Here is a 56412-nt window from a genome sequence, read left to right as displayed (position 1 = left end):
CGCAAAGAGGGCTATCGCGCCTGGACCCACAAGCAGAATTTCCCAGGCGACTCGGTAGGCCGCTGGCAAGTGCAGGTTTTGACAGAAGACGGGCAGGTGATCGGCGTACTGCGGTTCAAAGTCACCGACACAGCACAAACGGACAATCCAAAGTAGGACGTATCGTGCTATTACGTAGGAATTGTGGATAGCCAAACAAGCTCGGAGCTTATGACCACCCGTACGACCGCCGGCGCAGCTCACCTCGATACGTCCACCACCCCGCCACAGCTGAGGATTACGGGGGACTGGACGCTTGCCCACTATGCCGGCCTGAAGAAGCTGTCGGACAAACTTGACGGCCAATACGACGCCGGCGCGCGCATCGACCTCAACGGCCTCGGCGCGCTGGATACTGCCGGCGCCTCGCTGCTGGTGGAGTTGCTGGGGCCGACCCGTATCGAGCAATCCGCCGAACAGACCGATTGCAGCCTGTCAGCCGCCGACCGCGCGCTGCTGAAGACCGTCTACCGCTCCCTGAATGATTTTTGCGTGCCGGAGAAAGCACCGGAAGAAGCCACCGGCATTCAGGTGCTGGCGCGCATCGGCAGGGCGGTGGACACCGTCTGGCAGGACAGCAAAAAACTGCTGGGCTTTATCGGCCTGATTCTCGAAACCTTTGCTCGCGGTATTTTCCGCCCCAAGCGCTGGCGCATCACGCCGATGGTCGCGCACATCGAACAAACCGGCCTCGACGCTGCGCCTATTGTGGCCCTGCTGACCTTTCTGGTCGGCGCCGTCGTAGCGTTCCTGGGCGCCACGGTGCTCAAGAGCTTTGGCGCGACGATTTTTACCGTGGACCTGGTGGCCTTCTCTTTCCTACGCGAGTTCGGCGTGTTGCTTACCGCCATCTTGATCGCCGGCCGCACCGCCAGTGCCTTTACCGCGCAGATCGGCTCAATGAAGGCCAATGAAGAAATCGACGCCATCCGCACGCTGGGCCTCGACCCGATGGAACTGTTGGTATTGCCGCGCGTGCTGGCGTTGCTGGTGTCATTGCCAATGCTGACCTTTCTGGCAATGCTCTCCGGGATTGTCGGCGGCGGCGTGGTCTGCGCCGTGGCGTTGGATATTTCCCCGGCAATGTTTCTCTCGTTGCTGCAATCGGACATTGGTGTGCAGCATTTCCTGGTGGGCATGGTGAAAGCGCCGATCTTCGCCTTTTTGATTGCTGCCATTGGTTGCCTGGAAGGCTTCAAGGTCAGTGGCAGTGCCGAGTCGGTCGGCGCTCACACCACCTCCAGCGTGGTGCAGTCGATTTTCGTGGTGATCGTGCTGGATGCGGTGGCTGCGCTGTTCTTCATGGAGATGGGCTGGTGAGTCGTCTACACCGAGCGCCCAGTGAGGCGGTGATTGAAGTGCGCGGGCTGTGCAATCGTTTTGGCAGGCAGAGCGTGCACGAGAACCTCGACCTGGATTTGTACAAAGGCGAGATCCTCGCGGTCGTCGGCGGGTCCGGCAGCGGTAAGTCGGTGCTGTTGCGCAGCATTGTTGGCCTGCGCCGGCCCAGCGAAGGTGAAGTGCGGGTGTTCGGTAAAAACCTGCCCAATCTTTCGGAACACGAACGCTCGCTGGTGGAACGACGCTTCGGCGTGCTGTTCCAGAAGGGCGCACTGTTTTCCTCGCTGACCGTCACCGAAAACGTCGCGCTGCCACTGATTGAACACGCCGGCCTCAGCCGCCGCGACGCCGAGCACTTGGCTGCGGTCAAGCTGGCCCTGGCCGGGCTGCCGCTGTCGGCGGCCGACAAATACCCGGCTTCGTTGTCGGGCGGCATGATCAAGCGCGCGGCCCTGGCCCGTGCGCTGGCGCTGGACCCGGACATCCTGTTTCTCGACGAACCCACCGCCGGCCTCGACCCGATTGGTGCGGCGCAGTTCGACCAACTGATCCTGACCCTGCGCGATGCGCTGGGCCTGAGTGTGTTCCTGGTCACTCACGACCTGGATACGCTGTACACCATCACCGACCGCGTGGCGGTGCTGGCACAGAAAAAAGTGCTGGTCGCCGGTGCCATCGACGTCGTCTCGGAAACGGACGACGCGTGGATTCACGAATATTTCCACGGCCCCCGGGGCCGCGCGGCATTGGATGCCGCTCAATCGCTTAACGAGGTATGACATGGAAACCCGAGCCCATCATGTGATGATCGGTCTGTTCAGCGTGATCGTGGTGGTCGGCGCGATGCTGTTCGGCCTGTGGCTGGCCAAGTCCAGCATCGACAGCGCTTTCCAGGATTACGAAGTGGTCTTCAACGAAGCCGTCAGCGGGCTTTCCCAGGGCAGTTCGGTGCAGTACAGCGGCATCAAAGTGGGTGACGTTATCAGCCTGCGCCTGGACCCCAAGGACCCGCGCCGCGTCCTCGCACGCATCCGCCTGGCCGGCCAGACGCCGATCAAGGAAGACACCCAGGCCAAACTGGCACTGACCGGTATCACGGGCACCTCGATCATCCAGCTCAGCGGCGGCACGCCCCAAAGCCCCGAACTCAAAGGCAAAGACGGCAACCTGCCGGAAATCATCGCTTCGCCTTCGCCCATCGCGCGCCTGCTCAATAACAGTAACGACTTGATGACCAGCATCAACCTGCTGCTGCACAACGCCAACGACATGTTCTCCGCGCAGAATGTCGAGCGCCTGAGCAACACATTGGACCACTTGGAAAAAACCACGGGGTCCATCGCCGACCAGCGTGGCGACATCAAGGTGGTGATGCAGCAACTGATGCAAGTGAGTAAGCAGGCCACTGCCGCCTTGGAGCAAACCACGGTGCTGATGCGCAATGCCAACGGTTTGCTCAACGATCAAGGCAAACAAGCCTTTGGCAGCGCAGAAAAAGCCATGAAGTCTCTTGAACAGAGCACCGCCACCATCAACACCTTGCTGACAGACAACAAGAGTTCGGTAAACAGCGGCATGCAAGGCCTCAATGAACTGGCACCGGCCGTGCGCGAACTGCGCGAAACCCTCGGCTCGCTGCGCGCTATCTCTCGCCGCCTGGAAGCCAACCCCAGCGGTTACCTGCTGGGCAGCGACCAGAACAAGGAGTTCACGCCATGAAGCGTGCTTACCAAATGATCGCCCCTGTGGCCCTGGCGCTCATCAGCGCGTGCTCGATCCTGCCCAAGGCCGACCCTTCGGATGTGTATCGCCTGGCCTCGGCCCAGACCACCACACAGGGCACCCCGGTCGCCTGGTCGCTGCGCGTGACCAAGCCGCAGACCAGCGAATTTCTAGACAGCCCGCGCATTGCCGTGGTGCCCAATGGCGACCTGATCAGCAGTTATGCGAACTCGCGCTGGAGCGATCCGACCCCGGTGCTGTTGCGTAATCGCCTGCTGGACGGGTTTCAGCGCGATGGGCGGGTAACGTTATTGAGCACCGACGAGACCAATCTGCAGGCCGACTATGAGCTGGGCGGGCAATTGCAGGCATTCCAGAGTGAGTACCGAGGCAGTGCGGTGGAGGTGGTGATTCGCCTGGATGCGCGGCTGGTGCGGGGGAGTGATCAGCGGATTATTGCCAGCCGGCGATTTGAGGTGAGACAGCCGGTGAATGACACCAAGGTGCCGGCCGTGGTGGCTGGGTTTGGACTGGCGGGGGATCAGTTGAATAAGCAGGTGGTGGATTGGGTGGTTGCGCAGGGCAATAGTGCACCGAAACGCTGAGGGCCTCTTCGCAGGCAAGCCAGCTCCCACATTTTGATGTGTGAATACAGTCAAATGTGGGAGCTGGCTTGCCTGCGATAGGCATAGGTATCTACACATTTTAGATGTGATAGTGCGTAGCAGCTGTCGAGCCCTGGCGAGGCTGCGTTTGCGGTCTGTCTGACACACCGCTGACGCAGCCTCGCCAGGGCTCGACAGCTGCTACGCAGAGGGCTCGCTCAAGATGTGTAGATACCTATGATAGGGTTTTAAGCCTCAGCCAAAGAACCAGTAGCACACCGCAATCGCCGCCACGACGCCGGCAAACTCCGCCAGCAACGCACATCCCACCGCATGCCGCGCCCGCTGGATCCCCACCGAACCGAAGTACACCGCCAACACATAAAAGGTGGTTTCCGTACTGCCCTGAATCGTCGCCGCCACCAATGCCGGAAAGCTGTCCACGCCCTGGGTCTGCATGGTCTCGATCAGCATCGCCCGCGCGGCACTGCCGGAGAACGGCTTGACCATCGCAGTCGGCAAGGCGTCCACAAACCGCGTATCCATACCGGTCCAGGCCACGACGTGGCGAATACCTTCCAGACCAAACTCCAGCGCGCCGGATGCTCGCAGCACGCCGACGGCACACAGCATCGCCACCAGGTACGGCAGCAGATTCTTGGCCACATCGAAGCCTTCTTTGGCGCCTTCGACGAACGCCTCGTACACCTTCACTTTGCGCAGCGCGCCAATCACCAAGAACAGCATGATCAGGCCGAACAGCGTGAGGTTGCCAAGGATCGACGACAAGCCAGCCAGTGCGGTGGCGGACAGCGTCGCCAGCAACGCCATGAAGCCGCCCAGCACCAACGCACCCGGAATCAGATAGGCCAGCACTACCGGATCCCACAGCCGCAGGCGCTGCATAATCGCCACCGATAACAGACCCACCAAGGTAGACGCACTGGTCGCCAGCAGGATCGGCAAAAACACCAGCGTCGGGTCCGCAGCACCTTGCTGCGCGCGGTACATGAAGATGGTCACCGGCAACAGCGTCAACGAAGACGCGTTGAGCACCAGGAACAGGATCTGCGCGTTACTCGCCGTGTTGGGGATGGGGTTGAGTTCCTGCAATGCCTTCATCGCTTTCAAGCCGATGGGCGTTGCCGCGTTATCCAGGCCCAGGCCGTTGGCTGCAAAATTGAGGGTGATCAAGCCAATGGCAGGGTGGCCGGCGGGCACTTCAGGCATCAGGCGGCGAAACAATGGGCCCAGCGCCTTGGCCAGCCAATCGACGATCCCGGCTTTTTCGGCGATGCGCAAAAAACCCAGCCACAGCGTCAGGGTGCCGAACAGCAGCACCATCACTTCCACCGACAGTTTGGCCATGGCGAAAATGCTTTCGACCATTGCCGCAAAAATCCCGGCATTACCGCCAATCAGCCATTGCGCCAGTGCTGACACCATTGCCACGACAAAGAAGCCAAGCCACAGGCCATTGAGCATCAGTTGAATCCCCCAAAGAATGGGGCGAATGATAACGGGGCTGGCAGAAACGACAAACCCCGGAATTTTCCGGGGTTTGTTTCAGAGCCGTCGTGCTATCAGCTGCGCGTGGCTTGGCCGACCGGCCGCGCTTGCTTGCTGCGCCAGTGCGGCAGGGAGTTCCAGTAGCGCTCGCCCTTGGCGTCGTCGTACATGCCTTCCCAACGGGAGATGACCAGTACGGCCAGGGCGTTGCCGATCACGTTGAGCGCAGTACGCGCCATGTCCATGATGCGGTCGACACCGGCGATGAACGCCAGGCCTTCCAGCGGAATACCCACGCTGCCCAGGGTAGCCAGCAGTACCACGAAGGACACGCCCGGTACGCCGGCGATACCTTTGGAGGTGACCATCAGGGTCAGCACCAGCATCAACTGCTGGCCAATCGACAGGTCGATGCCGTACAGCTGGGCAATGAAGATCGCCGCGATGCTCTGGTACAGGGTCGAACCGTCGAGGTTGAACGAGTAACCCGTCGGTACCACAAAGCTGCAGATGGCCTTCGGCGCGCCGTAGGCTTCCATCTTCTCGATCACGCGCGGCAGCACGGTTTCGGAGCTGGCGGTGGAGTAGGCCAGCACCAGCTCATCCTTGAAGATGCGCATCAGCTTGATCACCGAGAAGCCGAACAGGCGGGCGATCAGGCCGAGAATCACGAAAGCGAAGAACAGGATGGCGACGTAAACCAGGATCACCAGCTTGGCCAGCGGCAGCAAGGAGGCGAAGCCGAAGTTGGCGACGGTGACGGCGATCAGTGCGAATACGCCGATCGGGGCGTACTTCATGATCATGTGGGTGACTTTGAACATGCTCTCGGACACGCCCTGGAACATGGTCACCAGCGGCTCACGCAGCTCAGGCTTGAGGCTCGACAATCCCAGGCCGAACAGCACGGAGAAGAAGATGATCGGCAGCATTTCGCCGCGGGCCACGGCGGCGAAGATGTTCGATGGGATCAGGTTGAGGATGGTCTCGATGAACGCATGCTCATGCTGCACTTCGGCGGCAGTCGCCTGGTATTTGGAGATATCGACGGTACCCAGGGTACTCATGTCGATGCCAGCACCCGGGTGGAACAGGTTGGCCAGCAGCAGGCCGACCACGATGGCGATGGTGGTGACGATTTCGAAGTAAAGGATGGTTTTGACGCCGATACGCCCGAGTTTTTTCGCGTCACCGACACCGGCAATGCCGACGATCAGCGAGGAGATCACAATCGGGATCACGATCATCTTGATCAGGCGGATAAAGATATCGCCCGCTGGCTGCAACACATTGCTGATCCACCAGGCCTTTTCAGCGCTGAAATGGTTGAGCACAGCACCGATTGCGATCCCCAGCACCAAACCGATGAGGATCTGCCAGGCGAGGCTTAGCTTTGCCTTCTTCATGTCATTACCCTTACTTCAAGTGAACTTAAGGCAAACGCGCCAGCTGCAACGCCCGAGGGCGAAAAAGTGTGTGCATCTGCCTCCATGGAAGGTCACCGCAGCGTGGCCGAAATGGCTTACTGGCAGGCGAAAAAAGGCGCAACTATTCCCATGCAAGGGAGCGACGTCTAATGCCGTAAACGCCTACCCTATGCCGAATCGGCATGGTCTTTTTTCATAATAACTGTCCGAACGGTCAGTTCAAATGTGACATTTTGTCCGACAAACATGCCGTGAACCTGCCAAACCCGGCTCGCGCAGAGATTCAGCGCGTGTCGCGAGCATTGCTAGAAATGCTTGGGAACTCCGCTGTTTAGTGTCAGAAATGCCCTATAGGCCCAGACCAATTTTATCGATAGATGGTCGAGCCGACACACTAAGAAATGGTTGGGAACAAGCAGAACGGAAATTTGCGACTAAGGGAGGTATAGGCAGGTATATGAAGAGGGACAACGAGGCAGAGGGTTTACGTCATAAGCGCGCCGCAAGTTCAGCAAGCCATAAGCTTGTGAACCTGCGTCGCAGCCTTTCGCCTGACCCGGCCCTTTCGCAGGTACTCCCTGTACCCGTAGGTCACGCCGATCGCGATTGATCAGCACAACCCGGCCCCTTGGTCATGCACAGCACTTGGCGTGCTGTGCAGATAGAAAGAAGCGAGGGGGCTTCTTTCCATGGACGCTAGTTCCGCAGACGACAATCGCGTCAAACGGAACCTAGTACCAATTCGGATCTTTCTTGAGTTGCTCCATCAGGAGCTTCTGCATGCCCTCGTCCGGCTTGCCGATAAAACGGTAGTCGGCGTGCCGCGTGGGTGACTTGTCCGCCGGCAGGCCGGCCGGGACTTCCACCAACATGGCGTAGGCATCTTCCTTGTCGAGGCTGAAGGCAACGATCAAGCGCTTGTTCAGGCACGTGTCAGCGGTTTCGCAGAGCGGCCCAACCAAATACTTATCACCGTCTTCTTCCACGGCATTCATTTGCTCGGCCGTGCCCGACAGGTTCAATACCCATTCCGGCAGACGCTCTTCTTTCTTCACCACGCCTTGCCAGGTTTCACGGTATTGCGGGTCCGCGCTGAGCAATTCGTTGGCTCGGGATTGGCCGTCATTGGCGGCCATCACCAAGCCGCTACCGCCCAGAAGCAGGGCGGCAGTAATGGCTTTGAAGGACAGAGTGGTCATTTTCAGCCTCGGCCGCGACGACCAAAGAAGAAAGAAGCGATGAACATCACCAGAAAGACCACAAACAGGATTTTTGCGATACCCGTGGCGGTGCCCGCGATACCACCGAAGCCCAAGACTGCAGCCACAATGGCGATGATCAGAAATGTGATTGCCCAACTCAACATGGTGATTCTCCTTATCGTTCTTTAAGAGGTAACAGCTGTGGTGCCGTACAGCCACTCAACACAAGTGGCCTTTTTGTTGCCTAGAACACCCAACGCTCTTGGGATGGCAGTTCACTCAGGGAAGACGCCTGGTCAACCATCCGCAATTGCGGGGCTGTTGCGCTGGGAGCAACGCTGCCAACGGAACGGAAATGGGTCTGGGTCATGGCCGGACGCTCAAACTGAGGAACCTGCTGCTGACTCTGCTGCCAATGTTGCAACTGCTGACCACCAATCAACGTGACCATCAGCGCCAAGCTGGCAAACAGCCCTTGCTGCAAGCGCAGTGGCGATACACGCAATTGGCTAAGGCTTTGGCGAGTCATGCTGCTGGTCTCCCACATTTTGATTATTTGTTGAGAGGGATATTGCAGAGCGCATGCCAGTTTTTTTACAAAATAAAACCTAATTAAATCAATAACTTATCTATTAATGAATAACCATGAGCCCAGCATCCTGCACGATCCCCCACTTGGCGCCGTGCGAAATGCACGACGGCCAGCGGTCGGATCAAGGGATAGAAAGCGGAAGGTGTGTTGCCGAACTGGCAAGACGGCATGAAAACGCCATCAGACGGGGGTTTGTAGACAGGACTGCAGATACCTGCACGACGTCGTCATTTATCGATCAGAATAAACCATGCAACTTGCCCGATTATTCCGGGACTAAACACCATCATTCATACTTTTAGGGAGCGCGGGACAGATGGAATCAGCCAAGGAACTTCAAGGCCGCATTCTTTTAGTGGATGACGAATCCGCGATCCTCCGCACCTTCCGTTATTGCCTGGAAGATGAAGGCTACACAGTGGCTACCGCGAACAGCGCTGCCCAGGCCGATACCTTGATGCAGCGCCAGGTGTTCGACCTGTGCTTCCTGGACTTGCGCTTGGGCGAAGACAACGGTCTGGATGTGCTGGCGCAGATGCGCATCCAGGCGCCTTGGATGCGCGTGGTGATCGTGACCGCCCATTCGGCGGTCGACACCGCTGTTGACGCGATCCAGGCTGGCGCCGCCGACTACTTGGTGAAGCCGTGCAGCCCCGACCAACTGCGCCTCGCCACCGCCAAGCAACTGGAAGTGCGTCAACTCTCTGCGCGCCTCGAGGCCCTCGAGGGCGAAGTGCGCCAACCGAAAGATGGCCTCGACTCCCACAGCCCGTCGATGATGGTGGTGCTGGAAACCGCACGCCAGGTGGCCGGGACAGACGCCAACATTTTGATCCTGGGTGAATCCGGTACCGGTAAAGGTGAGCTGGCACGAGCCATTCACGGCTGGAGCAAGCGCTCAAAGAAATCCTGTGTGACCATTAACTGCCCATCGCTGACCGCAGAGCTGATGGAAAGTGAGTTGTTCGGCCATAGCCGTGGGGCCTTTACCGGTGCCAGTGAAAGCACCTTGGGCCGTGTCAACCAAGCCGATGGCGGCACGCTGTTTCTCGACGAGATCGGCGACTTTCCACTCACCTTGCAACCTAAATTGCTGCGATTCATCCAGGACAAGGAATACGAGCGTGTGGGCGATCCGGTCACCCGTCGTGCCGACGTACGTATCCTCGCGGCCACCAACCTGAATCTGGAAGACATGGTGCGCGACGGCCGTTTCCGCGAGGACTTGCTGTATCGCCTCAACGTGATCACCTTGCACCTGCCGCCGCTGCGCGAGCGAAGTGAAGACATCCTGACCCTGGCCGACCGTTTCCTGGCGCGCTTCGTCAAGGAATACGCCCGACCTGCACGCGGCTTCAGCGATGAAGCACGCGAAGCGTTGCTCAACTATCGCTGGCCGGGGAATATCCGTGAGCTGCGCAACGTGGTGGAGCGCGCCAGCATCATTTGTCCCCAGGAGAAGGTCGAAATCAGTCACCTTGGGATGTCTGAGCAGCCGACCAACAATGCGCCGCGTATCGGTGCGGCGCTGAGCCTCGACGAGCTGGAGAAGGCACACATCGGCGCCGTTCTCGCTACCAGCGACACACTGGACCAGGCGGCTCGCACCCTGGGTATCGACGCGTCGACCCTGTACCGCAAACGTAAACAGTACAACCTGTGAGCTGTACCCTATGAAGTTAGCGATGAAACTGCGCACTCGGTTATTCCTGAGCATCTCCGCGCTGATCACCGTTGCCCTGCTGGGTTTGATCCTGGGCCTGGTCAGCGTCATGCAAATGGCCAAGACCCAGGAGTCTTCAATTCGCAGCAACTTCGTTACCCTCGACCTGGGGCTCAAGCTGCGTCAGAGCCTGGGCGACCAGTTGATGATGATGCTGGAGGCGCGCCCTGATCCGGGCGCCCTGGAAGCCTCGAAAGGACGCTACTTTGATTTGCTCGATCAGGGGATTGCCCATGAGCGGCAAGCGCACACCGGAAGCGGCTTCAGCGAGGCCAAGACGGACTACTTGAGTTTCCTCAAGGCTTTCGATGAGTCTCAGCAGGCTTCGCCGCCGCCGGGCAGCAAGGAAAAACTCCACGAAACGTTCAACGTGCTGCGTAACGGCCTGATCGCCGAACACAAGCACGCCTTGGAAAACATCAGCTCCACCGAACACAAGTCCCGCGCGCGCGCCTTGCTGATTGCCGGCCTTCTGGGATTGGTGGGGCTCGCGGTGCTGATCATCGGATTCATTACGGCTCATGGCATTGCCCGGCGTTTTGGCGGGCCGATCGAAGCCCTGGCCAAGGCGGCGGACAAGATCGGGCAGGGCGATTTCGAAGTGACGCTGCCCATCTCCTCTGCCGCGGAAATGAACCTGTTGACCCGGCGCTTCGGCATCATGGCCGAAGCGTTGCGCCAGCATCAGGCGACCAACGTCGATGAACTGCTGGCGGGCCAGCAGCGCCTGCAAGCGGTGCTCGACAGCATTGACGATGGCTTGCTGATGATCGACCGCCAAGGCCGCCTGGAGCATCTCAACCCTGTCGCCCAGCGGCAATTAGGTTGGGACGAGGAACGCCTCGGCCAAGGCCTGGGCGAGGCGTTGGTGCGTCCGGAACTGGACGAGCAACTGCAACTGGTACTGCGAGGCGGCAACCTGGAGCGGGCGCCGGATGATCTGGAAGTGGAAGTCGAAGGCGAACTGCGCCTGCTGACCTACAGCTTGACCCCTGTGAGCCATACCGAGGGGCACATCCTCGGCGCGGTGATGGTGCTGCATGACGTCACCGAACAACGGGCATTCGAGCGGGTGCGCAGCGAGTTCGTCCTACGCGCCTCCCATGAACTGCGTACGCCGGTGACGGGCATGCACATGGCATTCGGGCTGTTCCGCGAACGCGCGAAGTTTCCCGCAGAGTCCCGTGAAGCGGACCTGCTGGACACGGTCAATGAAGAGATGCAGCGCCTGATGCAGTTGATCAACGACTTGCTCAATTTCTCGCGCTACCAGAACGGCCTGCAGAAACTCACGCTGGGGCCGTGCGATGTGACTGACCTGCTGGAACACGCCCGGGCGCGCTTCGTCGAGCCGGCCAACGCGCAAAACGTCGAACTGCTGGTAGAAACTCAATCCGACCTGCCCAGATTGTATGCAGACCAGGCACAACTGGAGCGGGTGCTCGACAACCTGCTGGGTAACGCCCTGCGCCATACCGCCACGGGCGGACAGATTCGCCTGCAGGCGCGCCGGCATGGCGAGCGGGTGATTATCAGCGTCGAAGATAACGGAGAAGGCATCGCTTACGGGCAACAGGGGCGGATCTTCGAGCCCTTTGTTCAGGTGGGTCGCAAGAAAGGCGGCGCTGGCCTGGGGCTGGCGCTGTGCAAGGAGATCGTACAATTGCACGGCGGCCGCATGGGCGTGTATTCGCGGCCGGGGCAAGGCACTCAGTTCTATATGGCGTTGCCGCTTTAACGGTGGTTCAACGCTCGCAGGATCGCTGCACTCTCCGCATCCGGCGCGCCATCAAACAGCGATGGCCGGAAATGCATCTGGAACGCTGCGATCACGTGACGCGTGGCTACATCCAGCTCCCCGGTCTGGGGTGTCTGGTAGCCCAGACGCGCCAACTCTTCCTGAAACCAGGTAATGCTCGGCAGCTCGGTGGCGTATTGCACCCGGTAGCGCGCGACAGCCTGGGCATCCGGCCATACGCCCAGCCCTTCAGCAGCCAGGCGCTTCCAAGGAAATAGCGGGCCCGGGTCCAACTTGCGCAGCGGTGCGATATCGCTGTGACCAATAATGTTTTTGGGGTCGATGCCGTTGCGCTTACTGATGTCTTTGAGCAAGACCACCAGGGATTGCACCTGCGCCTCAGAGTAGGGGTACCAGAGTCGGCCAGTCGGCGTGTCCTTGTAGCCAGGGTTCACGATCTCGATACCGATGGAGCTGGAGTTAAGCCAGGTGCGCCCCATCCACTCGCTTTCCCCGGCATGCCAGGCGCGCTGGCTCTCATCCACCAGCTTGTAAATGGTGGCGGAGGCATCGTCGCCGATCAGGTAGTGGCTGCTGACCTGGCCGTGGGTGAGCAATGCCAGGGAGCGTTCAAGGTTGGTGGAAGTGTAATGGACGACCACGAATTGCACGCGGTTATCGTGATTCACCGAGGGGTGGTTGGTGTCCAGGCGAGGGCCGCTGGCGCAGCCCGCAAGCAGAAGGAGCACAAAAGCAAAGTACAAGGATTTCATGGCGGAAGGCATTACACTGAAGACGATAATGCAACAGTGTAACGTACCGATTGTGGCCCGGCGGTCAAATTACAAAATGGAACATTTTTTAGGCTGCCTGCACCCGATTCCGTCCCGCCGCCTTTGCCCGGTATAGCGCCGCATCGGCGCGCTTGAGCGCCAGATCACTGCGCTCTCCCGGCTGGAACTGCGCCACGCCCATGGACACCGTGATCGTCACCGGCTCGCCCTTGAAATGAAACGGGCACGCTTCAATCGCTGCGCGCAACACCTCGCCCGCCGCCAGGGCGTCCGTCAAGGATGAGTCAGGCATCAGCAAGACAAACTCTTCACCGCCAAAGCGCGCGATAAAGTCAGTCGGTCGCAGGCGTTTGCGCAGCACATTGGCGATGATCTTCAGCACCTTGTCGCCAGCCAGATGGCCGTAGCCATCGTTGATGCGCTTGAAGTGATCCAGGTCCAGCATCGCCAGCGAAAGGTTGTTGCCGCGCTGGTGCCAAGTGTTGACCTCCTGATCCAGGCGCTCACTCCACGCTGCGCGATTGGGCAAGCCGGTGAGTGGATCGATCAGGGCCTTCTGGCGTTGAACCTCCAGGTGCTCGCGATAGCCTTGGGCTTCCTGCTCCATATTGGCAACCCGCTCGGCCAGGCCCTTCAGACGTGCAGCCGTTTCCTGCTCACGTTGATCGCGCTGCTGCTGGTGCTCATCCATGGTGCCTAGCAGGCCTTCGAGATGGCTTTCCAATACGTGCTTGAGGCTGTCCAGGTCGGCGGCTTCCTGCACGCTGCTTTGCAGGCCGTCGACCTGTTCGCGGATCTGCGTGTCCAGCTCCCGGGCGGCGGAACGGCTATCGGCGTGGCCGTCGCTGGCGACCTGCAAATGCCCCTGGAACGCTTCGAGGCGCTCGTTGAGCTGCTTGAGGTAAGCCTCGAACTCATGCTGGCCACTGTCGGTGATCGCCAGCATCAAGACTGCCAGGTCGTCGAGGATAGGCAGCAGTTCGTACCAGTTCAGGCCGTGGGCCAGACGCTCACGCATGGCTTCGGCCTGGGGCCAATGGCGCTCGGGCAATGCCAGCTCTTCCAGCAGGCCGAGCAGGGTGTCTTCAATGTGCTTGGCCACGGAGCTGTAGGACGGCTCCGGCGAGTCGGGTAAGGAATACACGCCATCCGATTGCAGCTCGTCGGGGTCGGACTCTTCGACCTCCAGCACGGGCGGCAGCGACAGGCTGCCGATGACAGTCTTATCCGGGGTTTCGACCTGAAGTTCGGATGTTTCAATGAAGGCGGCAAGGGCGCTTTCCGGTGCCGGCTGTTCTGCCTGAAGTTCGGGCTCGGGCTCGGGTTCCACACGTGCCAAGGGCGCTACGAGCTCGTCAACTGGAGCGGCTTGAGCAGGGGCCTCGTAGACGAACGTTTCACTGGAGGCCTCGGCAACTTTTGCCGGAGCATCTGGTTCAACTGCAGGGGCAACCGGTGCTCGAGGCTGTGGCGAAAAGGCGCGCAAGGCTTGCGTCAGTTCCTCGGACTGCTCGGGCTGCTGAGGTTCGGCGACAGGCTTGGCCACAGGGAGGGGCGCCGCCGGGCTGGGGACCGGCTCGTCCGCTACCGTCTCGTTCGCAAAATCCTTGGAACCAAACAGGCGCTGCAAGAGCCCAGGCCCTGAGCGCATAGTTTCGCTGTCCGGCTCCAGGTTATTCAGCGCCTGGCTTTGCAGGCCACTCAACTCGCTCAGCAACAACGGGATCTCACGTGCCTGGCCGACGCGTCCGTCCAACTGCTTGGCGAATGTTTTCAGCGGCCGGGCGACCTCACGCGGTAATGGCAGCTTTTGCAGTTGCGTGACCAGGGAGGTCAGCGCGGTGCTGATCTGGTCGACCCGGGTTTCGCGGCGCTGCTCTGAATCCAGAACGGCCTTTTCCAGGCGCGGCAGCAACGCGGCGAGGGCGGCGTCCATGTCATCCGTGCGGACAACGTCGCGCATTTCCTTCATGCATTGATCAACCGCGCGATCGGTGCCCTCAGCCGCCAACGTACTGCGTACGAGCCCACGGCGCAGCAGGTCAAGGCGGGCGGCCCAGCGACGTTCGAGCTTTTCCTGTTGCTCGATGCTTTTAAGGTACTTCTCTTTCCAGCGCTGGGCGTCGTCGCTCATGCAAGGGGTCCGCGAGGGCCGGGACTCAGCGCGGGGAATGCATCGGCCGTGAGCGAACCCGGCAGGCGAATCTCTACCGCGACCGGCAGGTGATCGGAGATGGGCTGCGCCAGCACCTGCACACTCTCGAGTGTGAGGGTCGGGCTTAGTAGGATATGGTCAAGACAGCGTTGCGGGCGCCAGCTGGGAAACGTGGCTTCGGCTTGCGGTGCCAGTAGCCCAAGGTCGCGCAACGGGGAATTCAGCAGCAGGTCGCTGGCGTGGGTGTTCATGTCCCCCATCAGCACCTGGTGTTTGTAATTTCCAATCAGCTCTCGGATGTAGGCCAATTGCATGGTCCGGGTGCGCGCACCCAGCGCCAGGTGCATCATCACCACGACCAAAGCCTCTGGCCCCTCGCCAAAACGCACAAGGATAGCGCCCCGGCCCTTGGGGCCTGGTAGCGGGTGGTCTTCGATGGCAGAAGGCTTCAAGCGGCTGAGCACGCCATTGCTGTGCTGCGCCAGACGCCCGAGGTTGCGATTGAGCTGCTGGTACCAATAAGGGAAGGCACCCAGCTGGGCCAAGTGCTCCACCTGATTGATATAGCCGGAGCGCATGCTGCCGCCATCGGCTTCCTGCAGGGCAACCAGGTCAAAGTCATTCAACAGGTTGCCGATCTTTTGCAGGTTGCCGGCACGCCCGTTGTGGGGCAACAGGTGTTGCCAGCCACGGGTGAGGTAATGCCGATACTTCTCGGTACTGATGCCCACCTGGATATTGAAGCTCAGCAGCCGCAGACGACTGTCCGGCGGCAAACCCGTGGTTTCCAGGTGATGTTCGTTGACCTGCGGATCATGCAGGCCAACCACACGTTCGGTACCCCAGCGGCGCATGACGGGCCCCTTACTTGGCTGCGCGCTCTTTGGCGATCAGTTGGTCGGCAACATTAAGCACAGCTTCCGGGCCGCCAGCAGTACCCAGGTCAAAACGGTATTTGCCGTTGACGATCAGCGTCGGTACACCTTGCACGCCATACTTCTGCGCGAGTTCCTTGGCCTGTTTGATCTGGCCCTGGATCGCGAAGGAGTTGAAGGTAGCCAGGAACTTGTCTTTGTCGACACCTTGGGTGGCAACGAAGTCAGCCATTTCGTCTGGTTTGGTCAGGCGCTTGCCTTGTTTTTGGATAGCTTCGAATACAGCGTTATGGACCTTGTGTTCCACACCCATGGCTTCCAGGGTCAGGAACAGTTGGCCGTGAGCATCCCATGGGCCGCCAAACATGGCTGGAATACGTTTGAAGTTCACATCCTTAGGCAGTTTCTCAACCCATGGGTTGATCGTCGGCTCAAAAGCGTAGCAATGCGGGCAGCCATACCAGAACAGCTCCACCACTTCGATCTTGCCTGGCACCGAAACCGGAACCGGGTTGGCCAATTCAACATAGGTTTTCCCGGCTTCAAGCGGCACATCGGCAGCTTGTGCGGTCATGCCGAAGAGGCTGGCAGTGACGAGAGCGGCGCTGAGGATCAGATTACGCATGCTTTACTCCTGGACAAATAAAGTCGCCTCACGCGACCTTTGTTGTGACAGGTCTACGCGGGCATGAGTTCGTTAGTGTAACGGTAGCGGCCACAAAAAAGGGCAGCCTAAGCCACCCTTTTTATGCTTGCATCGATGGATTAATCGAGCGTTAACGTCGTGCGCGCCTCAGTGCAGGCCCTGGATGTAGCTGGAGACCGCCGCAATGTCTTCATCACTCAGCTTGCGAGCGATTGTGCGCATGATCATCGCATCGCCGTCGTTGCTTCGCCCGGCCTCTTCCTTACGGAAATCGGTCAACTGTTTGGCGATGTAGGTTGCGTGCTGGCCACTCAAGTGCGGGAAGCCAGCGGCTGCTATACCAGCGCCATTTGGCGAGTGGCAGCCGGTGCAGGCAGGAAGACCTTTTTCCAGGTCACCGCCGCGGAACAGTTTCTCACCACGGGCCACCAGTTTCGGATCGGCAGCTCCCACACTGCCTTTCTGGCTGGCAAAATACGCGGCGATGTCTGCCAGGTCCTGATCGCTGAGGTTGGTCAGCAAGCCGGTCATTTCCAGGACCGTGCGCTTGCCAGACTTGATATCCTGCATCTGTTTGGTCAGGTAGCGCTCTCCCTGGCCGGCCAGTTTGGGGAAGTTCGGCGCCGGGCTGTTACCATCCGGTCCATGGCAAGCACCACATACGGCGGCTTTCGCCTGGCCCGCTGTAGCGTCGCCTGCAGCATGGGCAACACCGGTGATGCCCAAGGTCAACAGCAGACTCACGATCAGTTTGTTCATCAGCTAATCCAACTACGGCTAAGGGTTTAAGAGTTATCAACCGGGTTTACTCACCATCAACTCAATGATGGCCTGGTAATCCTCAGTACTGCAGTCCATGCACAAACCACGCGGCGGAATTGCCTTGAAACCCTGGGTCACGTGTTGCACCAGCGTGACCACGCAAACTCGGTTGTACACCGCTTCAGGATCCTGTGTAGCCTGAGCACCATTAAAGCGGGACCAGGACACCGACAGCGCGCAACCACTTGGTCATACGTCGACCATTTCAGGGTTTGAGAGCGTTTTGCGTTCTAATGCGCAATAAAGGTCTTTCGCTCCCGTGAACCTCGTCCTTCGCTGGGACAAAGCACACACAAAATCTGCGGCATTATATACTGGCGCTACTGAAACGGAAACGACACCGCTTGCCGCACCCTTTCTCGGCATCGCCCACATCGGAAATCTCATGCAACTCAAGAATCCCATCCTCGGCCTGTGCCAACAGTCCACATTCATGCTCAGCGCCGCCAAAGTTGACCAATGCCCCGATGACGAAGGCTTTGAAGTCGCCTTTGCCGGTCGTTCCAACGCCGGTAAGTCCAGCGCACTGAACACCCTGACTCACGCCAGCCTGGCACGCACCTCGAAAACCCCGGGTCGCACGCAACTCCTCAACTTCTTCAAGCTAGACGATGATCGGCGTCTGGTCGACCTTCCGGGCTACGGTTACGCAAAAGTACCCATCCCGCTGAAGCTGCACTGGCAGCGTCACCTCGAGGCTTATCTGGGTGGTCGCGAGAGTTTGAAGGGTTTGATTTTGATGATGGACATCCGCCATCCGATGACCGATTTCGACCTGCTGATGCTCGATTGGGCTGTTGCCAGCGGTATGCCGATGCATATCCTACTGACCAAGGCCGACAAACTGACCTACGGCGCCGCCAAGAACACCCTGCTCAAAGTGCAGGCCGAAATCCGTAAAGGCTGGGGTGACGCGATCACTATCCAGCTGTTCTCGGCGCCGAAGCGCTTGGGCCTGGAAGACGCCTACACCGTGCTGGCCGGCTGGATGGAATTGGCCGACAAGGGCGCGGAAATCGCGGAGTAACTTTTCTGCAGGCAAAAAAAACCCCGGACTTCGTATGGGGAGGGGAAGTTCGGGGTTCAAGTTCCGGACCGCTAGGGCGGGGTCCAGATATCTGCCAACACTTAACACAACATAGGAGCATTGAAGGGCTTCACCACCCATTCAGTAACTCTGAGTGGCAGTTCACGGGTTAAGTTCCGGCAGGCTCAAAAAACTATTGGAAATAACTGACGGCGACTTCCGGACTAAAGCACTCTGCCACCACGCAAGGTGGTGGCAAAGCCCCGTAATCAGTGCGCTTCGTCCCAGTTATCACCCACACCTACCTCCACCAGCAGCGGCACATCCAGCTGAGCAGCCGCACTCATGTGCTCACGGATCCTCTCGCTGACTTCGGCCACCAAGTCCTCACGCACTTCCAGCACCAATTCATCGTGCACCTGCAGGATGACCTTGGCATCCAGGCCCGAATCGGTCAGCCAATTGTCCACCAGCACCATGGCTTTCTTGATGATGTCCGCCGCCGTGCCCTGCATTGGCGCGTTGATCGCAGTGCGTTCTGCCGCCGCGCGCTCCTGGGGCTTGTTGGAATGGATATCCGGCAAATACAGCCGGCGCCCGAAGAAAGTTTCGACGTAGCCCTGGTCGGAAGCCTGGGCGCGGGTGCGCTCCATGTACTCGCGAACCCCGGGATAACGGGCGAAGTACACGTCGATGTACGCCTTGGCCGTCTTGGTATCGACGCCGATGTCCTTGCCAAGCTTCTGCGCGCCCATGCCATAGATCAAACCGAAGTTGATCGCCTTCGCGCTGCGGCGCTGGTCAGACGTAACCTCACCCAGCTCAACCTTGAACACTTCGGCGGCCGTCGCCGTGTGCACGTCGAGGTTGTGACGGAAGGCGTTCATCAACCCTTCGTCCTTCGACAGGTGCGCCATGATCCGCAGCTCGATCTGCGAATAGTCCGCCGCCAGCAGTTTGTAGCCCTTCGGCGCAACAAACGCCTGGCGAATCCGCCGCCCTTCGGCGGTGCGCACCGGGATGTTCTGCAGGTTCGGGTCACTCGAGGACAAGCGCCCGGTAGCCGCCACCGCCTGGTGATAGGACGTGTGGATCCGCCCGGTGCGCGGGTTGATCTGTTCCGGCAAGCGATCGGTGTAAGTGCTTTTCAGCTTGCTCATGCTGCGGTACTGCATCAGCACCTTGGGCAGCGGATAGTCATCTTCAGCCAGCTTGGCCAGCACTTCTTCGGCCGTCGACGCCTGGCCCTTGCCGGTTTTTTTCAGCACCGGCAGGCCGAGCTTTTCGTAAAGAATCGCGCCGAGCTGCTTGGGCGAACCCAAGTTGAATTCCTCACCGGCGATCTCGAACGCCTGGCGCTCCAGTTCGACCATCTTGTTGCCCAGCTCGATGCTCTGGATGCCCAGCAGCGCCTTGTCCACCAGCGCACCCTGGCGCTCGATACGGGCCAGCACCGGTACCAACGGAATCTCGATATCCGTGAGCACGCTCACCAGGCTCGGGATGGCTGAAAGTTGCGCGAACAGCGCCTGATGCAGACGCAAGGTCACATCGGCATCTTCAGCCGCATAAGGGCCGGCCTGCTCCAATGCGATCTGGTCGAAGGTGAGCTGCTTGGCGCCCCTGCCGGCGATATCCTGGAAACTGACGGTGTCGTAATCCAGGTACTTCTTCGCCAGGCTGTCCATGTCATGCCGGGTTGCGGTGGCGTTCAACACATAGGATTCGAGCATGGTGTCAAACGCGATGCCCCGCACGGTAATGCCGTGTGCAGGGTCGCCGCCGATGGCGCAGTTGGCCAGGATGTTCATGTCGAACTTGGCGTGCTGGCCAACCTTGAGTTTGGTCGGGTCTTCCAACAGTGGCTTCAGGGCCAGCAGCACGGTGTCACGGTCCAACTGCTCCGGCACGCCGATGTAGGCGTGGGTCAGCGGGATGTAGGCGGCTTCATGGGGCTGCACGGCGAAGGAAACACCGACCAACTGTGCCTGTTGGGCGTCGATGCCAGTGGTTTCTGTGTCGAAGGCGAACAACTTCGCCTCGTTGAGCTTCTTCAACCAGACATCAAACGTCGCCTGGTCGAGGATGGTGGTGTAGGTGGTCTGCGCTGGCGCCACGGTTTCAACGACTGCTTCAACGACAGGAGCAGCCTTGAGTTCGACACGCTTGGCGTCACGCTGGATCTCGTCAATCCAGCTCTTGAACTCCAGCAGCGTATACAGCTCCAGCAGTTTTTCACGGTTCGGTTCGATCAGGTGCAGATCATCCAGGCCCACATCCAGCGGCACATCAATCTTGATCGTCGCCAGCTGGTAGGAAAGGAACGCCATCTCCCGGTGCTCTTCCAGCTTGGCCGGCAGCGTCTTCGCGCCACGGATAGGCAGGGTCGGCACGATATCCAGCTGTTCATAAAGCTCTTTTAGGCCGCCGTTCACACCTACAAGTAAGCCGGACGCGGTCTTAGGACCAATACCCGGAACACCCGGAATGTTGTCGGACGAATCGCCCATCAACGCCAGATAGTCGATGATCTGCTCCGGAGCGACGCCGAATTTCTCCTTTACGCCCTCAATGTCCATCGCACTACCGGTCATGGTATTGACCAAGGTAATGTGGCCGTCCACCAGTTGCGCCATGTCCTTGTCACCGGTCGAAATCACCACCGGGCGGTCAGCGGCGGCACTGCTGCGGGCCAGGGTGCCGATCACATCATCGGCCTCGACGCCTTCGACGCATAGCAGCGGGAAGCCCAGCGCGATTACGCTTTGATGCAATGGCTCGATTTGCAGGCGCATGTCATCGGGCATGCTTGGGCGATTGGCCTTGTATTCGGCGTACATGTCATCGCGAAAGGTCCCACCCTTGGCGTCGAACACCACCGCGAACGGGCTGTCCGGGTACTGCCTGCGCAGGCTTTTGAGCATGTTCAACACGCCCTTGACCGCACCGGTCGGCAGGCCTTTGGAGGTGGTCAGCGGTGGCAGCGCATGAAAAGCGCGGTACAGATAAGAAGAACCGTCCACCAGGACGAGGGGTGCTTGGCTCATGAGCAGAATCAACCTTTTCGGCGGGTCAGGCGCTAGAATAGCCGGACCAATGACGACAAAGGGACAAGGTTATCATGCGCACATTCAATCGCCTGCTGTTGACCGGCTTGATTGCACTCGCTCCGTTGGCTGCCATGGCGGCAGACGATGCGCCTGGGGGTGATCCGGAAGTGACCATTCGCACGGAAGGCGACAAGACTATCCAGGAGTACCGTCAGAACGGTTTCCTGTACGCAATCAAGGTCACTCCGAAAGGGGCGCCTCCGTATTTCCTGGTGCGCGCGGACGGAACCGATGCGAACTTCATCCGCTCTGACCAGCCGGATATGCTGATCCCGTCATGGAAGATCTTCGAATGGAAATGATTTCTTAACTTAAATTGGCGCCGCGCACAGCGGCGCCCGTACTGGCAGTTTTAACCATGTCTGTGTTCACCCCCCTGGCTCGGCCCGAGCTGGAAACCTTTCTCGCCCCTTACGGGCTCGGCCGCCTGCTCGACTTCCAGGGGATTGCCGCCGGTAGCGAAAACACCAATTTCTTTATCAGCCTGGAGCAGGGCGAGTTCGTCCTGACCCTGGTTGAGCGCGGCCCGGTCGCAGAAATGCCGTTCTTCATCGAACTGCTCGACGTGCTCCACGACGCCGACCTGCCGGTGCCTTACGCCCTGCGCACCACCGATGGAGTGGCTCTGCGCGAGCTAAAAGGTAAACCCGCACTGTTGCAACCGCGCCTGGCCGGCAAGCACATCAAGGACGCCAACGCCCAGCACTGTACCCAGGTCGGCGACCTGCTTGGCCACCTGCACCTGGCGACACAAGGCGAAAAGGTGCTGGAACGCAAGACCGACCGCGGCCTGGAGTGGATGCTGGCTGAAGGCACGCAACTGATTTCGCACCTGAACGACGCACAGCAGCGCCTGCTGCAAGCTGCACTGACGGAAATCGACGCTCACAAGGCCCAGATCCTCGCCCTGCCGCGCGCCAACGTCCACGCCGACCTGTTCCGCGACAATGCGATGTTCGAAGGCACGCACCTCACAGGCCTGATCGACTTCTACAACGCCTGCTCCGGGCCGATGCTGTACGACGTGGCGATCGCCCTGAATGACTGGTGTTCGGATGCCGATGGCGTGATTGACGGACAACGCGCCCGTGCGCTGCTCGGCGCCTATGCCGGCCTGCGACCGTTCACCGCCAAGGAAGCCGAACTGTGGCCGACGATGTTGCGGGTGGCGTGTGTGCGGTTCTGGCTGTCACGCCTGATCGCTGCCGAGTCGTTTGCAGGGCAGGATGTGTTGATCCATGACCCGGCGGAATTTGAGCATCGCTTGGCACAACGCCAGCAGGTCACAATCCAACTGCCGTTCGCCCTCTAAAGCCCCAACTCGGTCAATGTGGGAGCTGGCTTGCCTGCGATAGCGTCAGGTCAGCCAGCAATTTCGTCGCAGGCCCACCGCAATCGCAGGCAAGCCAGCTCCCACATTAGACCTGCGCCGTCTGTTACAACGACTCCAGGCACCCGGCCAAGTCATTCCCCAACTTTTCCAACACCTGCTCATACCCCTGAGCCGTAGCCGGGGTATACCCACCCAGCGCATCCAACTCCGCCAGCTTCACCGGCAAACCCGCCACCAGGGTTTCAGCCAAACGCGGACGCAACGGCGGCTCGCTGAACACGCAGGTCTTGCCCACTTCCTGCAAACGCGTACGCATCGCCGCTACGTGCTGGGCGCCGGGCTGTACTTCAGCGGCAACGCTGAACACACCGGCGTGCTTGAGCCCGTAAGCCTCTTCGAAGTAATCGAAGGCTTCATGGAACACGAAGTAAGGTTTGCCGCCAATCGGCGCCAGACGAGCTTTCAGGCGGGCATCCAGAACATCCAGGCGCCCATCAAAGGCTTTCGCATTGCTCTGATAACGCACGGCATTGGCCGGGTCAGCGGCCGCCAGATCAGCAGCCATACGCGCCGCAATCACGCGAGCATTCACGGTCGACAGCCACAAGTGCGAATCCAGGCTGCCTGGGCGGTGATCATGATCATGTTCGTCGGCATCGTCGGCGTGAGAGTGGCTATCTTCGGCAAACCGCCGCAGCTTCATACCCGGAAGATCCTGCACCGCTACCGTTGTTGCCGTACGACCTTTCAGCACGCGCGGCAGGAAACTCTCCATATCCGGACCGATCCAGTACAGCAGGTCCACCGCCTGCACGCGCCGTACGTCGGATGGACGCAGCGCGTAGTTATGCGGCGATGCACCCGGCGGCAGCAACACCTCCGGAACCGCCACGCCGTCCTGCACAGCCGCAGCAATCAACTGCAAAGGCTTGATGCTGGTCAGCACCTTGACCTCGGCCTGAGCGGCGCCATTGATGAACAAACTGGTGACAAATACGACAAAAACGGGAAAAAGTCGGGACACGATGACCACTCGATGGCGTAGGAACGGGTAACATAATAACGTCTCTATCAAATGTCTGTCGCCGCTCATGCCTATTACACCGCTTGCCAGCCGTCCCCACGACCACTCCCACTGCGTGCATACCGCGCTGTCGGAGGCTGATACCCTCTGTGCACAGAAGGGTTTGCGCCTGACCGCCTTGCGTCGGCGTGTACTGGAACTGGTGTGGCAGAGCCACAAGCCACTGGGCGCCTACGACATTCTCGGGGTGCTCAGCGAGCAGGACGGCCGCCGCGCAGCGCCACCCACGGTCTACCGTGCGCTGGATTTCCTGCTGGAAAACGGCCTGGTGCACCGCATTGCCTCGCTCAACGCTTTTGTCGGCTGCAACCACCCGGAACACGCGCATCAAGGTCAATTCCTGATCTGCCGCGCGTGCCATGCCGCCATCGAACTTGAACAAAAAAGCATCAGCGACGCCATTATCAGCAGCGCTGCCGATGTCGGCTTTACGGTCGAAGGGCAAACGGTCGAAGTAGTCGGCCTGTGCTCGGGCTGCCAGGGGGCTTGATGAGCAATGCGTTAATCCGCCTGGAAAAAGTCGGGGTCACGTTCGCCGGGCAAAACGTGCTGGATAACATCGCACTGAGCGTGGAGCCTGGGCAGATCGTCACCCTGATCGGCCCCAACGGTGCCGGCAAAACCACACTGGTGCGCGCCGTGCTCGGCCTGCTCAAGCCCGACACCGGCAGCGTCTGGCGCAAGCCCAAGCTGCGCGTCGGCTATATGCCGCAGAAGCTGCATGTCGACCCGACGCTGCCGCTTTCCGTGTTGCGCTTCCTGCGTCTGGTGCCGGGCGTGGACCGTGCCCGCGCGCAGGCAGCGCTCAAGGAAGTCGGCGCCGAACAGGTGATCGACAGCCCGGTGCAAAGCATCTCCGGCGGCGAAATGCAGCGCGTGCTGCTGGCCCGCGCCTTGTTGCGCGAGCCGGAACTGCTGGTACTGGATGAACCCGTGCAGGGCGTCGACGTCGCCGGCCAGGCCGAGCTGTACAGCCTGATCACGCGCCTGCGCGACCGGCATGGCTGCGGCGTGCTGATGGTGTCCCACGACTTGCACTTGGTGATGAGCACCACCGACCAAGTGGTCTGCCTCAATCGACACGTGTGCTGCTCCGGCCACCCGGAACAGGTCAGTGGCGACCCCGCGTTCGTCGAGCTGTTCGGCAAAAACGCGCAGAGCCTGGCGATCTATCACCACCACCACGACCACGCGCATGACCTGCATGGCGCGGTCGTGGAGGATCCTTCTACCCCTCACGTTCATGGAGATAGCTGCAAGCATGGCTGATTTTCTGCTCTACGCCCTGCTGGCAGGCTTGGCTTTGGCACTGGTTGCGGGTCCGCTGGGCTCGTTCGTGGTCTGGCGGCGCATGGCGTATTTCGGCGACACCTTGTCGCATGCCGCATTGCTAGGCGTGGCCATGGGCTTTTTGCTCGATGTAAGCCCGACCATCGCCGTGACCGTGGGTTGCCTGCTCTTGGCGGTGCTGCTGGTAACCCTGCAACAGCGCCAGCCACTGGCTTCCGATACCCTGCTGGGCATCCTGGCGCCAAGCACCCTGTCTTTGGGCCTGGTGGTGCTGAGCTTTATGCACGAAGTGCGTATCGACCTGATGGCCTACCTGTTCGGCGATCTGCTGGCGATCAGCCCCACTGACTTGGCCTGGATCCTCGGCGGCAGCGCGACCGTGCTGGTGTTGCTGGTAGCCCTGTGGCGCCCACTGCTGGCGATCACCGTGCATGAAGAGCTGGCCACGGTAGAAGGCTTGCCTGTGCCGGCCCTGCGCATGGCCCTGATGTTGTTGATCGCCGTGGTGATTGCTGTCGCGATGAAGATTGTCGGCGTATTGTTGATCACGTCGCTGCTGATCATTCCCGCCGCCGCCGCTCAGCGCCATGCCCGTTCGCCGGAGCAAATGGCGATCGGCGCCAGCCTGTTGGGAATGTTTGCAGTGTGCGGGGGCTTGGCGCTGTCCTGGTTCAAGGACACGCCTGCCGGGCCATCGATTGTGGTCACGGCCGCCGCCCTGTTTCTGCTGAGTTTTGTCCTGCCCCGTCGAGGGGTGTAGACTTGCTCGCTTTTTGCGCAAATAGAGAGTCGCAGGAATGAAGCCGTTCACCGCACGTTATCTGCTCCTTGCCGCATTTTCCCTGCTGCTGGGCGCCTGTCAAAGCACACCGCCCGCCGCCCAACAGGCACCGGACGCACGCGCTGTGGCCATCGCGCAGCTGGAGCAAAACCTGGCCAGCAGCGAGCTGGCTACCGCCGAAGATCAGTTGACTACCCTGCAAGCCCAGTCGCCCAACGACCCGACGCTTGAGGGCTACCAACGCCAATTGGCCGAGGCCTACCTGCAGCGCAGCCAGATCGTGTTGCAAAAAGGTGACGTTAACGCAGCTGCCACCGCGCTAAGCCGTGCGCGTGCGCTGATGCCAAAGGCACCGGCACTTACTGGCGGCGTTAACAGCGCCATCAGCCACGCCCGCAAAGCCGAGCTGGATAAAGCCGAAGCCGCTCTGAAAGCCGCTGAAACCAAGCCCGCCGCCAAGGTCATCGACCCGGCAGCGCCAAGCACCACCGTGGCACTGAGCCTCACCGACATCGAAGCACTGCGCCATCAGCTGGATGCAATCGCCACCGACGTCGTGAATTACCAGTGCGACGTGAGCATCCAGGCGCCGCGCACCGAGGATTACCCGTGGCTGGCCACGCTACTGACCAAACGGGTGAAGCGGATTGATTCGGGGTATGACCTGAAGATTCACCGGCAGATTTTGAAACACATTCCGGCGCAGGTTGTGCTGATTCCGCGCAAGGCGGACTAAAAGCATCGCGGGCAAGCCCGCTCCCACATTTGAACTGTGGGAGCGGGCTTGCCCGCGATGACGATCTAACAAACAACCAATGACTTAAGCCGGAATCGCCTTGGCCTTAGGCTCACGACCCCAAACCCGATGCTGCGCGATCGCCGCGAAGAACGCCTTGAACGCCTTGGCATCCCCGCCCACGATCAAGCCTGCATCCGCCTCAAGCTTGAGCACGTCCAGCAACTGCTTGGCCTCACCGGCCAACGTAATTGCCTTCAGGTGTTTGTAGGCCTCCAGCACGTAATGCAGTGCAACACCGTCGCCACTCAGCGCTTTCACAGAGTCCGCGCCGCCCGGTACGAATACCGCATCAAACGCAATCGACGGCATGCCTTCCATGGACGCATCCACCGGCAGGGATTTGCCATCCGCCGTGGTGACCGGTGCCGAGGTTGGCCCCAGCAACTTGGCATGCGCGCCTTCTGCTGCGAGCGCTTTTTTCATTGCGTCGATGGCAGCACCATCAACCCCGTTTGCTGCCAGGATCGCCACCTTGCGGGTCTTGATATCGCCCGACAGCAAGTTCACCTGGCTCAACGCCGGGGACTCTTTAACCGAAGTCTCACGTGGCGCTACTGTGCCTTTGCTCGGCGCCGGCAGACCCAGGTTCTGCGCAACGCGCTTGGCCAGCTCCAGGTCGATATTGGCGAGGATTTCATTCACCTGACGCGCACGAATATGCTCGCGCTCGACCTTGCCCAATTCAAAGCTGTAGGCGGCGATGATGTGCTCTTTCTCGTGGTGGCTCATGCTGTTGAAAAACAGCGTGGCCTGGGAGAAATGGTCGCCGAACGATTCACTGCGCTCACGCACCTTGTTCGCATCGACACGCTCGTAGTAGGTCTCGAAACCGCCGTCGGTCGGGCCGGCAGGCGTTTCTTTCGGCCAACCGCCGTCGATGGAGTTCGGCTCGTAAGCAGCGCGACCCTTATCAATCACCGTGCGATGCAGGGCATCGCGCTGGCCGTTATGGTTCGGCGCGACCGGGCGGTTGATCGGGATCTCATGGAAGTTCGGACCACCGAGGCGGCTGATCTGGGTGTCCGTGTAGGAAAACAGACGGCCTTGCAGCAACGGGTCATTGGTAAAGTCGATACCCGGCACGATATGGCCTGGGCAGAAGGCGACCTGCTCGACTTCAGCGAAGAAGTTGTCCGGGTTGCGGTTCAGCACCATCCGGCCCAGCGGCGTGATCGGCACCAGTTCTTCGGGAATGATCTTGGTCGGGTCGAGCAGGTCGAAGTCGAACTTATGCTCGTCCTCTTCTGCAACGATCTGCACACCCAGTTCCCACTCAGGGTAATCGCCGGTTTCAATCGACTCCCACAGGTCGCGGCGGTGGTAATCGGTGTCTTTACCGGCCAGCTTCTGCGCTTCGTCCCACACCAGCGAGCAGGTGCCCACTTTTGGACGCCAGTGGAATTTCACGAAGCTGGACTTGCCCTCGGTATTAATCAGGCGAAACGTGTGTACGCCAAAGCCCTGCATGGCACGCAGGCTTTTGGGAATGGCGCGGTCGGACATTGCCCACACCACCATGTGCGCCGACTCCGGCACCAGCGAAACAAAATCCCAGAACGTGTCGTGGGCCGAACCGCCAGTAGGAATTTCGTTGTGGGGTTCAGGTTTCACGGCGTGAACAAAGTCGGGAAACTTGATCGCGTCCTGAATGAAGAACACTGGCATGTTGTTGCCAACCAGGTCGAAGTTGCCTTCGTCGGTGAAAAATTTCACTGCGAAACCGCGTACATCGCGCACCGTGTCGCCTGAGCCGCGAGGGCCCTGCACGGTAGAGAAGCGCGTAAATACCGGGGTTTTCTGCCCGGGATTGCGCAGAAAGCCGGCCTTGGTCAGCGCCGAGTGGTCTGCATAGGTTTCAAAAAAGCCATGAGCGCCCGTACCACGGGCATGCACGATGCGCTCCGGGATGCGCTCATGGTCAAAGTGCGTGATTTTTTCACGCATGATGAAGTCTTCCAGCAGCGACGGGCCACGGGAGCCGACTTTCAACGTGTTCTGGTTATCGGAAATCTTGACGCCTTGGTTGGTACGCAGGGCCTGGCCGGTCGCATCGGAACGGAATTCCTCCAGGGCCTGCAGCTTGGCGTTGGTGTTGCCACGGTCCAGGGTATCGGTGCCCGCGAGTTCACTCTTCGACGGGGTGGCTGGCTTCTTGTTACTCATCAGACAAAACTCCTTATTCAAAGTGGCCAGAGCGATCCCCGGCTCGTTTGAGCAAAAACCCCAGGCACGGCACCTGGGATATCGCGTTGCTTAAGTAGTGACTGATGAGGTTTTGGGCCGTTCCTTTTTTATGACCTTTGATCGCGTTATTGCCAAATCGCTGGTTGAATGCGAAATAAATGCTAAGAAACGCTATACGGACAGGCTAAAATGCGCGCCCGGCTAACCGCTGATCCCTTTTCCATGCGCCCCACAAGGTTCGCTACGTGATCGAGTTTCATAACGTCCATAAAACTTACCGCGTCGCCGGTAAGGATATTCCCGCGCTGCATGCCACCAGCCTGAGTGTCGAAAACGGCCAGGTGTTCGGCCTGATTGGCCACTCCGGTGCAGGCAAAAGCACCCTGCTGCGCCTGATCAACCGCCTCGAAGAACCAAGTGGCGGCCAAATCACCGTTGATGGCGAAGAAGTCACCGCCCTGGACGCCAACGGCCTGCGCCGTTTCCGCCAGCAGGTCGGGATGATCTTCCAGCACTTCAACCTGCTCGCGTCCAAGACCGTTGCCGACAACGTGGCACTGCCACTGACCCTGGCCGGCGAATTGTCGCGCAAGGAAATAGACCTACGCGTCGCCGAGTTACTCGCCCGTGTCGGCCTGTCGGACCACGCCAAGAAGTACCCGGCGCAGTTGTCCGGCGGCCAGAAGCAACGCGTCGGCATCGCGCGTGCCTTGGCGACCAAGCCAAAGATCCTGCTGTGCGACGAAGCCACCAGCGCCCTCGACCCGCAAACCACCGCTTCGGTGTTGCAACTGCTGGCCGAGATCAACCGCGAGTTGAAGCTGACCATCGTGCTGATCACCCATGAAATGGACGTGATCCGCCGCGTCTGCGACCAGGTGGCGGTGATGGACGCCGGCGTGATCGTCGAGCAAGGCTCGGTCGCCGATGTGTTCCTGCACCCCAAGCACCCGACCACCAAGCGCTTCGTACAAGAATCCGAGCAGGTCGATGAAGGAGAGCAACGCGATGATTTCGCCCACGTCCCAGGCCGCATCGTGCGCCTGACGTTCCAGGGTGAATCGACCTACGCGCCTTTGCTGGGTACCGTCGCCCGTGAAACGGGTGTGGACTACAGCATCCTTGCCGGTCGTATCGACCGCATCAAAGACATCCCCTACGGGCAATTGACCCTGGCCATCACCGGCGGTGACATGGAAGCGGCCTTCGCCCGCTTTACCGCAGCCGATGTGCACATGGAGGTCCTGCGTTAATGGACGTTTTACTGCATTACTTCGACAAAGTTGACTGGGCTGACATCTGGGTTGCCACCGGCGACACCATGCTGATGCTCAGTACCTCGCTGCTGTTCACCGTGCTGGTGGGCCTGCCGCTGGGTGTTCTGCTGTTTCTCTTCAGCCCCCGACAGTTGCTGGAGCAGAAGACCACCTACGCAGTACTGGCATTCGTGGTCAACGCCATACGCTCTCTGCCATTTATCATTCTGCTGATTGTGATGATCCCTACGACGATCTTTATCACAGGCACGTCGCTTGGCGTGGCCGGCGCGATTCCACCGCTGGTGGTAGGTGCTTCGACGTTCTTCGCACGGCTGGTGGAAACCGCCCTACGCGAAGTGGATCGCGGCATCATCGAGGCGACTCAAGCAATGGGCGCCACCACCCGGCAGATCATCATCAAGGCGCTTTTGCCGGAGGCTAAGCCCGGTATCATTGCTGCAATCACAGTCACTGCGATCGCACTGGTAGGCTACACCGCGATGGCGGGTGTAGTGGGCGCCGGAGGCTTGGGTGACCTGGCCATTCGTTATGGATACCAGCGTTTTCAGGACGACGTCATGGTCGTCACCGTGGTGATGTTGATCGTGCTGGTACAAATTCTGCAGACCATCGGCGATAAGCTGGTGACGCACTATTCTCGAAAATAACGGCCATTGCCGGCCCCCGCCGGCCATGCCCGAACAAGGAGCTTGCTGGATGAAAAAACTACTGGTTGCTTTCGCCGCCGTTGCCGCGTTTTCCGCCCACGCCGAGACCATTACGGTCGCCGCTTCGCCGGTCCCGCACGCGGAAATCCTGGAATTCGTGAAACCTGCCCTCGCCAAAGAAGGCGTGGACCTGCAGGTCAAAGTCTTCACCGACTACGTGCAGCCGAACGTACAGGTCGCTGAAAAGCGCCTGGACGCCAACTTCTTCCAGCATCAGCCGTACCTGGATGAGTTCAACAAAACCAAGGGCACTCACCTGGTGAGCGTAGCCGGTGTGCATCTGGAACCCCTGGGCGCTTACTCCAGCAAATACAAAACCCTCGCTGAGCTGCCTGATGGCGCCAACGTGGTGATCCCGAACGACGCCACCAACGGCGGCCGCGCGCTGTTGCTGCTGGCCAAGCACAACCTGATCACCCTGAAGGATCCGACAGACATCCTGTCGACCATCAAGGACATCACCGCCAATCCGAAAAACCTGAAGTTCCGCGAACTCGAAGCCGCCACCCTGCCGCGCGTGCTGACCCAGGTTGACCTGGCGCTGATCAACACCAACTACGCGCTGGAAGCCAAGCTGGACCCGTCCAAGGACGCCCTGGTCATCGAAGGCAGCGACTCGCCTTACGTGAACATCCTGGTCACCCGCGAAGACAACAAAGACTCGGACGCTGTGAAGAAGCTGGTCGCAGCCCTGCACACGCCGGAAGTGAAGAAATTCATCGAAGAGAAGTACAAAGGCGCGATCAAGCCGGCGTTCTGATCCAACTCGATCTCCCAGACACTGGAGATCAAAAAATGTGGGAGCGGGCTTGCCCGCGATGGCGGAGCGTCAGTCACAGAATATGTTGACTGGCCCACCGCTATCGCAGGCAAGCCAGCTCCCACATTTGTTTTGTGGTGTAGGCTGAATTGGCGTCCGGCTTATTTACGCTGTAGCAACACCGGCAGTTGCACCACCAGCTTCTGATTGTTCAACGGCGCCCGGATAAACCCACGCTGCGTCCCATCCGGCCCGATCAGCGCCAGGTTGCCGCTGTGGTCGACGGTGTAGTTCGGCTTGCTGGTATCCGCCGGAATGAACGGAATGCTCACCGCATTCGAAACCTTCTGCACATCCTCCACGTTCGCGCCGGTCAGGCCCTGGAACTGCGGGTCGAAGTAGCCCAGGTACTGCTTGAGCTGAGTCGGCGTGTCGCGGTGCGGGTCGACGCTGACCAGGATCACCTGCAACTTATCCACAACGTCCTTGGGCAGCTCGCTCTTGATCTGGCGCAGTTGGGCGAGGGTCGTCGGGCAGATGTCCGGGCAAAAGGTGTAGCCGAAGAACAGCAGACTCCACTTGCCTTTCAACTCATTGACCAGCACTGGCTGGCCGTCCTGATTAGTCATGGTCACCGGCGGTAGCTGACGGCTTTGCGGCAGCAGGATGATGCCGGCGTCGATCAAGGCAGTAGGGTCGCCCTGGCCTTTGCCCGAGAGCACTTTGTTGACGGTCAGGCCCATGATCAATGCCACCAGGGCCACCAGGATGAAGACAGTTTTTTGAGTTCGAGTCATAGGTTCAACAGTAAGTAGTGGTCTACGAGCAGGGCGATAAACAGCAGCAACAAGTACCAGATAGAATACTTGAAGGTGTTGATCGCCGCGTGCGGCCGAGCGCCACGGTACAACACCCAGGCCCATTGCAGAAAGCGCCCGCCCAATACCAGCGCGCACGCAAGGTACAACAGGCCACTCATATGAATCACATACGGCATCAGGCTCACCGCCAGCAAGGCGAAGGTGTAGAGCAGGATATGCACCTTGGTGTAGTGCTCGCCATGGGTGACCGGCAGCATCGGGATATCGGCCTTGGCGTATTCCTCCTTGCGGTGGATGGCCAGGGCCCAGAAGTGCGGCGGGGTCCAGGCGAAGATGATCAGCACCAGCAGCAGGGGTTCGGCACTGACATGGCCGGTGACGGCGACCCAGCCCAATAATGGCGGCGCGGCACCGGCGAGGCCGCCGATGACGATATTTTGCGGCGTCGCACGCTTCAGGAAACCGGTGTAGATCACTGCGTACCCCAGCAGCGAAGCCAGGGTCAGCCATGCTGCCAATGGGTTGGTGAACGCCAGCAACAGCGCCAATCCCGCAACAGCCAGAAACAATGCAAAGGCCAACGCAGCCAACGGCGACACACGCCCCTGCGCCAACGGCCGCTTATGAGTGCGCGCCATCACCGCATCAATCCGCCGGTCCACCACGTGGTTCACCACCGCCGCGCCACCGGCACACAGTGCAATGCCCAGGTTGCCAAACACCAGCACTGTCCACGGCACACCCGCGCGCGTTGCGAGAAACATCCCCACCAGCGAGGTGATGAGCATCAACACCACCACTTTCGGCTTGGTCAGCTCCAGGTAGTCACGCCAGATCGCCTGGCCGTGACGCGCGCCGATCAAGGTCGCCATGGCATCTCTCCTTTAAGGGTGATGAGGCCCGATACGTGTTTGCGCGGGCTGAAACGCCAGCCGAACGGCCGTTGATTACGCACCCGAACCAGGCTGGTGCGAGCGTGGTAATTGACCAGCACCAGACTCAGCAACAACGCAACGCCCCCAGCGTTATGGCCTACAGCCACTGCCAGCGGCAGCCCGAACGCCACATTGCTCAGGCCCAGGCAGATTTGCGCAGCCAGGGCGATCAGCAGCAAGCCCGCCAACCGCGTCATGCCCACGGCGCGCAGTTGCCAGGCCAGGCCGAGCAGTACCAGGCTGACGATGACAGCACCGATGCGGTGGGTCAGGTGAATGGCCGTGCGCGCTTCGCTGTCCAGCTGCCCGCCCAGGTAATTGGGGCCGATGTGCTGGGTAAGATGAAAGCCGTTGGCAAAATCCGCCGCCGGCCACCATTCGCCATGGCACGTTGGCAAATCAACGCAGGCCACCGCCGCGTAGTTGGAGCTGACCCAGCCGCCCAGCGCAATCTGCCCGATCACCAGCACCAAGCTTGCCGTCGCCCAATACTGCAGGCGCTTGGGCACGATCAACGCAGGCAGCACGCCCGACAAGCGCAGGGTCAACAGAAACAACAGGCTCAGGGTCGCAAAGCCGCCGAGCAAATGCCCCGTCACCACCTGCGGCCACAGCTTCAACGTGACCGTCCACATGCCAAACGCCGCCTGTGCAAACACTACCGCCAATAGAAACAGCGGCAATTTCACCGGCTGACCGGGATCACGCCGATGCCTCCACGAGCGCGCCGCCAGCAGCAAGATCAGCAGGCCCAACGTACCTGCGAAGTAGCGGTGAATCATTTCGCTCCAGCCCTTGTCCGCCTCAACCGGTGTATCGGGGAAATGCAGTTCGGCATGGGCCAGCTGAGTTTCGCTCTGCGGCACGCTGATAAAACCGTAGCAGCCAGGCCAGTCCGGGCACCCCAGTCCAGCATGGGTCAGGCGGGTATAAGCCCCCAGCAGCACGACGATCAGCGCCAGCAAGGTGGCAAACAACGCGAGGCGAAATCCAGGTTTGGCCATGACGATGCCCTTATCCGATATTCGACAGTTTCAGCAGATGGCGCAGATCGTTGAGCAAGTCCTTGCCCTTGACCTTAGCGTCGTAGCGCAGCACCAGGTTGCCGTGGGGATCGACGATCCACAGCTGTGCATCGCCCGGCGCGCCGGCGTCCTTGGTGAAGGTCGCCAGGTCCAGCGGGTAACGCTGCAGTTGCGGGTATTCAGCCTTGAGCTTGGCCTCGTAGTCGGTGGTGACCGGCTGCGTACTGGCCAAGGCGTGGCTAGCACGGGAGGCGTCGCGGCCGAGACCGATCTGCAATTGGCGCGCGAGGTACACCAGTTGCTGGCAATCCGCGGCACAGGCAGTTGGCGCGGTGACCAGCAGTTGCCAACGCTGCTCATCGGCTTGCACGCCAATATCGGCGCGGGTCTGGCCGTTGCCGATCATCTCGCCATGGTAGCTGCGGCTTTCCGGCACCCAGAACTGCAATTTGTACATGAAGGTCGCCAGCGCCATCGGGCCGATCACCATCATCAGGATCAGCAACAGCTGCCAACGGCCTTTGCGCCGATCAGGCACGTCAGACATGTTGAGTGGATTCATGGCCGCTCCCATGGGGCTTCTCCTTTTTGTTGTGCCATCCGAGGTAGAGGTAAAGCGCCAGCAGGGCCAGCGACATGGCGAACCACTGCACGGCATACGCCAGGTGTTTTTCCGGCCCCATGGCCACGATGGGCCAGGTGGTTTCGTAGGTGCCGGGGCCTGCTTCGGCCCGTAGCTCGTAGGCGAAACCGCTGCGCCCCAGTTCAGCCCACAGCGCGGCCGGATGCAGGGCGGTCAGCAAGCGCGGCCATTGCGCGCTCGCCGGGTCTGCATGCAGTTGGAAGGTTTCGCCGGGGGCGACGTACACCCAGGCATCCAGGTTCAAGGGCTGCTCAGGGGTGGCAAAGACGGGCGGCGTGCGCCGATCCGGCCAAGGCAGCCAGCCGCGATTGAGCAAGAGCCACAGGCCGCTGGCCTGGTCGTGGAAGGGTTGCAGCAGCTCTACGCCGGCCTTGCCGTCACGCAGGCGGTTATCGAGAAACACACTGTGTTCGGCGTCGAATTGCCCGCGCAGGCGCACACGACGAAAAGCCGGGTCAGCCAGCTCGTTGAGCTGTGCACTGCTGATCGGATCAGCCGCGCGCCGCTCGGCATAATTGTCCACCATCAGCTGTTTTTCATGGCCGCGGGACAATTGCCAGAACCCCAGGCCCACCATCAACGGCAGCAGCACCAACACCACCAGCGTCGGCGCAATCCCGGGGCGAAAGCTTTTCATGGCGCTGGCTATACTTGTTTTCATTGCCCGCCCATCCAATTGGAGCCAGACCATGCTCAAAGCCGCTATTGCCCTGATGCTGATCGCGACTGTCGTGAGCCTGTTCAGTGGCTTGTTCTTTCTGGTCAAGGACGAGGGCAACTCCAACCGCCTCGTCACCGCCTTGACCGTGCGCGTGGTACTGGCCGTGATCACCGTGGCGCTGATCGCCTGGGGCTTTTTCAGCGGCCAGCTGGTTTCTCATGCGCCGTGGTAAGGCGCCTCACAGCACATAGACGAAGAAAAACAGCCCGATCCACACCACGTCCACAAAGTGCCAATACCAACTCGCTGCTTCGAAGCCGAACTGGTGCTCGGCGTTGAAATGCCCCTTCAGGATGCGCATCAGCATCACGAACAGAATGATGGTGCCGATGGTGACGTGCGCCCCATGAAAGCCGGTGAGCATGAAGAAGGTCGCGCCGTACACGCCCGAGCCGAGCGTGAGCCCCAACTCTTTATAAGCGTGGATATATTCCTCGGCCTGGAACCCAAGAAATGCCAGGCCCAGCAGCACGGTGATCGCCAGCCAAATCTTCAGCGCGCCGCGATGGCCTTTGCGCAGGGCATGGTGGGCGATAGTAATGGTCACGCTGGAACTCACCAGCAAGATGGTATTGACCAGCGGCAGGCCCCACGGACTGATGGTCCCCTCCGGCGCGGGATACAGTTTCGGATCAGGGTTGTTAAGCAACGGCCAGGCAAACTCGAAGTTTGGCCACAGCATATGCGCAATGCCTTTTGAGCCTTCGCCAGCCAACCACGGCGCCGACATGTGCCGCACATAAAACAGCGCACCAAAGAACGCGATAAAGAACATCACTTCGGAAAAGATGAACCAGGTCATGCCCCAGCGGAACGAGCGGTCCATCTGCGAACTGTACAAACCGGCGCGGCTTTCCTTGATCACCGCGCCGAACCAGCCAAACATCATGTAGGCCAGCAGCAAGCCACCCACGAAAAAGATCCACGGGCCGTGGGATTCCGGGCGCGCCGCCTTCAAGTCGTTGAACCACAGACCCAGGCCATACACGGTGATCAACAAGCCAAACGTGGCAATTATCGGCCATTTGCTTTGCGCCGGTACGTAGTACGTATCATGAGTCGACATGTATTCGCTCTCCTGATTGAGCGGGCAAACAGTAGCTAGCCACCGGTATGGACAGCCACGGGCGGTTGGCGCGCGGTGATATCAAACAGCGTGTACGCCAGGGTCAGATGCTTCACATCCTTGGGCATGTCGCGGTCGACAATAAAACGCACCGGCATCTCAATGCGCTGGCCTGGCTGCAGCACTTGCTGGGTGAAGCAAAAGCACTCGGTCTTGTGGAAATACATCGCCGCTTCGGCCGGGGAAATGCTCGGCACGGCTTGGGCCGTCATCGGTTTGTCGGTGGGGTTGTAGGCCACGAACAGCATCTCGGTCACCGCGCCCGGGTTGACCACCACTTCGTCAGCCTTGGCATAAAAATCCCACACCATATCGATGGCATTGGTGGACAGGAACTGCACGCGCACCTGGCGTGAGGGGTCCACCACCTGCGAGCCCTCGTACTGCCCGGCGGTCTTACCGTTAATGCCGAACGCCTTGCACATCACGTCATAGATCGGCACCAGGGCAAAGCCGAAGGCGAACATCGCCACCACCAGGATCAGCAGGCGGGTGACGAGGCGTTTGAGCGGAACGGACTCAGCCATCACACCACCCCCGCTTTTGACTTTCTGTGGGAGCTGGGAGTAGTAGCCACCAATGTGCTCACTTGACCTCCGGCGGCGTAGTGAAGGTGTGATACGGCGCGGGCGAAGGAATGCTCCATTCCAGGCCCTCGGCGCCATCCCACGGTTTAGCCGGCGCCGGTGTACCGCCACGGATGCACTTGATCACGATAAACAGGAAGAAAATCTGCGTGGCCCCGAACATGAATGCGCCAATCGACGAAACCATGTTGAAGTCAGCGAACTGCAGGTTGTAGTCCGGCACCCGGCGCGGCATCCCGGCCAGCCCGACGAAGTGCATCGGGAAAAACGCTAGGTTCATGCCCACGAAGGACAGCCAGAAGTGCAGCTTGCCCAGGGTTTCGTCGTACATGTGGCCGGTCCATTTCGGCAGCCAGTAGTAGGCCGAGGCGAAGATGCCGAAAATCGCGCCGGGCACCAGCACGTAATGGAAGTGCGCCACCACGAAGTAGGTGTCGTGGTACTGGAAGTCCGCCGGGGCAATCGCGAGCATCAAGCCGGAGAACCCGCCGATGGTGAACAGAATCACGAAGGCCACCGCAAACAGCATCGGCGTCTCGAACGTCAGCGAGCCTTGCCACATGGTGCTGACCCAGTTGAACACCTTCACCCCGGTGGGCACGGCGATCAGCAGGGTGGCGTACATGAAGAACAGCTCGCCCACCAACGGAATACCGACCACGAACATGTGGTGCGCCCAGACGATGAACGACAGGAACGCAATGCTCGCCGTGGCGTAGACCATTGAGGTGTAGCCGAACAACGGCTTGCGCGAGAAGGTCGGGATGATCGAACTGACGGCGCCAAAGGCCGGCAGGATCATGATGTACACCTCGGGATGGCCGAAAAACCAGAACACATGCTGGAACAGCACGGGGTCACCGCCACCGGCCGCACTGAAGAAGCTGGTGCCGAAGTGGATATCCATCAGCATCATGGTCACGCAGCCGGCCAACACCGGCATGACTGCGATCAACAGGAACGCGGTGATCAGCCAGGTCCAGACGAACAGCGGCATTTTCATCAACGTCATGCCGGGGGCACGCAGATTGAGGATGGTCGCGACCACGTTGATCGCGCCCATGATCGAACTGATGCCCATGAGGTGGATGGCGAAGATAAAGAACGTCACGCTTTCCGGTGCATAGGTGGTGGAGAGCGGCGCGTAGAAGGTCCAGCCGAAATTCGGCCCACCTCCGGGGGCGAACAGGGTCGATACCAGCAGCAGGAACGCCGCCGGCAGCAGCCAGAAGCTGAAGTTGTTCATGCGCGGCAGGGCCATGTCGGGCGCGCCGATCATCAGCGGAATCATCCAATTGGCCAGGCCGACAAACGCCGGCATGACCGCGCCGAACACCATGATCAGCCCGTGCATGGTGGTCATCTGGTTGAAAAACGCCGGCTCGACGATCTGCAAGCCGGGCTGGAACAATTCGGCACGAATCACCATGGCGAACGAACCGCCGAGCAGGAACATGGTGAAGGCGAACCACAGGTACAGGGTGCCAATATCTTTGTGGTTGGTGGTCAGCACCCAGCGCATCAAACCCTTGGCGGGGCCGTGGGCATGGTCAGCGTGACCATGGTCATCGATCACAGCGCTCATGGCCGTTCTCCTGAGAGCAAGTGGGCAGGGCGGGTCGAGGTAAACGCCATGAAAGAGGTCATTTGCTTTCCGCCTGCTTGATGGCCAGCACGTCTTTAGGCGTGACCATGTCGCCTTTGTTGTTGCCCCACGCGTTGCGCTCGTAGGTCACCACGGCGGCGATATCCACTTCCGAGAGCTGCTTGCCGAAGGCGGCCATCGCGGTGCCGGGCTTGCCGTGATAGACGATGCTCAGGTGGCCTTCTTTCGGGCCGGTGGCGATCTTCGAGCCCTTGAGTGCAGGGAACATCGGCGGCAGGCCCTGGCCTTCAGCCTGGTGACACGCCACGCAGGTGGTGTGGTAGACCTTGTCGCCACGCGCCACCAGCTCTTCCAGGGTCCACTCCTTGGAGGTCAGCTCCTTGAGCTTGGCGGCCTCTGCCTTGCGCTCGCCGAGCCAGGTTTCGTAATCGGCCTTGGACTTGACCTCGACCACGATGGGCATGAAGCCGTGGTCCTTGCCGCACAGTTCGGCGCACTGGCCACGGTAGATGCCGGGCTTCTCGACACGCGTCCAGGCCTCGTTGACGAAGCCGGGGATGGCGTCACGCTTGACCGCAAAAGCCGGCACCCACCACGAGTGGATCACGTCGGCGGCCGTCACAAGGAAGCGCACTTTGGCCCCCACTGGCAACACCAGCGGCTGGTCGACTTCCAGCAGGTAGTGTTCGCCCTTGGTCGCCTGGTTGTGGATCTGTTCGGCGGGCGTGGCCAGGTTGCTGAAGAACTCCACGTCCTGGCCCAGGTATTTGTAATGCCATTTCCACTGGTAACCGGTGACCTGGATATCGATATCCGATTCACTGCTGTCGTAGATATTGATCAGGGTCTTGGTCGCAGGAATGGCCATCGCGATCAGGATCAGCAAGGGCACTACGGTCCAGAGGATCTCCACGGTGGTGCTCTCGTGGAACTTCGCCGCGACCTGGCCCGTGGACCGGCGATGAACGATCATCGACCAGAACATCGCGCCAAACACGATGATGCCGATCACCACACAAATCCAGAAAATGGTCATGTGCAGGTCGAACACAGCGTGACTGACTTCTGTCGCCCCTGGCGCCATATTCGTTGTCCAGGCGGCATGTGCCTGGCCGAATACTGACCACAACAGGAGGCCCATCCAAACATGTGGATGTCGCATCATTGCGGGTTCCCCTTATCGTTCTTGTTATCCCGCCGGTTTGCACCTGCGTCGAAGGGAGCGGCTTCCATACTGCTTACAACCGCTTAGCCTTGCCTGCTTATGCAGTCTGGCGTCATCAGCTAATCGCGTACAAATCCGAGTATAGACAGGCTCTGCAACCCCGCAATGTGTAGGGGTAAATGAGCTGAAATGAGGCATTTGGGCCTAATGAAACAGGCTGCGGAATCGTTTATGCGCTGCGCTATCGCGATTCGATATAACGCCTGCGCATAACCATGAAATAATTATGACAAATGCGTCTGAGGCGCTCGTATAAACGAGCTACCTTATCCTCTCCCTTTTCCTACGCCTGCATCACTGGAGCCTTCATGAACACCGCCGCATTGCGCGAGCAGATTTCCCGTGCCCACCAACACGAAACCAGCACGGGCCAGCTTGCCCAGCAACTGGAAAAACAATTGCCGCACCTGCATTCGGCCATTTCCCTGGCTGACGGTGATCGCAACATTGTCATGAGCCGCTTTGTCACCGCCTACATCGACCTCGTCCCGGATTTGCTGGACGCTGCCAACGACGTGGCCCGCGAGGCCGGTATCGAAAGCCAGATCAAACCGGTGCTGAAGATCGCCGAGCATTTCTTCCTGCAGCCGCCTGCGATCCTGGCGGGCCACGAGGGGCTCGACGGCCTGCTGGATGAGGCTTACCTGGCCCATCGCCTGGTGGAAGAAGTCAACGATCTGTATATCAAGCATTTCGGTCAGCCGTTGATTCCGGCGGATACCACTGTGGCTAACGTGATTGCCCACCAACTGATTGGCGAAACATTCGCTAATCAACTGGATGAGGCGGTGCATCACGCAGTGGATGAAATGCTCAACGAAGAGAGCTTTGCGCTGGAGTCGGTGGAGGCTTACCGAGAAACGCTCAAGAGCCCGAACACCGAGGCCGCGTGGAAGCGCTGGCCGTGCCTGTCGCGGCAGTTGGGGGTTGAGTTGGCGTTGGATCAGCCGGCCTAGATCTTAGATCCAATGCAAAACCCATGTGGGAGCGGGCTTGCTCGCGAATGCTATGGTTCAGTCAACACTTCCGGTGACTGACACTCCGCCTTCGCGAGCAAGCCCGCACACATTTTGATCCGGTTTCGTCAGCTTACAGATGGCGCCGAACCTATCCCCGTTGTCATTCGCACCCGCCCTTCCAACCGGCGCTTCAACCCACGCGCCTCGATCACCAGTGTCGAACCCTTCGCCGCATTGGCACGCCCCCATTCCTCCAGTAACTCCAGGCAAGAATGGTCAATGTAATTCAGGTTGTTCAGCGGTACGTGCAAGGTCGTCCCAGCGGGCACTGTTGCCAGCACTTGAGTCAACGCCGGCACTTTCAGGAAGGTCGCCGCCCCCGTCAGGCGCAGCTCCATCTCATCGACCTGGGGCAAGTCGATCAGGCTGACCTTAAGCCGTGAGGCCTTGAACGCCAGTTTGACCAACGTCAACCCAAAGCCCACCAGCACGCCGGTCAGCAGGTCGGTAAAGATGATCGCCAGCGCCGTGGCCGCATAGGTAAACATCGGCATCCGCCCATAGCGCCCCAGCGCCTTGAACGCCTTGATGTCCACCAGCTTGATCCCGGTATACACCAGCACACCCGCCAGGCTCGCCACTGGAATGCTTTGCAGCACGCTCGACAGCAGCAATACGAAACCCAACAGCCACACACCGTGGAACATCGCCGACAAGCGCGTCGTGGCACCGGCCTGTACGTTGGCCGAACTGCGTACGATCACACCGGTCATCGGCAGGGCACCGACCAGGCCACACAGCATGTTGCCTACACCTTGCGCAGACAATTCCCTGTCAAAATCAGAACGCTGACCGCTGTGCATGCGGTCGACCGCCGCAGCGGAGAGCAGGGTTTCGGCACTCGCGATAAACGCCACGGCGAACGCGGCGATCAACAGTTGCGGATCAGCGAGGTTCAGCAAGTCGCTGGGACGCAGCCAGTCGATGGCATCGGCGAGATTTTCCGGCACCTCCACACGCTTGACCTGCAACGCCAGCACCAAACTGACAACGGTGGTCAGGCCCACGCCCAACAAGGCGCCCGGCACAAAGCGCAGCCGTTGCGGGCGTAATTTGTCCCAGGTGTACATCACCAGCATTGTCGATAAACCGAGCAATCCCGCCTGCCAGCCAAGGCCGCCGCCCAGGGTCGGGATCGCTTCAGCCAACGCCGCAGGGAAGCCTGCCAGGTTATCCAGCCCCGAAGGTTTGGGCGCGCCGTCGAGCATCACGTGGATCTGCGACAGCACGATCAGCACGCCAATCCCTGCCAGCATGCCATACACCACCGCCGGCGCCGTGACACGGAACCAGCAGCCCAGACGCAAACGCCCGGCGACCAGTTGCAGAAAGCCCGCCAGCAACAGGATCGGCCCGAGCATCATCATCCCGTGCTGGCGCACCAGCTCGAAGACCAGCACAGCCAAACCTGCGGCGGGCCCACTGACTTGCAGCGGCGACCCTGCCAGCCAACCCACGACCAAACCACCGATGATCCCCGTGATAAGCCCTTTGGCCGGCGGCATGCCGGACGCAATAGCAATGCCCATGCACAGGGGCAGGGCAACCAGAAAAACAACCACCGAGGCGAGCAGCTCTCGTGGCAATACAGCTTTCAATTGAGCAGCACGCATGATGACTCTCCCGAGGCATTGGCCGGGCGCGGTAAAACCTGGCTGCATCCATGGCAGCCACCGCTTTACCCGACAGGGAAGTGTTTTAGAAGCGCGCTTTAGGCGTCGCGGAAGGAATCGGCCCATCGCCGCCCAACGGCAGGAACGTCGATTGATCCGCATCGTAGGCGCGGATTTCGCTGGTCTCGATGTTGTAGATCCAACCATGGATGAACAATTGACCATTAGCCATGCGCGAAGCCACGGAAGGGTGGGTGCGCAAATGTTGCAGCTGGGCGATGACGTTTTCTTCAGTCAGCACCTTCATGCTCTCGCCTTCGTTGGCGCAGTCGCAGTTGTCCTCGACCATGGATTTGGCGACCTCGGCATGTCGCAACCAGGCCCTTACGGTCGGCATCTTCTCCAGGCTGGCGGGGTTGAGCACCGCACGCATGGCGCCACAATCCGAGTGCCCGCAGACAATGATGTGCTGCACGCCCAAGGCCAGTACGGCGTACTCAATAGCGGTGGAAACGCCACCGTTCATCTGCCCGTACGGCGGCACTACGTTGCCGACGTTACGCGTCACGAACAGGTCGCCAGGGGAGCTTTGTGTGATCAGCTCGGGCACGATGCGCGAGTCAGCGCAGGTAATGAACATCGCCCGTGGGCTCTGGGCCGTGGCGAGTTTCTTGAAGAGTTCTTCCTGTTGGGGGAAGACGTCGTGATGGAAATGCAAAAAGCCGTCAACGATATGCTTTAGCGCTGCATCGGCGGTTTCCGCCACCTGAGGGGCTGAAGCCGACGCAGCCAACGGCTGTTTATCCTTGTCACTCATGATTCATCCTCTTGATTAATGCAGGGGAGTTTTCAGGTCAGTTCGACGCCAGGCCATTGGAAAAGTTGTAAACCGCCCAACGGTCAGAGTGCCGACTCATCAGTCACTCGCTGAACAAGGTAACCGTCGAAACTTAACTCAAACTGAATGAACCGCTCTAGAACGCGGCTTTCAGTGATGTCAAAAGGCGATTATTCCTACAAGGCGGATGCCGCCTTACACGTCAGTCTACAACAATGCCATCTGCCTGCCCGGTGGGCAGAAGGCTGTGCAATCAAGATTGAACCCTTCCCGACGGTCGAGCCCCAGCCGCTTGATCGCCTTGTTGAACCGCTGGGCCAGCAGATCGGCAAATGGCCCTTCGCCGCGCATGCGTACACCAAAGCGGCTGTCATACACCTCGCCGCCGCGCACTTGGCGCACCAGGCTCATCACATGGGCCGCACGTTGCGGGTAATGCGCCGCCAGCCACTCTTCAAACAACGGCGCCACCTCAAGCGGCAGGCGCAGCATCATGTACGCCGCGCTCTGTGCGCCCGCCGCGTGGGCTTCGGTGAGCAGGCTTTCCAATTCGCTGTCGTTGATCATCGGGATCATTGGCGAGCACAGCACCCCCACCGGGATCCCGGCCTCGCGCATCACCCGAATCGCCCGCAACCGCGCCTTGGGCGCCGCCGTGCGTGGCTCCAGGATCCGCTTGAGCTCATCGTCCAGGCTGGTGAGGCTGATCATCACGGCCACCAAACGCTGCCGGGCCAGCTCGGTGAGCAGGTCGAGATCGCGCAGAATCAGTGACCCCTTGGTGATGATGGTCACCGGGTGCCGATAGCGCAGCAGCACTTCAAGGGTTTGCCGCGTGATTCGGTACTCGCGCTCGATAGGTTGGTAAGGGTCGGTATTGGAACCGAGATTGATCGGCGCACACACGTAGCCGGGCTTCGACAGTTGCTGCTCCAGCACATCCGCGGCGTTGGTCTTGGCGATGAGCCTGGTTTCGAAATCCAGCCCCGGCGACATGTCCCAATAGGCATGGCTGGGCCGCGCATAGCAGTAGATACACCCATGCTCGCAGCCACGATAAGGGTTGATCGAACGATCAAACGGCAAGTCCGGCGAGTTGTTGCGGGTGATGATGGTCTTGGCCGTTTCGATACGCACTTCGGTGCCCTGGGTCGGCGGCACTTCCTGATACCAGCCGTCGTCCTCGACCACGCTGACGGTGGGCGCAAAGCGGTTGTGCAGGTTGGTGGCCGTGCCCCGACCACGGGGCGGCAGCGGAGTAGACATGAAAACGCCTCGGCACTGTTTTTATATACAGTATCGAGGCGCAAGGTTTCTGACCAGTGCCGTTTGGCGGTCAGTGCTTTTGAGTGACCTGTCCCAGGTCGTCACCCGAGGTGGTGCGCATATCGTTCTTGCGCAGGTCCGCCACTTCGCTGGCTTTCACCGGCGCGCCTTGGTTGCCCCAGCTGCCACGAATGAAACTGACCACATCCGCCACTTCCTGGTCCGACAGGCGCCAGGCAAATGCTGGCATGGTGAAGGTCGACGGCGCCGCGTGCGTAGCCGGCAACGTGCCGCCGTTCAACACGATGTTGATCAACGACGTGGCATCCGCCGTCTGTAATACCGGGTTGCCCGCCAGCGCCGGGAACACCCGCGTGTAGCCATGGCCGTCAGTACGGTGGCAGGCCGCACAGTTGTCGATGTACACCGACGCACCTCGCTTGCTGTCATCACCTTTCCACAGGGCATCAGCCACCTGCTTGTCGTACTGGTGCGGCTGGTCCTTGGGGTCTACCGCCGGCAGGCTCTTGAGGTAACGGGCGATAGCCGTCAGGTCATTTTCCGACATGTACTGCATGCTGTGGACCACAACATCGCTCATGCCACCAAACACCGCACTGCGATCACTGCGGCCGGTCTTGAGGAATTGCACCAGCTGCTCCTCGCTCCAACTGCCGAGGCCGTCCTTGTGGTCGCCGCGCAGGCTCTTGGCGATCCAGCCCTCCAACGGCGCACTGCCAGACAGGAACGCGTTGCCATCAGTGGCACTCAGGGCTTTTTCCTGCATGGTCAAAGCCCGTGGCGTATGGCACGCGCCACAGTGGCCAAGGCCTTCCACCAAATAAGCACCACGGCTGATCACCGGGTCAGCATTGGCGGGCGCCTGGTAGTCCGCCACCTCGGGCGCAAACATCCAGCGCCACGCCGCCAACGGCCAGCGCATGCTCAGTGGCCAGGGAATATCGCTGTCCTTGTTCTCCTGGGCGACCGGTTCAACACCCTTCATGAAATACGCATACAACGCCTGCATATCGCTTTGGCTGACACGTGCGTAAGACGGGTAGGGCATCGCCGGGTAAAGCGTACTACCGCTCTTGGCGACGCCATGGCGCACGGCCTTGTCGAAGTCTTCAAAGCTGTAGTCGCCCAGGCCGGTCTTGTCCGGCGTGATGTTGGTGGAATAGATCACGCCGATGGGGGTTTCCATCGGCAGGCCGCCGGCGAACGGTTTACCGCCCTTGGCGGTGTGGCAGGCCACGCAGTCACCGGCGCGGGCCAGGTATTCGCCCTGCTTGACCAGATCGGTCTCAGCCGCGCTTACCGAGCAGCTGCTGAATAGGGCAAACGTCGCGATAACAATTGCTTTCATGGTCATCGCTCCTTATGCCTGAACCAGTGGGCCGGGGTTTTTCAGGTACTGCTCGCGGATCGCCCGGGCCGACCAATAGGTCAGCGCCGCCACCAGGCCGGTAGGGTTGTAGCCCAAGCCTTGTGGGAAAGCGGACGCGCCTGGCACAAACACGTTGTGTACATCCCAGCACTGCAGGTAACGGTTCAAGGCACTGGTTTTCGGGTCGGTGCCCATGATTGCGCCGCCGTTGAGGTGGGTGGTCTGGTACGACGCGGTGTTGAAGTGCTCACCGACCTTTTTGCCCAGCACGGCAATCGCCTTGGGGTTCATCGCTTCGGCGACTTTGCCCATTTTCTCGACCATGAAGCGGTTCATCTTGATGTCGTTTTCTTGCCAATCGAACGTCATCCGCAGCAGCGGCAAGCCGTAGGCATCCCGATAAACCGGGTCCAGATCCAGGTAGTTGCCCCGGTAGGATTGATGGGCGCCGTGGGCATCCATCGACACTTGGTGGGTGTAGTAATCGGCGGTCGCGCGCTTCCACGCGCTGCCCCAGGCCGGGGTTCCCGGCGGGTTGGACGTACCGGCAATCGGTCGGCTACCGGCCTGGTTGACCCACATCGGCGAGCCGCCCACAAAGCCGTGAGGCCCGTGGTCGAAGTTGTCGGCGTTGAAGTCATCAATGGCCACGCCATTGCCGCCCGCACCGATGAAGTTGTTGGTGTGGGTGTCCTTGTCGAAGAACGCCTTGATGGTCGCCATGTTCTGGTAGGCGAAATTCCTGCCCACCACACCTTCATTGGTGATCGGGTCGTAAGGCTTGCCGATTCCGGACAGCAGCATCAAACGCACGTTGTGGAACTGGAATGCGCCGAGGATCACCAGGTCTGCCGGCTGCTCGCATTCCCGGCCCTGGGCGTCGATGTACGTCACACCGGTGGCCTTGCGCTTGGTGCTGTCGAGGTTGACCTTGAGCACGTGGGAATTAGGCCGCAGTTCGAAATTCGGTACCTGGCGCAAAGCTGGCAGGATGTTCACGTTCGGCGAGGCTTTGGAGTACATGTAGCAAACATAGCCACTGCAGAAACCACAGAAGTTGCACGGGCCCATCTGCGCACCATAGGGGTTGGTGTACGGCCCCGAGGTATTGGCCGACGGCAGGTTGTAGGGTTTGTAACCCACATCGCTAGCCGCTTTCTGAAACAGTTGTGCGGAGACGGTGTTTTTCTGTGATTCCAACGGGAACGGATTGGAACGGTCAGGCGCATAGGGGTTGCCGCCACGGCCTTCACCGACGAGTTGGCCTTTCACCGTCCAGGCCTGGCCGGAGGTGCCGAAGACTTTTTCCGCGTAGTCGAAAAACGGCTCCAGCTCTTCATAGCTCACGCCGAAGTCCTGGATCGTCATGTCCTTGGGGATGAAGTTTTTGCCATAGCGCTCCTCGTAATGGGTGCGGATGCGCAACTCGATCGGGTCGACGCGAAAATGCACGCCCGACCAGTGCAGGCCCGCACCGCCGACGCCGTTGCCCGGCAAGAACGCACCCAACTGACGGTTAGGCAGCGCCACATCATTCACGCTATGGCGAATGGTCACCGTCTCTTTGGAAATGTCCTGGAAGAGTTTTTTACGCACGCTGTAGGTCAATTCGTCGATGACCTGCGGATAGTTGCCGTCCGGGTAAGTGTCCTGCATAGGCCCGCGTTCCAGCGCGACCACGTTGAGGCCCGCTTCCGTCAGCTCCTTGGCCATGATCGCGCCGGTCCAGCCGAAGCCGACGATCACTGCATCTACTTTCTTCATGATGGTCGCCACGTTTATGCCCTCTCACCGCGGATAGAAACTGCCGGGAAGGGGTATTGCTCGTTGCGTTCAACCCAGTCCATGAAGTCGGCGCGAGCGCCGGGGAAACCAATCATGGTCCAGCCGACCATGCCTTTGTTACCGCCGTGGATCGGGTCGCAGAAGAAGCCTTCCTTGGTATTTTGCAGCAGCAAGTTGAAGAACATCTTCGGCGGCACCGTCTCGAAATGCGCAGCAACTTCGCTACCGCCAGCCTCGAGGCGGCGCAGCATATCGTCTCGGGTAGCGCTGTCTTGCGCAGCAAAAGCTTTACCGTTGAACGCCTTCGACCATGCATCCGTCGCGGCAATGCCCAGACGATAGATCTCTTTGGGTACCAATTTGCTCTGCCAGCCCATCTCGGGCGGTGCGTCAGCGTTGAAGGGGCCTTGCATGAACCACAGGGCACCACTGGCGTAAGGCGTATTCATCTGGCGGTCGATGTATTCCGGTGCACCCGCTTCCAGGGCACCTGGGCCTTGGGCATCGGCGGGAATCAGGCGCTCGACGGCGGCATTGATAAACGCCCATTCCTCGGCGGTGAAATACGTAGGCTCATAGGCGTTGTCGCTGGCCGCAGGCTTCGCGGGCGCGGCCTGCGCTGGCTCTGGCGTAGCCATCAGCATCGAGCCGCCGAGGCCGGTGCTGGCAACCGTGACCACCGGGATCAAGGTCAAGGATTTGCGCAAAAAGTCACGCCGGGGGTTGTCTTGATCTTGATCAGACATGGTGGCACCTCATCATTTGGTCACGGGTTATCAGCTTCTAGTGAGCTTTTTGGCAATCAATAGTTACAAATGATAGCAGGCTAAGGATAAGGGGAATCGATTCAGCGACCTAAGTCGAATAAATGCAGGCAAAAAAGTGGGAGCAGCTTGTGTGGGAGCTGATTTGCCTGCGATGCAAACACCTTAGTCGTCCTATCAGACCGAGGTGATGCTATCGCAGGCAAGCCAGCGCCCACACAAGCTGCTCCCACATTAGATCAGCGTATGACGCCTACTCTTTTTTCAGCTTCGGGTTGGGGAAAAACTGTACGGCTTGAATTTTAGGATCAGCCGGCGCTTTCAACGCTGAGGTGTTGACCCGCGTACCCAATTCCTTGGGCACCGACAGACCCTGGTCATTCAGTGTGTCGGTATAACCGCAGGCCACGCACTCGCGATGCGGCACGTTGTCCTCGGTCCACATTTTCAACTTGTCCGGCTCGCTGCACGCCGGGCAGACCGCCCCGGCGATGAATTGCTTTTTGGTAATCACAGGCCCTTCGCTCATGCTGCCGCGTCCTCACTCAGGCCGCTGTGGCGCAAGAGTGCGTCAATCGACGGCGCACGTCCGCGGAAGTCGACGAACAGCACCATCGGCGCCTGGGAACCGCCACGAGCCAGGATCGCCTCGCGGAAAGCACGGCCGGTTTCGGCATTGAGTACGCCGTCTTCTTCAAACTTGGAGAAGGCATCCGCCGAGAGCACTTCAGCCCATTTGTAGCTGTAGTAACCCGCCGCATAACCCCCGGCGAAGATATGCGCAAAGCTGTTGGGGAAGCGGTTGTAGGCCGGCGGACGCATCACCGAGACTTCATCGCGCACGCCTTCCAGCACTTGCGCCACGCTGCGGCCATCCCCGTGGGTGGCATGCAGTTCGAAGTCGAACAGCGAGAATTCCAGCTGGCGCACCATCATCAGGCCGGACTGGAAGTTCTTCGCCGCGAGCATTTTTTCCAGCAGGTCCTGGGGCAGCGGCTCGCCGGTTTCGTAATGGCCAGAGATCAGCGCCAGGCCTTCCGGCTCCCAGCACCAGTTCTCCATGAACTGGCTCGGCAACTCCACCGCATCCCAGGCCACGCCGTTGATGCCGGACACACCGGCATGCTCGACGCGGGTCAGCAAGTGATGCAGGCCGTGGCCGAATTCGTGGAACAGCGTGGTGACTTCATCATGGGTCAGCAGGGCAGGCTTGCCGCTGTCGGCCGGGGTGAAGTTGCACACCAGGTTGGCCACCGGGCTTTGCAGTACACCGTCTACGGTGCGGCGACGGTCGCGCGCGCCGTCCATCCAGGCACCGCCACGCTTGTTGGCGCGGGCGTACAGGTCGAAGAAGAAGCGGCCGACGTGCTGGCCGTTTTCCTTGATTTCAAACAGGCGGACATCCGGGTGCCAGGTGTCGAAGCCTTTTTGCTCGGCGATCTCGATGCCGTACAGACGCTGGACGATCGCGAACAGGCCGCCGAGCACCTTGTCGATGGGGAAGTAGGCGCGCAGGGCTTCCTGGGACACGCTGTAACGCTGCTCACGCAGCTTCTCGCCGTAGAAACCGCTGTCCCAGCTTTGCAGGTCGGTGCAGCCTTGTTCGGCGGCGTAAGCCTTGAGCTGTTGCAGGTCTTGGGCGGCAAACGGTTTGCTGCGCTTGGCCAGGTCACGCAGGAAGCTGAGCACCTGGTCGCTGGACTCGGCCATTTTGGTGGCCAGGCTCAACTCCGAGAAGGACGCGTAGCCCAGCAATTGGGCAAGCTCCTGACGCAAGTCGAGGATCTGTTCCATCACCGGGCCGTTATCGTTCTGACCGGCATTCGGGCCTTGGTCCGACGCGCGGGTGCAGTACGCCGCGTAGACTTCTTCACGCAGCGCGCGATCCTGGGCGTAGGTCATTACCGCGTAGTAGCTGGGGAATTCGAGGGTGATCAACCAACCGTCGAGGCCCTTGGCCTGGGCAGCGGCAGCCATTTGCGCCTTGGCCGAGTCGGTCAGGCCGGCGAGCGTGGCTTCCTCGGTAACGTGCTTGGTCCAGGCCTGGGTAGCATCGAGCAACTGGTTGGAGAACTTGCTGCCCAGCTCGGACAGCTTGCTTTGCACTTCGGCGTAGCGCTTTTGCTGTTCCGGCGGCAAATCGATGCCCGACAGGCGGAAATCACGCAGGGCGTGTTCCAGGATGGTTTTTTGCGCCACGTCGAAACCGGCGGCTTCCGGGCTATTGGCGAGGGCTTCAAAAGCCTGGAACAGCGCGCGGTTCTGGCCCATCTCGGTGGAATAGGCGCTCAACGCGGGCAGGCAGCCTTCATAGGCTTCGCGCAGTTCAGCGCTGTTGCACACGGCGTTGAGGTGGCTGACCGGGCTCCAGGCGGCGCCCAGGCGGTCGTTCAATTCATCCATCGCCAGGACCAGGCCGGCCCACGTCGGATTTTTCCCCTGGCTTTGCAGGATGCCTTCGATGGCAACACGGTTATCGGCAAGGATCTGTTCGATGGCCGGCTGGACGTGCTCGGCACGGATCGCCGAGAACGGCGGCAGGTCGTAGGACTGCAGAAGAGGGTTGTTCGCGCTCACGGTTGGCACCTTGGCTGAAGAAACTGATAAGACAAAGATGGGGCCATCTTAATTACAATCAACACCCACCGCAGCTATCAGCAGAAGAGAGAGAGGCTATCGTGACCCTTCGCACCTATCAGAACCACACGCCAACCCTGGGCGCCGGGGCTTTTGTCGATGTTTCGGCGGTGGTGATCGGCGATGTCGAAATCGGCGCCGACAGCTCGGTTTGGCCGCTGACCGTGATTCGTGGCGACATGCACCGCATCCGTATCGGTGCGCGCACCAGCGTGCAGGATGGCTGCGTATTGCACATTACTCACGCCGGGCCGTTCAACCCGGACGGTTTCCCGCTGTTGATCGGCGACGATGTGACCATCGCCCACAAAGTCATGCTGCACGGCTGCACCGTGGGCAACCGCATCCTGATCGGCATGGGCAGCATCGTGATGGACGGCGCGGTGGTGGAAGATGACGTGATCATCGGCGCCGGCAGCCTGGTGCCACCGGGCAAGAAGCTCGAAAGCGGTTTTTTGTATGTTGGCAGCCCGGTTAAACAAGTCCGCGCATTGACTGACAAGGAGCGCGCCTTTTTCACCTACAGCGCCGCCAACTACGTGAAGCTCAAAGACCTGCACCTGGCTGAAGGATTCGACCGATGAGCCTGCCCTACCAAACCGTCCTGTTTGACCTGGACGGCACCCTCACCGACCCACGCGAGGGCATCACCCGTTCGATCCAGTACGCCCTCGGCAAGCTGGGTATCGACGAGCCGGACCTGACAAAGCTGGAACACTTTATCGGCCCGCCGTTGCTGCAAGCCTTTATGCAGTTCTACGACTTTGATGAAGCCAAGGCCTGGGAGGCGGTGAATTTCTATCGCGAGCGTTTCAAAGTCACCGGATTGTACGAAAACCGCGTGTTTGACGGCGTGATGCCACTGTTGGAGGACTTGAATAGCCAGGGCCGCCAACTGTATGTGGCGACGTCCAAGCCTTGGGTGTTTGCCCGCGAGATCGCCCGGCACTTCGATTTTGCCAGGCATTTTAAAGTGATCTACGGCAGCGAGCTGGACGGCACGCGCACCAATAAGGTCGAGTTAATCGCCCACCTGATCAGTGAGGAAGGCCTGGACCCGGCCACCACCTTGATGATTGGTGATCGCAAGCATGACCTGGTCGGCGCGCGCAGCAACGGGCTGGATTCGGCGGCGGTGGGGTATGGGTTTGGCAGTTTCGAGGAGTTGAATGCCGAGGCGCCGACTTGGCATTTTGAGACATTGGCCGAGATGCATCAGGCGTTTATGCCGCGCAGCTGAAATAGCCTTCGCGAGCAAGCCCGCTCCCACATTCGACCGCATTCTCATGCTGGAAATCGGTCTATTGTGGGAGCTGGCTTGCCTGCGATGAGGCCCTAAAGCCCAACACCTTCCAACTGTTTCAACGCTGCTCTACGCTGCTCCACCGGCAACCCGCCCATCTTCTCCACCGCCGCATAAAACCTCACCCAATCCCCACCCTCCTGCGCAAACAACGCCGCAAACGCCGGTACCCACCTGTCATACAACCCAAACGGCAACAGCCGCGCATTGTTCATCGGCTGGTTGATCCAGGCGTCATACCGCTTATCACCGCCCCACTGGCTATCGCGCAATTGTCGGTAATCACTGCGCAAGCGCTCGAACTGCGCGGCCTTGGCCTGGCGCATCACGTCGGCCGCCAAGGGCTTGGCGTAGAGCGCTTCCAGGCGTTTACGGGTGTCGAGAATCAGGCGGATAAATTGGTCGCGCTGCTGCAGTGATGCGTTGCTAAGCGGTGCCAAACCTCGCGCGGCTCGCCATTGGCGAGTGCCTTCCTGCTCAACGAACGTGGCAAACGACTCATTGAACTCGGTGTCGTCCTTCACATAGAAGCGCTGGTGCGCCAGCTCATGAAAAATCAGCGTGGCCAGGCGTTCATCGCCCCAATTCATCATCGAATTCATGATCGGGTCGTTGAACCAACCCAGCGTGGAGTAAGCCTCGACGCCGCCAATCGACACATCCATGCCCCGCTGCTTCAACAACGCCGCCTCGCCCCGCGCCGCGCCCTGGTTGTAGTAGCCGCGATAGGCCACGCAACCGGCAATGGGGAAGCAATGGGTTTCAGGTGAAAGGGAAAATTCTTGCGTGGCGAAGACATTCCAGACCACATAAGGCCGGCCGATATCGGCGTACAGCCGGTAACTCTGGTTGTCAGGCAGGCGCAGATGTTCACTGGCGAACGTTCGCGCTTTTTGTGATTGTGCCAGGTGCTCGCGCAGCAGCGGTGGGCGGAAAGGGTCGGCGATAACCTGCGCCACTGGCTCCCGGGCCCGCAGCAATTGCCACTGGCCACTCGCCAATTGGCTGTAATAGCTCACGCTCGAGCAGCCGCTGAGCACCACCACCATCAGCCCTGGAAGAAAACGCCTGACCATGCCCCGACCGCTCCTGGGAAATCTGCCCGCCAGACTATCGCGCCTGCGTGGAATTTTTCCATGGCATGACGTGTTTATACTCATAGGGAGTCTGTTGCCGTCGGCGCCAGGCTTAATTCTCTCATCCCGTTGAGTGCCTGCCATGCGTCAGCTCTTGCTTCCCGTCGCCGCCCTGTTCCTCAGTGCCTGCACCACAACCCCTGTGCCACCGGCAGACCCGCAACAGGCCTGGGTCGATTTCACGACGCCGACGCCGGGGTCCAGGCTGGTGATGGCACAGCGTTTGGACGGTAAGAACCTGAATGATGGGCGTTACTTCCAAATGCCGCCCGGCAGTCACGAATTAATGGTGCGCTTCGATTTTGAAGTGCCCGCAGGCGGTGGCCTGGGCGGACTCAGCTCGATGATGTATCGCACCTGCTTCATGACCCTGCAATACGACCACTTCCAGGCTGGCCAACGCTATGTGCTGGAAGGGCGCTCGCTGGCCTTCACACCTAATATCCGGCTGTATGACTCGGCACGTCAGTTGCTCGCGGAAGAACGCAGCGTCAACTGCATCTGATCAGTCGTTGTTCTTCTGGTAGACGATACGCTTGGTACCGTTTTCGCACGAACCGACAAGCATGGCGCTGTCGTGATTCTTGGCTTCTTCGGCGGTAATGATTTCCAGGGTGTAGGAGGGAATAGCCTTGGCCTGGATCTTTACCTCGATCTCTTTCCTGAGCTCTTCACAATCTTTCGGAGCGGCCACAGCCGATGTGGCCAATACACCGCAGATGATCGCCAAGGCAAAACGTTTCATGTGTGAAGCTCCCTGAATGCATTGCGCACGAGTGTGCGGCTAAGGCTGCAATGGCTATAGGACCACATTTGTGAAACACGAGTTCTGATTTAACGCATAACTAAGTGTGGGAGCTGGCTCCCACACACGCCAGCTCCCACATTGGATCTGCTGTGTCAGTTAACCAGCGTGCCATCCAGGGTGATGGTCGCATTCAACACCTTGGACACCGGGCATCCTTCCTTGGCCTTCTTGCTCAGCTCATCGAACTGCGCCTGGCTCGCGCCTGGGATCTTGGCCTTGAGGGTCAAGTGCACGGCGGTGATCGCAAAACCACCCTCGACCTGATCCAGCGTGACGTCAGCCTGGGTGTCGATGCTGTCAGCCTTGAGCCCGGCGTCGCCGAGAATCATGGAAAACGCCATGGAGAAACAGCCAGCGTGGGCCGCGCCAATCAATTCTTCAGGGTTGGTGCCTTTGCCGCCTTCGAAACGGGCCTTGAAGCCGTAAGGTGCTTCACGCAATACGCCGGTCTCCGTAGAAATGGAACCCAGGCCAGTCTTCAGGTCACCTTCCCAATGCGCGGATGCTTTTTTAACGATACTCATAGCGGTCTCCTCGAACGGTGGTTTTGCTTCAGTAAGGGTTCTGAGGATAGTTGGCGTGGCAAAGTTCATCTTGTCGGAGAAACCTAGTAATTTAGTAGGAAATTTCCATTCCGCTATTGAATCTCGGGTATATGCCCTCATTGCATAGACCATGCACATGAAGCGGCAGGTTTTGGTTCGTCTAAGAAGCCTGCGCCCCCATTGGAGAAGCAGGCTTATGAAATCGCTGTCCGACGTAAAATTCTCGACCCTTGACCTCGTGCCCGTGCGCGCCAACGGCAGCCCGGCGCAGGCGCTGCGTAATTCCCTGGACCTGGCCCAGCATGTGGAAAAGTTTGGCTATAACCGTTTCTGGGTGGCCGAACACCACAACATGGACGGCATCGCCAGCTCTGCCACCTCGGTATTGCTGGGTTACCTGGCCGGCGGCACCTCGACCATCCGCGTCGGTTCCGGCGGTGTCATGCTGCCCAACCACGCGCCGTTGGTGATCGCTGAACAGTTCGGCACCCTGGAAAGCCTCTACCCCGGCCGTATCGACCTGGGCCTGGGCCGCGCACCCGGCTCCGACCAAATGACCGCCCGCGCCCTGCGCCGTGAGCGTTCCGGCAGCGCGGATGATTTTCCGGACGATGTGGCCGAACTGATGGCCTACCTGGGCCCACGTACGCCTGATCAACGGGTTATTGCGGTGCCCGGCAGCGGCACCAATGTGCCGGTCTGGTTACTGGGTTCCAGCCTGTTCAGCGCCCAACTGGCGGGCGAGCGCGGTTTGCCCTACGCCTTCGCCTCGCATTTCGCACCGCGTTTGATGCATGAAGCGATTCGCGTCTACCGCAACCACTTCAAGCCTTCAGCCGTGCTGGACAAACCCTACGTGATGCTCGGTATTCCGCTGGTCGCCGCAGACACTGATGAGCAGGCCGACTACCTGGCCACCTCGGTGTACCAACGCATCCTTGCATTGATGCGCGGCCAGAGCCTGGTGCAGCGCCCGCCGGTGAACACCATGGACGGCCTGTGGCTGCCCCATGAAAAAGACGCGGTCGGCAGCTTCCTGGGCCTGGCGATGGTTGGCGGCCCGGCGAAGATCCG

At 60.0% G+C, this 56412-nt stretch carries 56 protein-coding genes and 2 pseudogenes (2 of these 58 cut by a window edge); 23 read left to right on the top strand and 35 right to left on the bottom strand.

The window, feature by feature from the left end:
- The 5 genes in view from JBO08_RS14640 to lptE are tightly spaced (at most 54 nt apart) and all read left to right on the top strand, a layout consistent with a single transcriptional unit that may run on beyond the window.
- Positions 1-156: the end of a DUF5924 family protein gene (locus tag JBO08_RS14640; RefSeq protein WP_065875655.1), read on the top strand. It extends 876 nt beyond the left edge of the window; the window shows 156 of its 1032 coding nt (coding positions 877-1032); the start codon falls outside the window, past its left edge; it ends in the stop codon at positions 154-156.
- Between the two features lie 54 nt (positions 157-210).
- A complete protein-coding gene (locus JBO08_RS14635) occupies positions 211-1359 on the top strand; it encodes an ABC transporter permease (RefSeq protein ID WP_065875654.1) in 1149 nt (382 codons plus the stop codon).
- Positions 1356-2159 carry an ABC transporter ATP-binding protein gene (locus tag JBO08_RS14630; protein WP_065875653.1) on the top strand — a complete coding sequence of 268 codons (804 nt, stop codon included), beginning with the start codon at positions 1356-1358 and terminating at the stop codon, positions 2157-2159. The genes JBO08_RS14635 and JBO08_RS14630 overlap by 4 nt, the downstream gene beginning before the upstream one ends.
- Position 2160: 1 nt before the next feature.
- Positions 2161-3099, top strand: a complete 939-nt coding sequence (locus JBO08_RS14625; protein WP_220074633.1) for an MlaD family protein — start codon at positions 2161-2163, stop codon at positions 3097-3099.
- A complete protein-coding gene (gene lptE, locus JBO08_RS14620; protein WP_065875651.1) occupies positions 3096-3707 on the top strand; it encodes an LPS assembly lipoprotein LptE in 612 nt (203 codons plus the stop codon). Before JBO08_RS14625 ends, lptE begins: the two co-directional genes overlap by 4 nt.
- 255 nt (positions 3708-3962) lie before the next feature.
- Here lptE and JBO08_RS14615 read toward each other — a convergent pair whose 3' ends face one another.
- From JBO08_RS14615 to JBO08_RS14595, 5 genes are all read right to left on the bottom strand, one after another.
- A complete protein-coding gene (locus JBO08_RS14615) occupies positions 3963-5192 on the bottom strand; it encodes a nucleoside recognition domain-containing protein (protein ID WP_220074634.1) in 1230 nt (409 codons plus the stop codon).
- A 98-nt stretch (positions 5193-5290) separates the two neighbouring features.
- Positions 5291-6622 (bottom strand): glutamate/aspartate:proton symporter GltP, encoded by a 1332-nt coding sequence (gene gltP / locus JBO08_RS14610; protein WP_220074635.1) that lies wholly within the window; start codon positions 6620-6622, stop codon positions 5291-5293.
- A gap of 752 nt (positions 6623-7374) precedes the next feature.
- Positions 7375-7842, bottom strand: coding sequence for an inhibitor of vertebrate lysozyme family protein (locus tag JBO08_RS14605; protein ID WP_065875649.1), 468 nt, complete (start codon positions 7840-7842; stop codon positions 7375-7377).
- 2 nt (positions 7843-7844) lie between these two features.
- Complete coding sequence (locus JBO08_RS14600; RefSeq protein ID WP_003170804.1) at positions 7845-8009, bottom strand: DUF1328 domain-containing protein; 165 nt, start codon at positions 8007-8009, stop codon at positions 7845-7847.
- A gap of 80 nt (positions 8010-8089) precedes the next feature.
- On the bottom strand, positions 8090-8374 hold the full coding sequence (locus tag JBO08_RS14595) for a hypothetical protein (protein WP_065875648.1): 285 nt from the start codon (positions 8372-8374) through the stop codon (positions 8090-8092).
- 379 nt (positions 8375-8753) lie between these two features.
- Here JBO08_RS14595 and algB point away from each other — a divergent pair, with 379 nt between their 5' ends.
- Together algB and JBO08_RS14585 are read left to right on the top strand one after the other, a co-directional pair.
- Entirely contained in the window at positions 8754-10100 is a 1347-nt protein-coding gene (gene algB / locus JBO08_RS14590; RefSeq protein ID WP_065875647.1) for a sigma-54-dependent response regulator transcription factor AlgB, read from the top strand.
- A gap of 10 nt (positions 10101-10110) precedes the next feature.
- Positions 10111-11898 carry an ATP-binding protein gene (locus tag JBO08_RS14585; protein ID WP_065875646.1) on the top strand — a complete coding sequence of 596 codons (1788 nt, stop codon included), beginning with the start codon at positions 10111-10113 and terminating at the stop codon, positions 11896-11898.
- Here the strand turns inward: JBO08_RS14585 and JBO08_RS14580 are convergent.
- The 7 genes and pseudogenes from JBO08_RS14580 to JBO08_RS28450 all read right to left on the bottom strand — a co-directional run.
- Positions 11895-12671 (bottom strand): N-acetylmuramoyl-L-alanine amidase, encoded by a 777-nt coding sequence (locus JBO08_RS14580; RefSeq protein WP_065875645.1) that lies wholly within the window; start codon positions 12669-12671, stop codon positions 11895-11897. The genes JBO08_RS14585 and JBO08_RS14580 overlap by 4 nt on opposite strands.
- A gap of 88 nt (positions 12672-12759) precedes the next feature.
- Complete coding sequence (locus JBO08_RS14575; RefSeq protein WP_065946103.1) at positions 12760-14826, bottom strand: diguanylate cyclase; 2067 nt, start codon at positions 14824-14826, stop codon at positions 12760-12762.
- Positions 14823-15701, bottom strand: coding sequence for an endonuclease/exonuclease/phosphatase family protein (locus JBO08_RS14570; protein ID WP_049710736.1), 879 nt, complete (start codon positions 15699-15701; stop codon positions 14823-14825). The genes JBO08_RS14575 and JBO08_RS14570 overlap by 4 nt, the downstream gene beginning before the upstream one ends.
- Positions 15702-15711: 10 nt before the next feature.
- A complete protein-coding gene (gene dsbA, locus JBO08_RS14565) occupies positions 15712-16347 on the bottom strand; it encodes a thiol:disulfide interchange protein DsbA (protein ID WP_049710737.1) in 636 nt (211 codons plus the stop codon).
- Between the two features lie 168 nt (positions 16348-16515).
- Complete coding sequence (locus JBO08_RS14560) at positions 16516-17127, bottom strand: cytochrome c4 (protein ID WP_065880370.1); 612 nt, start codon at positions 17125-17127, stop codon at positions 16516-16518.
- Positions 17128-17163: 36 nt separating this feature from the next.
- Positions 17164-17283: pseudogene (locus JBO08_RS28455) on the bottom strand (cytochrome c5 family protein); the annotation flags it as partial.
- 3 nt (positions 17284-17286) lie between these two features.
- Positions 17287-17383, bottom strand: a pseudogene (locus JBO08_RS28450) (cytochrome); the annotation flags it as partial.
- Positions 17384-17575: 192 nt separating this feature from the next.
- On the opposite strand from JBO08_RS28450, the gene yihA reads away from it, so the two are divergent.
- Positions 17576-18217 (top strand): ribosome biogenesis GTP-binding protein YihA/YsxC, encoded by a 642-nt coding sequence (gene yihA, locus JBO08_RS14550; protein ID WP_065891259.1) that lies wholly within the window; start codon positions 17576-17578, stop codon positions 18215-18217.
- Positions 18218-18486: 269 nt separating this feature from the next.
- Here the strand turns inward: yihA and polA are convergent, their stop codons facing one another.
- Complete coding sequence (gene polA, locus JBO08_RS14545) at positions 18487-21264, bottom strand: DNA polymerase I (RefSeq protein ID WP_065910200.1); 2778 nt, start codon at positions 21262-21264, stop codon at positions 18487-18489.
- A 74-nt stretch (positions 21265-21338) separates the two neighbouring features.
- Here polA and JBO08_RS14540 point away from each other — a divergent pair, with 74 nt between their 5' ends.
- Both JBO08_RS14540 and JBO08_RS14535 read left to right on the top strand, forming a co-directional pair.
- Complete coding sequence (locus tag JBO08_RS14540) at positions 21339-21629, top strand: DUF2782 domain-containing protein (protein ID WP_065875640.1); 291 nt, start codon at positions 21339-21341, stop codon at positions 21627-21629.
- Positions 21630-21685: 56 nt separating this feature from the next.
- Entirely contained in the window at positions 21686-22639 is a 954-nt protein-coding gene (locus tag JBO08_RS14535; RefSeq protein ID WP_065891261.1) for a homoserine kinase, read from the top strand.
- A gap of 124 nt (positions 22640-22763) precedes the next feature.
- On the opposite strand, the gene JBO08_RS14530 is transcribed toward JBO08_RS14535, so the two are convergent.
- Positions 22764-23693 carry a zinc ABC transporter substrate-binding protein gene (locus JBO08_RS14530; RefSeq protein ID WP_065875638.1) on the bottom strand — a complete coding sequence of 310 codons (930 nt, stop codon included), beginning with the start codon at positions 23691-23693 and terminating at the stop codon, positions 22764-22766.
- A 58-nt stretch (positions 23694-23751) separates the two neighbouring features.
- Here JBO08_RS14530 and zur point away from each other — a divergent pair, with 58 nt between their 5' ends.
- The 4 genes from zur to JBO08_RS14510 are packed head-to-tail and all read left to right on the top strand — an operon-like array spanning position 23752 to position 26551.
- Complete coding sequence (gene zur, locus JBO08_RS14525; RefSeq protein WP_065875637.1) at positions 23752-24234, top strand: zinc uptake transcriptional repressor Zur; 483 nt, start codon at positions 23752-23754, stop codon at positions 24232-24234.
- Positions 24234-25013, top strand: coding sequence for a zinc ABC transporter ATP-binding protein ZnuC (gene znuC, locus JBO08_RS14520; protein ID WP_220074636.1), 780 nt, complete (start codon positions 24234-24236; stop codon positions 25011-25013). Before zur ends, znuC begins: the two co-directional genes overlap by 1 nt.
- Entirely contained in the window at positions 25006-25794 is a 789-nt protein-coding gene (gene znuB, locus JBO08_RS14515; RefSeq protein ID WP_049710746.1) for a zinc ABC transporter permease subunit ZnuB, read from the top strand. The genes znuC and znuB overlap by 8 nt, the downstream gene beginning before the upstream one ends.
- Before the next feature lie 37 nt (positions 25795-25831).
- Positions 25832-26551: a PA5502 family lipoprotein gene (locus JBO08_RS14510; protein ID WP_220074637.1), complete on the top strand. Its 720-nt coding sequence runs from the start codon at positions 25832-25834 to the stop codon at positions 26549-26551.
- 84 nt (positions 26552-26635) lie between these two features.
- On the opposite strand, the gene katE is transcribed toward JBO08_RS14510, so the two are convergent.
- The gene (gene katE / locus JBO08_RS14505) at positions 26636-28798 is read right to left on the bottom strand and encodes a catalase HPII (RefSeq protein ID WP_258407104.1); all 2163 of its coding nucleotides are present in this window, start codon (positions 28796-28798) and stop codon (positions 26636-26638) included.
- Between the two features lie 245 nt (positions 28799-29043).
- On the opposite strand from katE, the gene JBO08_RS14500 reads away from it, so the two are divergent.
- The 3 genes from JBO08_RS14500 to JBO08_RS14490 are packed head-to-tail and all read left to right on the top strand — an operon-like array spanning position 29044 to position 31545.
- A complete protein-coding gene (locus tag JBO08_RS14500) occupies positions 29044-30051 on the top strand; it encodes a methionine ABC transporter ATP-binding protein (protein WP_065875632.1) in 1008 nt (335 codons plus the stop codon).
- Positions 30051-30725 carry a methionine ABC transporter permease gene (locus JBO08_RS14495; RefSeq protein ID WP_065875631.1) on the top strand — a complete coding sequence of 225 codons (675 nt, stop codon included), beginning with the start codon at positions 30051-30053 and terminating at the stop codon, positions 30723-30725. Before JBO08_RS14500 ends, JBO08_RS14495 begins: the two co-directional genes overlap by 1 nt.
- 49 nt (positions 30726-30774) lie before the next feature.
- Complete coding sequence (locus tag JBO08_RS14490) at positions 30775-31545, top strand: MetQ/NlpA family ABC transporter substrate-binding protein (RefSeq protein WP_065875630.1); 771 nt, start codon at positions 30775-30777, stop codon at positions 31543-31545.
- A gap of 161 nt (positions 31546-31706) precedes the next feature.
- Here JBO08_RS14490 and JBO08_RS14485 read toward each other — a convergent pair whose 3' ends face one another.
- The 5 genes from JBO08_RS14485 to JBO08_RS14465 are packed head-to-tail and all read right to left on the bottom strand — an operon-like array spanning position 31707 to position 35630.
- Entirely contained in the window at positions 31707-32342 is a 636-nt protein-coding gene (locus tag JBO08_RS14485; protein WP_049710752.1) for an SCO family protein, read from the bottom strand.
- A complete protein-coding gene (cyoE, locus tag JBO08_RS14480) occupies positions 32339-33238 on the bottom strand; it encodes a heme o synthase (RefSeq protein ID WP_065875628.1) in 900 nt (299 codons plus the stop codon). The genes JBO08_RS14485 and cyoE overlap by 4 nt, the downstream gene beginning before the upstream one ends.
- A complete protein-coding gene (locus JBO08_RS14475) occupies positions 33226-34305 on the bottom strand; it encodes a heme A synthase (protein ID WP_065946099.1) in 1080 nt (359 codons plus the stop codon). Before JBO08_RS14475 ends, cyoE begins: the two co-directional genes overlap by 13 nt.
- Before the next feature lie 10 nt (positions 34306-34315).
- The gene (locus tag JBO08_RS14470; protein WP_065946116.1) at positions 34316-34900 is read right to left on the bottom strand and encodes a hypothetical protein; all 585 of its coding nucleotides are present in this window, start codon (positions 34898-34900) and stop codon (positions 34316-34318) included.
- Entirely contained in the window at positions 34866-35630 is a 765-nt protein-coding gene (locus tag JBO08_RS14465; protein ID WP_065880365.1) for an SURF1 family protein, read from the bottom strand. The genes JBO08_RS14470 and JBO08_RS14465 overlap by 35 nt, the downstream gene beginning before the upstream one ends.
- A 28-nt stretch (positions 35631-35658) precedes the next feature.
- Here JBO08_RS14465 and JBO08_RS14460 point away from each other — a divergent pair, with 28 nt between their 5' ends.
- Positions 35659-35862, top strand: coding sequence for a twin transmembrane helix small protein (locus JBO08_RS14460; protein ID WP_016978774.1), 204 nt, complete (start codon positions 35659-35661; stop codon positions 35860-35862).
- A 6-nt stretch (positions 35863-35868) separates the two neighbouring features.
- On the opposite strand, the gene JBO08_RS14455 is transcribed toward JBO08_RS14460, so the two are convergent.
- Genes JBO08_RS14455 through coxB form a run of 4 tightly spaced genes read right to left on the bottom strand, consistent with a single transcriptional unit; the run spans position 35869 to position 40174 of the window.
- Positions 35869-36756, bottom strand: coding sequence for a cytochrome c oxidase subunit 3 (locus JBO08_RS14455; protein WP_065875625.1), 888 nt, complete (start codon positions 36754-36756; stop codon positions 35869-35871).
- Positions 36757-36791: 35 nt separating this feature from the next.
- On the bottom strand, positions 36792-37343 hold the full coding sequence (locus JBO08_RS14450; RefSeq protein WP_065875624.1) for a cytochrome c oxidase assembly protein: 552 nt from the start codon (positions 37341-37343) through the stop codon (positions 36792-36794).
- A 58-nt stretch (positions 37344-37401) separates the two neighbouring features.
- Positions 37402-38988, bottom strand: coding sequence for a cytochrome c oxidase subunit I (ctaD, locus tag JBO08_RS14445; RefSeq protein ID WP_065875623.1), 1587 nt, complete (start codon positions 38986-38988; stop codon positions 37402-37404).
- A gap of 58 nt (positions 38989-39046) precedes the next feature.
- Entirely contained in the window at positions 39047-40174 is a 1128-nt protein-coding gene (gene coxB / locus JBO08_RS14440; protein WP_065880363.1) for a cytochrome c oxidase subunit II, read from the bottom strand.
- Positions 40175-40542: 368 nt separating this feature from the next.
- Here coxB and JBO08_RS14435 point away from each other — a divergent pair, with 368 nt between their 5' ends.
- Positions 40543-41190, top strand: coding sequence for a hypothetical protein (locus tag JBO08_RS14435; RefSeq protein ID WP_065875621.1), 648 nt, complete (start codon positions 40543-40545; stop codon positions 41188-41190).
- Positions 41191-41318: 128 nt separating this feature from the next.
- Here the strand turns inward: JBO08_RS14435 and JBO08_RS14430 are convergent, their stop codons facing one another.
- The 8 genes from JBO08_RS14430 to prlC form a co-directional block, all read right to left on the bottom strand.
- Positions 41319-42866 carry a SulP family inorganic anion transporter gene (locus JBO08_RS14430; RefSeq protein ID WP_065891267.1) on the bottom strand — a complete coding sequence of 516 codons (1548 nt, stop codon included), beginning with the start codon at positions 42864-42866 and terminating at the stop codon, positions 41319-41321.
- A gap of 85 nt (positions 42867-42951) precedes the next feature.
- Positions 42952-43683 (bottom strand): carbonic anhydrase, encoded by a 732-nt coding sequence (locus JBO08_RS14425; protein WP_065875619.1) that lies wholly within the window; start codon positions 43681-43683, stop codon positions 42952-42954.
- A 228-nt stretch (positions 43684-43911) separates the two neighbouring features.
- Positions 43912-44970, bottom strand: a complete 1059-nt coding sequence (locus JBO08_RS14420; protein ID WP_065875618.1) for a PA0069 family radical SAM protein — start codon at positions 44968-44970, stop codon at positions 43912-43914.
- Between the two features lie 70 nt (positions 44971-45040).
- Positions 45041-46339, bottom strand: coding sequence for a cytochrome c (locus JBO08_RS14415; protein WP_220074639.1), 1299 nt, complete (start codon positions 46337-46339; stop codon positions 45041-45043).
- A gap of 12 nt (positions 46340-46351) precedes the next feature.
- Positions 46352-48136, bottom strand: a complete 1785-nt coding sequence (locus JBO08_RS14410) for a GMC family oxidoreductase (protein WP_065875616.1) — start codon at positions 48134-48136, stop codon at positions 46352-46354.
- A gap of 2 nt (positions 48137-48138) precedes the next feature.
- Positions 48139-48891 carry a gluconate 2-dehydrogenase subunit 3 family protein gene (locus tag JBO08_RS14405; RefSeq protein ID WP_065875615.1) on the bottom strand — a complete coding sequence of 251 codons (753 nt, stop codon included), beginning with the start codon at positions 48889-48891 and terminating at the stop codon, positions 48139-48141.
- 271 nt (positions 48892-49162) lie between these two features.
- Positions 49163-49438: a YheV family putative zinc ribbon protein gene (locus JBO08_RS14400; protein WP_049710768.1), complete on the bottom strand. Its 276-nt coding sequence runs from the start codon at positions 49436-49438 to the stop codon at positions 49163-49165.
- A complete protein-coding gene (gene prlC, locus JBO08_RS14395; RefSeq protein WP_065880358.1) occupies positions 49435-51486 on the bottom strand; it encodes an oligopeptidase A in 2052 nt (683 codons plus the stop codon). The genes JBO08_RS14400 and prlC overlap by 4 nt, the downstream gene beginning before the upstream one ends.
- Before the next feature lie 101 nt (positions 51487-51587).
- Here prlC and JBO08_RS14390 point away from each other — a divergent pair, with 101 nt between their 5' ends.
- Both JBO08_RS14390 and JBO08_RS14385 read left to right on the top strand, forming a co-directional pair.
- The gene (locus tag JBO08_RS14390) at positions 51588-52130 is read left to right on the top strand and encodes a gamma carbonic anhydrase family protein (RefSeq protein ID WP_065880357.1); all 543 of its coding nucleotides are present in this window, start codon (positions 51588-51590) and stop codon (positions 52128-52130) included.
- Positions 52127-52786 carry an HAD family hydrolase gene (locus JBO08_RS14385; protein WP_065875612.1) on the top strand — a complete coding sequence of 220 codons (660 nt, stop codon included), beginning with the start codon at positions 52127-52129 and terminating at the stop codon, positions 52784-52786. The genes JBO08_RS14390 and JBO08_RS14385 overlap by 4 nt, the downstream gene beginning before the upstream one ends.
- A gap of 95 nt (positions 52787-52881) precedes the next feature.
- On the opposite strand, the gene JBO08_RS14380 is transcribed toward JBO08_RS14385, so the two are convergent.
- A complete protein-coding gene (locus JBO08_RS14380) occupies positions 52882-53925 on the bottom strand; it encodes an aminopeptidase (RefSeq protein WP_065891271.1) in 1044 nt (347 codons plus the stop codon).
- A gap of 142 nt (positions 53926-54067) precedes the next feature.
- On the opposite strand from JBO08_RS14380, the gene JBO08_RS14375 reads away from it, so the two are divergent.
- On the top strand, positions 54068-54490 hold the full coding sequence (locus JBO08_RS14375) for a hypothetical protein (RefSeq protein WP_065875610.1): 423 nt from the start codon (positions 54068-54070) through the stop codon (positions 54488-54490).
- On the opposite strand, the gene JBO08_RS14370 is transcribed toward JBO08_RS14375, so the two are convergent.
- A complete protein-coding gene (locus tag JBO08_RS14370) occupies positions 54491-54730 on the bottom strand; it encodes a DUF1161 domain-containing protein (RefSeq protein WP_049710774.1) in 240 nt (79 codons plus the stop codon).
- 155 nt (positions 54731-54885) lie between these two features.
- Positions 54886-55317 (bottom strand): OsmC family protein, encoded by a 432-nt coding sequence (locus JBO08_RS14365; RefSeq protein WP_065875609.1) that lies wholly within the window; start codon positions 55315-55317, stop codon positions 54886-54888.
- Between the two features lie 217 nt (positions 55318-55534).
- Here JBO08_RS14365 and JBO08_RS14360 point away from each other — a divergent pair, with 217 nt between their 5' ends.
- Positions 55535-56412: the 5' portion of an LLM class flavin-dependent oxidoreductase gene (locus tag JBO08_RS14360; protein WP_065875608.1), read on the top strand. 124 nt of this gene lie beyond the right edge of the window; the window shows 878 of its 1002 coding nt (coding positions 1-878); it begins with the start codon at positions 55535-55537; its stop codon lies beyond the right edge, outside the window.

Origin of the sequence: Pseudomonas sp. LAP_36 (assembly GCF_019456785.1) — a bacterium.
GTDB classification, from domain to species: Bacteria; Pseudomonadota; Gammaproteobacteria; order Pseudomonadales; family Pseudomonadaceae; genus Aquipseudomonas; species Aquipseudomonas tritici.
Note: the sequence above shows the minus strand (reverse complement) of the source record. Positions and strands in the feature narration are given on the sequence as shown.

Coding starts and splice junctions, on each gene's coding strand:
- JBO08_RS14540 (WP_065875640.1), top strand. CDS start 21,339: ATGCGCACATTCAATCGCCTGCTGTTGACCGGCTTGATTGCACTCGCT.
- JBO08_RS14385 (WP_065875612.1), top strand. CDS start 52,127: ATGAGCCTGCCCTACCAAACCGTCCTGTTTGACCTGGACGGCACCCTC.
- dsbA (WP_049710737.1), bottom strand. CDS start 16,347: ATGCGTAATCTGATCCTCAGCGCCGCTCTCGTCACTGCCAGCCTCTTC.
- JBO08_RS14580 (WP_065875645.1), bottom strand. CDS start 12,671: ATGAAATCCTTGTACTTTGCTTTTGTGCTCCTTCTGCTTGCGGGCTGC.
- JBO08_RS14585 (WP_065875646.1), top strand. CDS start 10,111: ATGAAGTTAGCGATGAAACTGCGCACTCGGTTATTCCTGAGCATCTCC.
- znuC (WP_220074636.1), top strand. CDS start 24,234: ATGAGCAATGCGTTAATCCGCCTGGAAAAAGTCGGGGTCACGTTCGCC.
- JBO08_RS14405 (WP_065875615.1), bottom strand. CDS start 48,891: ATGTCTGATCAAGATCAAGACAACCCCCGGCGTGACTTTTTGCGCAAA.
- JBO08_RS14605 (WP_065875649.1), bottom strand. CDS start 7,842: ATGACCACTCTGTCCTTCAAAGCCATTACTGCCGCCCTGCTTCTGGGC.
- znuB (WP_049710746.1), top strand. CDS start 25,006: ATGGCTGATTTTCTGCTCTACGCCCTGCTGGCAGGCTTGGCTTTGGCA.
- JBO08_RS14425 (WP_065875619.1), bottom strand. CDS start 43,683: ATGAGTGACAAGGATAAACAGCCGTTGGCTGCGTCGGCTTCAGCCCCT.
- JBO08_RS14430 (WP_065891267.1), bottom strand. CDS start 42,866: ATGCGTGCTGCTCAATTGAAAGCTGTATTGCCACGAGAGCTGCTCGCC.
- JBO08_RS14465 (WP_065880365.1), bottom strand. CDS start 35,630: ATGAAAACAAGTATAGCCAGCGCCATGAAAAGCTTTCGCCCCGGGATT.
- JBO08_RS14635 (WP_065875654.1), top strand. CDS start 211: ATGACCACCCGTACGACCGCCGGCGCAGCTCACCTCGATACGTCCACC.
- JBO08_RS14570 (WP_049710736.1), bottom strand. CDS start 15,701: ATGCGCCGCTGGGGTACCGAACGTGTGGTTGGCCTGCATGATCCGCAG.
- gltP (WP_220074635.1), bottom strand. CDS start 6,622: ATGAAGAAGGCAAAGCTAAGCCTCGCCTGGCAGATCCTCATCGGTTTG.
- JBO08_RS14495 (WP_065875631.1), top strand. CDS start 30,051: ATGGACGTTTTACTGCATTACTTCGACAAAGTTGACTGGGCTGACATC.
- JBO08_RS14510 (WP_220074637.1), top strand. CDS start 25,832: ATGAAGCCGTTCACCGCACGTTATCTGCTCCTTGCCGCATTTTCCCTG.
- JBO08_RS14450 (WP_065875624.1), bottom strand. CDS start 37,343: ATGGCTGAGTCCGTTCCGCTCAAACGCCTCGTCACCCGCCTGCTGATC.
- cyoE (WP_065875628.1), bottom strand. CDS start 33,238: ATGGCGACCTTGATCGGCGCGCGTCACGGCCAGGCGATCTGGCGTGAC.
- zur (WP_065875637.1), top strand. CDS start 23,752: ATGCCTATTACACCGCTTGCCAGCCGTCCCCACGACCACTCCCACTGC.
- JBO08_RS14600 (WP_003170804.1), bottom strand. CDS start 8,009: ATGTTGAGTTGGGCAATCACATTTCTGATCATCGCCATTGTGGCTGCA.
- coxB (WP_065880363.1), bottom strand. CDS start 40,174: ATGATGCGACATCCACATGTTTGGATGGGCCTCCTGTTGTGGTCAGTA.
- JBO08_RS14435 (WP_065875621.1), top strand. CDS start 40,543: ATGAACACCGCCGCATTGCGCGAGCAGATTTCCCGTGCCCACCAACAC.
- JBO08_RS14560 (WP_065880370.1), bottom strand. CDS start 17,127: ATGAACAAACTGATCGTGAGTCTGCTGTTGACCTTGGGCATCACCGGT.
- JBO08_RS14595 (WP_065875648.1), bottom strand. CDS start 8,374: ATGACTCGCCAAAGCCTTAGCCAATTGCGTGTATCGCCACTGCGCTTG.
- JBO08_RS14575 (WP_065946103.1), bottom strand. CDS start 14,826: ATGAGCGACGACGCCCAGCGCTGGAAAGAGAAGTACCTTAAAAGCATC.
- JBO08_RS14415 (WP_220074639.1), bottom strand. CDS start 46,339: ATGAAAGCAATTGTTATCGCGACGTTTGCCCTATTCAGCAGCTGCTCG.
- JBO08_RS14615 (WP_220074634.1), bottom strand. CDS start 5,192: ATGCTCAATGGCCTGTGGCTTGGCTTCTTTGTCGTGGCAATGGTGTCA.
- JBO08_RS14375 (WP_065875610.1), top strand. CDS start 54,068: ATGCGTCAGCTCTTGCTTCCCGTCGCCGCCCTGTTCCTCAGTGCCTGC.
- JBO08_RS14380 (WP_065891271.1), bottom strand. CDS start 53,925: ATGGTCAGGCGTTTTCTTCCAGGGCTGATGGTGGTGGTGCTCAGCGGC.
- JBO08_RS14365 (WP_065875609.1), bottom strand. CDS start 55,317: ATGAGTATCGTTAAAAAAGCATCCGCGCATTGGGAAGGTGACCTGAAG.
- yihA (WP_065891259.1), top strand. CDS start 17,576: ATGCAACTCAAGAATCCCATCCTCGGCCTGTGCCAACAGTCCACATTC.
- JBO08_RS14460 (WP_016978774.1), top strand. CDS start 35,659: ATGCTCAAAGCCGCTATTGCCCTGATGCTGATCGCGACTGTCGTGAGC.
- lptE (WP_065875651.1), top strand. CDS start 3,096: ATGAAGCGTGCTTACCAAATGATCGCCCCTGTGGCCCTGGCGCTCATC.
- JBO08_RS14625 (WP_220074633.1), top strand. CDS start 2,161: ATGGAAACCCGAGCCCATCATGTGATGATCGGTCTGTTCAGCGTGATC.
- JBO08_RS14485 (WP_049710752.1), bottom strand. CDS start 32,342: ATGACTCGAACTCAAAAAACTGTCTTCATCCTGGTGGCCCTGGTGGCA.
- JBO08_RS14490 (WP_065875630.1), top strand. CDS start 30,775: ATGAAAAAACTACTGGTTGCTTTCGCCGCCGTTGCCGCGTTTTCCGCC.
- JBO08_RS14400 (WP_049710768.1), bottom strand. CDS start 49,438: ATGAGCGAAGGGCCTGTGATTACCAAAAAGCAATTCATCGCCGGGGCG.
- JBO08_RS14455 (WP_065875625.1), bottom strand. CDS start 36,756: ATGTCGACTCATGATACGTACTACGTACCGGCGCAAAGCAAATGGCCG.
- JBO08_RS14420 (WP_065875618.1), bottom strand. CDS start 44,970: ATGTCTACTCCGCTGCCGCCCCGTGGTCGGGGCACGGCCACCAACCTG.
- ctaD (WP_065875623.1), bottom strand. CDS start 38,988: ATGAGCGCTGTGATCGATGACCATGGTCACGCTGACCATGCCCACGGC.
- JBO08_RS14470 (WP_065946116.1), bottom strand. CDS start 34,900: ATGGGAGCGGCCATGAATCCACTCAACATGTCTGACGTGCCTGATCGG.
- JBO08_RS14535 (WP_065891261.1), top strand. CDS start 21,686: ATGTCTGTGTTCACCCCCCTGGCTCGGCCCGAGCTGGAAACCTTTCTC.
- algB (WP_065875647.1), top strand. CDS start 8,754: ATGGAATCAGCCAAGGAACTTCAAGGCCGCATTCTTTTAGTGGATGAC.
- polA (WP_065910200.1), bottom strand. CDS start 21,264: ATGAGCCAAGCACCCCTCGTCCTGGTGGACGGTTCTTCTTATCTGTAC.
- JBO08_RS14370 (WP_049710774.1), bottom strand. CDS start 54,730: ATGAAACGTTTTGCCTTGGCGATCATCTGCGGTGTATTGGCCACATCG.
- JBO08_RS14475 (WP_065946099.1), bottom strand. CDS start 34,305: ATGGCCAAACCTGGATTTCGCCTCGCGTTGTTTGCCACCTTGCTGGCG.